Origin of the sequence: Pseudothauera rhizosphaerae, assembly GCF_004801305.1 — a bacterium.
In the GTDB taxonomy this organism is placed as follows: domain Bacteria; phylum Pseudomonadota; class Gammaproteobacteria; order Burkholderiales; family Rhodocyclaceae; genus Pseudothauera; species Pseudothauera rhizosphaerae.
Window position 1 is genome coordinate 1 of sequence record NZ_SSOD01000005.1, and the last position, 54862, is coordinate 54862.

Consider the following 54862-nt stretch of genomic DNA (forward strand, 5'->3'; position numbering starts at 1 on the left):
GTCCTTCATCAGGGTCCGCAGCCACTGAAGCGCTGCAAGAGTGACCGTTTGTAGTCTGGCCAGTCCGCACCTTGTTGTTCTCGCCTTGTTTGCAGATCACTCGGAAGGTATTTGTTTGGCAAGAAAACACTGCCCGCTCCGCCGGCCACGGGACGCTATTGCTTGACAGATAGGGAAGCCCTTGTAGTGAAGCTAACCGGGGCTTGGAATGCCGCGAGGCGGCATTCCAAGCGTCCGCGTTGAGCGCAAGGTTAGAAGCGTTCGCCGACACTTTGGTGCTCCTTCGTTGGGTTATGTGGTCCGCAGTAGCTGAATCCGCAAGCGATATGCTCCTTGTTTTTGTCATCTTTTATTGCCACGGTCAGCTTGAACAAACTGCCCCACGACACAATTGGGATGTGCTTCTTCGGGCGATCCTCTGGCCTGAAGTTGAGTTCAATGTTTGCTGAAACTACCCAGGTGAGAGGGATGCGCCGTGCAGACAGATGCCTTTTCAAGAATGAGTGGTAACCCCTCAGCAGTCTTGCAAACTGCGTTGTCTCGGGAGCAATGGTCTCGGTAAGCAAGTTGAGTTCAACAATGCCCGTTTCGCGTTCTTGCGCAAGCAAGCAAAGCTTTCCAATCCCCCAATAGCCCGCAACGTCGTTATTGCGACTGATGAAGGAGCCGTACAAACCGGATACTACGTTGCTGAGTTCTTTCCGACGGTCCATGGTCAGCGTCTAACGCCAAAAATCACCGGCAGCAGAAAGCAGAGCGCAGAGCGCAGAGCGCAGCGGTGCTTTTTGCTGTCCGAGTGAATTTTAATTGTTAGGCATTTAGTTCAATCTCTGCCCTGGGGAGTCAATGCTCACTTTATTATGAAGCAACTCCGCTTGAGCTATTTTCTTTTCCGACTCTTCTTTAGTTAATACGCCTTGCTCAACCAACCACTTAAATTTAGTAATTTCGTTTTCTAGCTCATTTTCAGGATTCACGTCTCCATGCCATTTTAATAGTTGTGCTTTTCTTCTATTATTTAGTTCTTTAACAATTTCGTCATGATTTTTGTCTTGTATAACGAATATATTCCCACACCCCACCCTAAATACAGAGTATTTTACTTTCGAGAAATGCGCCCAAATAACACAGGCGACTCCCATTAAGATCCAAAACCCTTTGCCGGAAAGTGTGGCGCCAGTGAAAACAGCGTGACCGAGAATAAATGTGCCTAGCGCCATCCACAAAAAACCAACATTTCTGAGCCATTGATTTTGTTCTATTTGAACGGATGATTTTTGAGGAAAATCTGCGTAGCTCATATCAGTATCTCCTGATCCAGATTTATCTTCATAGGCGAAGTTAAAATAATCGTCATAAAATGAAAAAGTGTGTTTATTTGACCTTTTCTTTTGTACGATTTTCATTTAGTACCTCATTTTGATTTTGCCTAACGTGAAGCTAACCGGCGCTGCGCGGGTTTATCGCGCAGCGCCCAGTGAGCGAAGCGAACGGGGTTGAGCGTAGAGTTGGGCATCGTTTCATGGAAGTGAGGCGGTATATGGATTTGAAGGAGACGGTCACCAGTGTTCATTTTGCGCGGGCATTCCCGAACAGGCCACCAATCAACGCGCCGTTCAAGGAGACGCAGGCCACGAAACCTAGCAGGATGACCGGCAACGGAATACTGTTCTCGCCAAGAGCCGACTGTAGAACTGCCAGCGCACCGAGCCACAACAATCCCCAAGGAAAACCAAGAATGCAGCCGGGCAAGACAACGCCAAAACTGACCATTGACCCACAGGTGCTACACAATCCAGCGTAGAGGTATAGCGCCCAGAGTCCGAACGATGCGCCCGCAACAAGAGCACCAACTCGTTGTTCTTTATCCATCAGTAACCCATCTCAAAGTGTGTAGCGCGCTTCACTGATGATGCCCAACGTAGAAGTAACCGGCCTGCGCGGCTTTTCGCGCAGGTCCGGTTGACTGCCGGGTTGGGCCTATTCACGGGCAGGAGGACATACGACACGAACAGGAAGGCCATCCTTGAAGCTGAAATACTCTTGGCACTCCAGCCCATCTTTCCTTATTGAACGACGACCGATATCAATCGCGCGTAGCATTTCGCTAACGGTTGTTTCCCCGTCCGAGTTCCAATCCATTTCCTGAATTGAGTAGCCGGTTCGCAAGACCAGGATACCTGCTCCAGCACCGAGCATTACCAGCACTAAGCCAACGACAATAAGAAATCGTCCTATCTTGCCCATGGTGCGCTGCTTCCATTAGCGGGGGAGCTGGCAGGATAGAAGTTGAAACCCTGAGCTGAACCGCCGTTCATCAGGTTGTTTCCGAAATTGACCGGCAGTGGCGTATATCCTCCAAGATTAACCCCGAGATTTTGTAAGCAGTATTGAGGCGGTGCGCCACAATTATTTGCCACGGCACCGTAGCTGCCTTGGGGCTTCTTCAAGCAAGCCTCAAACTGTTGCTCCTGTTGTGGATTCAGATTAATCACTGTGCCCACGCCGCTACGGAAATTATTCATGCCCATGTATTGGCCCGTCGGACCTACCCACATTCCACCGGGGCCAAAACTGTAGGTTGTTCCGTTGACGTTGGTCGAAACGTGGCCGAAAGAAGATGACCCCCATCCGACTGGCTGCCAAACGACGATTTCAGAATAGAGCCCGAGGGGATCGACGTATAGCAAAGGATTGCCACCGACATAGGTGTAGGGATTCATCCCACCCGCAAGTCCGATAGGGTCTGGCTGAATGAAGCGCGCCGAGGCATTCCCGGCGTAGACGGCGAATGCCCCTACGACTACCGCGACAGCTCTGACCTTGCGCATTGACATGATGACTTCCCTTATTGAGCAGCCTTGGCACGGCTGACAGATTGAACGTAGTTGGCTTCCTGGTCTTGGGTCGGTTCGCGCCACCCAAGGGCTTCGGCCTGCTCGAACCACAGGCGGTTCTGATCTCCAAGGTATTTGAAGTACCCGTATTCCTCCGGCGGTATCAATTTCGGCATCCGATACTTCTGCATGAAGTCCCTATTGGCTAGGCGGCCGTAGGCGCTGCCTTTCCTGAGCATGGAGCCAATGTCCTTCGGATAATGGGCAAGCACCACATCCGAAAGCGCGATGACCTTCTCATGCTCCTGCTTCGGAGCAAGATACTCGGCAAGTACCGTCGCAATGGCCGCCGCCGTCTCCCGTTTCGACAGCTTCCGCATATAGAGCCCGTTGACGATGGATTGGTCGGTCATCGGGTTCTGTTGCCGAATCCAAACATCCCGCGCCGGCTTGGCGCTACTTGTGGCCTCAAGGTTATAGGTGATTCCGGTTTCGGGATCGGTGTATTTCACGAAGAAGTGAAGGGGCGCTGTGGAAATGGTTACATCAAGGCCAAGGCGCTGACCAAGGATGACGAACAACAAGGGCATCGTGACGCAATTGCCCTTCTTCGACGCGATGTAGTTCAGCAGGAGTTTGTTTCGGATGTTCTTCCCAAGAGGATCGTCCAGGTCATAGCTGAAGGACCGATAGCCGTTCCACGGCCCTTTCTCATAGAGGTAGGCGCGGAGGGCCTGGAGTCTGTCATTGCTTGAAGGAAAGCCGGGCTGCATGGCACGCACCTGTGCGGTCATAGCGTCGATTTGCTTTAGCCCGGCATCGACATCGACGGTCGGATTAATCATCTTGTCGATGGTGAGCTTGATTCTGCCGAGGTCCATCTTGCTTTCGGGTTGCCGCAAGATGGCGTCAACGCGCTTTGCCTCCGGGACGGACTTGATGTCTGCGCCGGGTACCATCTCGGCGCGGACGACTGGGAGGCCCAGGGTGACCAGCACAAGGTAGAACGTAAGGAACCGGCTCAGTACGCGCATGGAAAGGCCCAACGTCAAAGTTCAGGGGCGATGCGCGGCTTTATCGCGCAGCGTCCCCTGGAACGAAATGTTAGCCCTCGTAGGTGGCTAGACGGAATGTTTCTACGAGCGATGAAGTTAACAACGAATGTCGCAAGCTCCTCGGCGTGATGAGTAACAAACTCATCGAGTTTGTCGGCCCGGCGCTCCGGTGATTCAAGTAACGATGCAAGAAATGCCCAGTCTTGGTTTCCTTCGCCGTGAACCAGTCGGCGCGACAATCCATGTTGAATGGGATTGCGAAACGCATTGTAGAAGGCGAGCAGTTGGTCTTTATCGGCCTCGCTAACCACACTGGCACTGACAAGGCGAGTGAGCATTTCGGAGAACATGAGGCCCCGCTTCTTCACGCCTTCGACTTCCTTTTCCGCTTTATGAAGTGCCTCCCTCCATTGGGCTAGGTCTCCCGATGACTGCTGAGGCGCAAGGAAGAAGACAAGAAGATCTCGGACATGCATTTCCACCAACGATACGGCCAGATGAACTGACGCCAAGAAGAGACCGGAATCAAGACAGTCTGCGAGTTCCCGCAGGTAGTAATTTGAAGCTCGGCCACTCACCCGGAGCGCGCGAGCGGCTTCCGCAAGAAGATGAATGCGCAAGGCGTCGTCGTCGCCGATTTGCTCATTAAGAGGCCGCATGACCATGACGAGGGCTAACGTTTGAGTTCAGGGGCGCGCCGCCGATAGGCGGAGCGTCCCCTGCAGCGAAAGGTTAGGCAGCGTTTTTGAGCGTGAGCACAAGTTCTTTAAGAGCACCACTTTCTCCAAGGCAGGTACTTCCACAAATAGTTGTGGCATAGGCATGAGTTACAGATGGAAGATGGTCGCTATCAATGAGGGACGTAAGATCAAATGATGCGGTCACACTCTCACGCGGTTCTAGCTTTCTTGGCCAAGGCCCTCTGTCAGCGAGCACCGGATTGACGAGAACAAGCCTTGTCTTCCGCCAGCGCGAGCGAAGGCCGATTTCATCAACCGTGACAGGAAACTTACTGAGATTCACAACTTCTACGGACAGCGTATCGGGAGGGTACGTAGGGTGGTGTATGTCGAAGCGATCTTTGTTATGCAGGTAGAACTCGCGGCCGGTGAAGTCTTTGCCCTGATATGAGGATGACTTGGGAACCACCCGTAACCGCACTCGGTCGGCTGCTCTAGCGTGGAGATAGTTATATATACCAAGGACCATCCCAACGAGGGCGGCGATGGCTGTGATGATGTCCTTAAGTTCCATGGGCGGGCAACGCTGCCTAACGTTTGAGCTCAGGTCCGGTGGATTGAAAGGTTAGAATGCGGTTTGAATAGCACCTATGGCTCCTTCGCCGTACATGACCATACCAGTATTTTCAGGAGCCTCCGGCCAGCGTTGCGGAGGGAGGTTGGCGAAATTGATGTCTATCATTGCCTCATCGTCAATTGACGTGGTTAGTACTGAGTCTAGGCGGCCAAAGGGAATTCTCCACTCGGCTGGTTCGTCCAGAACGATGAAGAAACTCAACGGGAAAAACTTCAAAAGCATGAAAACAGCAAATGAGTTCCAGTAATGAACAGACAGAGCAGCGCCCTTAACGATAACTTGATCGTTGTACGGGTACACCCAATAATACAGCTTGAGGTTTGCGGGAAACGGAGCACTTTCGTCAAGAAAGTAGTCCGTGAGATTTTCAATCATGGAACCGTTTCGATGTTCGTCGACGCCGTGCGCCAGCAAGTGCCCGACCACGCTACGAACAAGCCGATTTTGTTTGACGGTCAAATGCATCGCAGAGGGTAGATGCAGTGCTGATTCAAGATAGGCACGGACGTCTTTTGCGAGAGCGATAAGCACAGGATCGTAACGAAGCCCAAGGCGCTCGTTATTGCACTTACCGCAGAGAGTTCGGTACTTGACGCCGTTTTGCGAGATACGGCCCGACTTTTTTGGCCTTTGAACAGAAAGAAGATCGACGATATTTAACATCAACACCTGACTCACCCGAGCCACACCTTTCGGCGGAATGTGATCTTCTGTGAGCACGCCTACAGTTCCGCAGATATTGCACGGGCCGACCTTGGCTCCCCTCGTGATGATCCGCATGCTCCAAGCATCCTAACTTTATTGTAGACGGCGCGCTGCCGTATACGCAGACGCCTGACGCATAAGAAATTCCAGCGATCATACATCAAGCCGCTTGTCATCTTGCACTCGGGCATCTACTGTACATATTTTCATCAATCTTGCTGGAGAAACCCTGCATGAACGTGGAGAGCGTACAGTCCGCACCCGCCCCGCGCTTGCTGGATCAGGTCCGTAATCGCATCCGCTACAAGCACTACAGCTACCGGACCGAACAGGCCTATGTGTACTGGGTGCGCTTCTTCGTGAAGTGGCATCGCCTCCGCAATCCACGCGACATGGGCGCTGCCGAGGTCGAGGCATTTCCGGCTTACCTGGCGAACGAACGCAAGGTGGCGGCCTCTACCCACACGCAGGCGCTGTCGGCCCTGCTCTTCCTGTACCGCGAAGTGCTGGGCGTCGATCTGCCATGGCTCAAGGAAATCGGCCGCCCCAAGCCCAGACAGCGGGTTCCGGTGGTGTTGTCGCGTGGTGAGGTCAAGGTCCGGCTCGGGCGCATGAACGGAGTGGAGCGCAGCCTTGCTCAGTTGCTTTACGGCACCGGCATGCGTCTGATGGAAGCCTTGCGCCTGCGCATCAAGGACGTGGATTTCGAACTGAACGAAATCGCCGAGCGCGATGGCGAGGGCGGCCGTGGCGTGGTGTCGCCGATCGACCGCCTTTGAACCCGCCTACAGCAGCGGCGCGAGCCAGCGTTCGGCGGCGGCCACGCTCATGCCGGTGCGGCGCGCCCAGTCTTCGAGCTGGTCGCGGCCGATTTTGGTGATGGCGAAGTAGTGGCTTTCCGGGTGGGCGAAGTAGAAGCCCGCCACGGAGGCGGCCGGGGTCATGGCCATGGCCTCGGTGATCCCCATGCCGGCGTTGGCGGGGGCGTCCAGCAACTGGAACAGGGCCGCCTTGACCGTGTGGTCCGGGCAGGCCGGGTAGCCGGGGGCGGGACGGATGCCGCGGTAGGCTTCCTTGATCAGGGCTTCGTTGTCCAGCGCCTCGTCGGCGGCGTAGCCCCAGTATTCCTTGCGCACGCGCTCGTGCAGCCATTCGGCGGTGGCTTCGGCCAGCCGGTCGGCGAGGCTCTTGAGCATGATGGCGTGGTAGTCGTCGTGGGCGGCCTCGAATTCGGCGAGCTTGTGCTCGATGCCCAGCCCGGCAGTGACGGCGAAGGCGCCGATCCAGTCCCGCACGCCGGAATCCCGCGGCGCGACGAAATCCGCCAGGCACCAGTGGGGTTTGCCGGGCGGACGTTCGTGCTGCTGGCGCAGGCCGTACCAGGTCATGATGGGGTGGGTGCGCGCCTCGTCCTCGAACAGTTCGATGTCGTCGCCCGCGCTGTTGGCGGGGAACAGGCCGAACACGGCGCGGGCCTGCACCCACTGGCCGGCGATGAGGTCTTCCAGCATGTTCTGCGCATCCTGGAACACGTTGCGCGCGGTTTCGCCGACGATCTCGTCGTCGAGGATCTTGGGGAAGCTGCCGGCCAGGTCCCAGGTCTGGAAGAAGGGGCCCCAGTCGATGTAGGGGCGCAGGTCTTCCAGATCCACGTCCAGGGCCATCACGCCCAGGGTGTTGGGCTCCGGGGGCACGTAGCCTTCCACCGACAGCGGGTCGTAGGCATTGGCACGCGCGGCCTCCAGGTCCACCAGTTGCACGCCACGCTTGTTGGCGTGCTGGGCGCGGATGCGGTCGTAGTCGGCGGCCAATTGCGCCTTGAAATCGTCCGCGCCGCCTTCCGAGAGCAGCGCCGTGACCACGCCCACGGCGCGGGAGGCATCCGGCACGTAGACCACGGGCTGCTCGTAGTGGGGCGCGATCTTGATGGCGGTGTGGGCGCGGCTCGTCGTGGCGCCGCCGATCAGGAGCGGCACCTCGAAGCCCTGGCGCTGCATCTCCGCGGCCACGTGGCTCATCTCCTCCAGCGACGGGGTGATCAGGCCGGACAGGCCGATGGCCTGGGCGCCGTGCTCCTTGGCCGCATGCAGAATTTTTTCCGCCGGCACCATGACACCCAGGTCGATGACCTCGTAGCCGTTGCAGCCCAGCACCACGCCGACGATGTTCTTGCCGATGTCGTGCACGTCGCCCTTGACCGTGGCGATGACGATGCGGCCCTTGCTGGCGGCGCCGGTGCGCAGCTTCTCGGCCTCGATGTAGGGGATCAGGTGGGCCACGGCCTGCTTCATGACACGGGCGGACTTCACCACCTGGGGCAGGAACATCTTGCCTGCGCCGAAGAGGTCGCCCACCACGTCCATGCCGGCCATCAGCGGGCCTTCGATGACCGCCAGCGGCGGCCTGCCCTCGGCTTCCAGCCTGGCGCGCACTTCTTCCGTGTCTTCCACGACGAAGTCGGTGATGCCCTTGACCAGCGCGTGCTTGAGGCGCTCTTCCACCGGCTGGGCGCGCCAGGACAGGTCCGGGCCGGTTTCCTTGGCCCGGCCTTCCTTGACCGTCTGGGCGAATTCGACCAGCGCCTCGCCGGCGCCGGGATGGCGATTCAGGACCACGTCCTCGACCTTGTCCCGCAGCACCGGATCGAGTTCGTCGTACACACCCAGCATGCCGGCGTTGACGATGCCCATGCTCATGCCGGCGCGGATGGCGTGGTAGAGGAAGACGGTGTGGATGGCCTCGCGCACCGCGTCGTTGCCGCGGAAGCTGAAGGAGACGTTGGAAACGCCGCCCGACACGTGCGCGTGCGGCAGGTGCTGGCGTATCCAGCGTGTGGCCTCGATGAAGTCCACCGCGTAGTTGTCGTGCTCCTCGATGCCGGTCGCGATGGCGAAGATGTTGGGGTCGAAGACGATGTCCTCGGGCGGGAAGCCGATGCCCGTCAGCAACTCGTAGGCGCGCTTGCAGATTTCGGTCTTGCGCGCCCAGGTGTCCGCCTGGCCCTTCTCGTCGAAGGCCATGACGATGACCGCCGCGCCGTAGCGCCGGCACAGGCGCGCCTGGCGCAGGAAGGCGGCCTCGCCTTCCTTCATGGAGATGGAATTGACGATGCCCTTGCCCTGGATGCACTTCAGGCCGGCCTCGATGACCTCCCACTTGGAGGAGTCCAGCATCACCGGCACGCGGGCGATGTCCGGCTCGGCGGCGACGAGCTTGAGGAAGCGCTCCATGGCGGCCTGGCCGTCCAGCATGGCCTCGTCCATGTTGATGTCGATGACCTGGGCACCGTTGTCCACCTGCTGGCGGGCCACGGCCAGGGCGTCGTCGAAGCGGCCTTCCAGGATCATGCGGGCAAAGGCTTTCGAACCGGTGACGTTGGTGCGCTCGCCCACGTTCACGAAGAGCGCCTCCCGGCCCACGTCGAAGGGCTCCAGGCCCGCGAGGCGCAGCTTCTTCTCGACTTCCGGCACCCGGCGCGGCGGCAGGCCGGCCACGGCTTCGGCGATGGCGGCGATGTGGGCCGGCGTGGTACCGCAGCAGCCGCCGAGGATGTTTACGAGGCCGGATCGTGCCCATTCCACCACCGCGCCGGCCAGTTGCTCCGGGGTCTCGTCGTAGCCCGTGGGCGCCAGCGGGTTGGGCAGGCCGGCGTTGGGGTGGGCGGAGACGTGGGTGTCGCAGACGTGGGCCAGTTCCTCCACGTAGGCGCGCAGCTCGGCCGCGCCGAGGGCGCAGTTGAGGCCGAAGGAGATGGGCTGGGCGTGGGAGAGCGAGTTCCAGAAGGCTTCCGCAGTCTGCCCGGAGAGGGTGCGCCCGGAGGCGTCGGTGATGGTGCCGGAGATCATCACCGGCAGGCGACGGTTCAGGTCACCGAACAGCTTCTCGATGGCGAACACCGCCGCCTTGGCGTTGAGGGTGTCGAAGATGGTTTCGATCAGCAGCAGGTCGGCACCGCCTTCCATCAGGCCGCGGGCGGAGTCGTAGTAGTCGTCGGCCAGATCGTCGAAGCTGATGTTGCGGTAGCCAGGGTCGTTCACGTCCGGGCTGATGGAGAGCGTGCGCGAGGTCGGCCCCAGCACGCCGGCGCAGTAGCGCGGCTTGTCCGGGTTGCGGGCAGTGTATTCGTCGCACAGTTCGCGCACCAGGCGGGCGCTGGCCACGTTCAACTCATAGGCGACGTCGGCCATGCCGTACTCGGCCTGGGACACACGGGTGGCGTTGAAGGAACAGGTCTCGATGATGTCCGCGCCGGCTTCCAGATAGGCGCGGTGGATTTCGCCCACCACGTCCGGGCGGGTGAGCACCAGCAGGTCGTTGTTGCCCTTGAGGTCGCGAGGGTGGTCCAGGAAGCGGCTGCCCCGGTAGTCCGCCTCGCCCAGCTTGTACTGCTGGATCATGGTGCCCATGGCGCCGTCCAGGATCAGGATGCGGCGGGCGAGATGCTGGCGGAGTTCGGAGCTGCGGTCGGGTTGCATGGTGCGGAATGCCTTGTCTGACCGGGCGGCCGGCACAAAAGCGAACGGCGCGGCAAACCCGGCAATGGTTTGCGAGCGCCGTTGTTCGGTTGCCGAGCCTGGCCCGAACGCGGTTCAGGTCGCAGCGCCCCTCGGCAGAGGCGAAAGTCTAGCGGCAGTGCGGGGCGTTTGCCAACCTACCAGCCCCACCACGGGTCCCAGTAGGGGTGCCGCCAGGGGTAGCCCCAGGGACGGCCCCAATGGTAGCCCCATCCCATCCCCCAGTACGGGCGGCCGTACCAGGTGCCCCACATCCAGCCATCGTTGGGATACTCGTAGCTGCGGCTGGTGCGCACCACCTTGCCGTCGACGAAATGGACGTTGAAGCGTTCGGCGACCAGATCGATATAGGACTTGGGGATGTTCCAGTCCCATACCTCCTCGCCCGACAGGGCGAAACGCTGCACCGAGCGGTACTGGCCCAGCAGGCGGCGGATTTCGTCCTGGGTCATGCCTTTCTTCACCTGGGCGAGGTTGTCGGAGGCCAGCGCATCCCACTGGCGCAGCACCACGCCGGTGGGGTCCACTTCCACCATCAGGCAACTCGTGCCGTTGGGCTGGGTGGAAAACTCCAGCACGGTGCTGCCGTCCGGGTTGGGCCAGCGCGCGGTCGGTTCGCCGCGGGCGGCGATGGCCTCGGTCTCGCTGGTGTAGGGGCGGGGCGGCGCGAAGGCGGCGCAGCCGGCGAGGGCGAACGCGAGCGCCACCACGGCGAGCACGCGGGAAGGATGGCGCAGGATGTGCAGGGCTGGGCGTGACATGATTTCAGGGCTTGGGTTTGTTGTAACGTCCGGTGCCGCTCACCCGTCCTTGCTCATCGAAGGACACGGTGAAGTAGGTCGGGTCGACGATGGTGCTGCCGCGCTCGATCAGCCACTCCCACACCGTCTCCCGCTTCAGTTGGAAGAACTGGCGGGCGGCCGGACGGCCGAGCAGGCGGCGCACCTCGTCTCCGCTCATGCCCGTTTGGACGCGCGCGAACTGCGTTTCGTTCAACACCTGGTCGACCTGGCGCAGGATGTTGTCCGGGCCGACGGTGATCATGTAGCACTCCGCGCCCTCGGGCTGGCGCGAATACTCCCAGGTCACCGAGCCGTCGGTATTGAGCCATTCCATCTGCGGCGGCCCGAAGCGTTCGCGCACCTCGGCCGCGGTGGACACCCCCGGCTTCAGCTCGCGCACGTTGAGGTAATCGCAGCCGGGCAGGCCGATGGCGGCGAACAGGGCACACAGCAGGCTGAGCAGCTTCTTCATCGTTCCTGACCGGCGTAATGATGCTGCTAGAATCGCACCGGGACCGGGTGGCACGCAATCGCCGGCCGGTGAGCCATTGCAACACATCTGGCCGGGAGCCATGCGGATTTGAGGGATTCCAGCGAACCGGATGGCGGCGCCACCTTCCCCACCGCGGATGCCGCCCGCGTGCCGCTGCTGCAGGCGCGCGGGCTCAGCAAGCGCTACGGTGGCATCTGCGCCCTCGACGACGTGTCGCTGGACATCCACCGCGGCGAAATCTACGCCCTGATCGGCCCCAACGGCGCCGGCAAGACCACCTTCTTCGACGTGCTCACCGGCTTCTGTACGCCGGATGCGGGCGGCATCGTGTTCGACCGTGTCGTGCTCGCCCGCGGCGAGGTCCGCGCGGTGGCGGCGCGCGGCATCGCGCGCAGTTTCCAGAACGCCCGCTTGTTCGACGACCTCACCGCCTTCGAAAACGTGCTGATCGGCCACCACGGGCGGCTCGCCGCCGGCGCGCTCGACGCCCTGCTGCGCGGCCGCCGCACGCGCGAGGAGGAAGCCCGTGCCGCCGCCTTCGCGCGCCATCTGCTCGACTACGTGGGTCTCGGCGAGCATGCCGGCACGCTGGCCGAAGCCCTGTCCTACGGCGACCGCCGGCGGCTGGAGATCGCCCGCGCGCTGGCGGCCGGGCCGCTGCTGCTGGCCCTCGACGAACCGGCCGCCGGCATGAACCCGAGCGAGAGCGCGGCGCTGGCCACGCTGCTGCGGCGCATCCGCGCCGACGGCACCACGGTGCTGCTGATCGAGCACGACATGCCGCTGGTCATGGGTCTGTGCGACCGCATGGCGGTGCTCGATGCCGGGCGCAAGATCGCCGAGGGCACGCCGGCCGCGGTGCAGGGCGATCCGGCGGTGATCGAAGCCTATCTGGGGCGGGGGCGGCATGGCGGATGAATCCGCTGCGGAGGCCGCCCCGCCCCTGCTGCAGCTCGAAGGCGTGGCGGTGGACCACGGTGCGCTGCGCGCCGTGCATGGCATCGACCTCGCCGTGCACGAAGGCGAGGTGGTCAGCCTGATCGGCGCCAACGGCGCCGGCAAGAGCAGCACGCTCAACGCGGTGGCCGGCCTGCTGCCGCTGGCCGCCGGCCACGTCCGCTACCGCGGCGAGGCGGTCGAGGCCCTGCCCGCCCACCTGCGGCTGGCCCGCGGCATCGCGCTGGTGCCGGAAGGGCGCGGCATCTTCGCCCGCCTGTCGGTGGATGAGAACCTGCGCCTGGGTGCCTACACGCGGCGGGACAAGGCGGTGCTGGCCGCCGACCTGGAACGGGTCTACACCCTGCTGCCGCGCATCCGCGAACGCCTCGGCCAGCCGGCCGGCACACTCTCGGGGGGCGAGCAGCAGATGCTGGCCATCGGCCGCGCGCTGCTCGCCCGCCCGCGCCTGCTGCTGCTCGACGAACCGTCCATGGGCCTGGCGCCGCGCCTGGTGGATGCGCTGTTCGACACCATCGCCGCGATCGCCCGCGACGGGGTCAGCATCCTGCTGGTGGAACAGAACGCCGCCCTGGCCCTGGAACTGGCGCAGCGCGCCTACGTGATGGCGAACGGCCGCATCGCGCTGGAAGGCGCCGCCGCCGCGCTGCGCGACGATCCGGCGATCCGGCGCGCCTACCTGGGCGGAACGGAAAATCCGTAACCGCTTATACTCCGCCATTCCGTTTTTCCGCCCACCGGCCATGAAGCATCTGCCCCCCAGGGAAGCCCACGACTACCTGCGATCCAACCCGCACGCACTGCTGATCGACGTGCGCAGCGAGATCGAACACCACTTCGTCGGCCATCCGCTCGGCGCGCTGCACGTGGCGTGGAACGACGGCCCCGAATGGCGCATCAACCCCCACTTCGTCGACGAGGTGAAGCGGCTCGCCGGTGACGGCGGCGAACGCCCGGTGCTGCTGATCTGCCGCAGCGGCAATCGCTCCGAGGCGGCCGGCGAGGCGCTGGAGCAGGCCGGCTTCACGCAGGTGTTCAACGTGGTGCATGGCTTCGAGGGCGAGCTGGACGACAGCCAGCACCGCAACACGATCTCCGGCTGGCGGCACGACGGCCTGCCCTGGGAGCAGTGCTGAACGAGTTCGCCGCCGCGCCATTCAGGCGGCCGGCTCCCCCCGCCAGGCCAGATAGGCCGCCAGCCCGAGCGCGACGAAAAGGCTCATCCCCAGGCCGAGGGTGAGCGGGCTGGCCCACAGCAGCGGCACCACCATCCCCGCGCTCAGCGCATTCACGCCCACCTGGACGAAGCTCTGGCAGCTCGCCGCCATGCCGCGCCGCTGGGGAAAGATGTCCAGCGCCAGCAGCGTCAGGCTGGGCATGGCGAGCGACATGCCAAAGGTATACACCCCGACGGGCAGCACCGAAGCCGGCACCGCCGGCGGCAGCAACGCGGCGTACACGACGTTGCCGAGACCGGCGGCAAGCATGATGGCGAAGCCCACGGCAATGGTGCGCCGCGAACTCCAGTGCCCGGCCACCCGGCCGGACAGCCAGGAGCCCCCCATCATGCCCAGTACCGCCGACGCGAACAGCCAGGCGAAGTCGAGTTCGCCCAGGCCGAGATGCTCCATGATGAACACCGGCGCCGACAGCACGTAGATGAAGAAGCCGTTGAAATTGAACGCGACCGCCACCACCAGCAGCATGAAGGCCAGACTGGAGAACACCGCCCAGTAGCCCCGCGCGAGGCCGAGCGGATGCAGGGGCTGGCGCGCCTCGGCGGACAGGGTTTCGGGCAGGTAGCGCCAGGTCATCCAGCCCAGCGCGGCGCCGAACAGGGCGAGAAAGAAGAAGATCGCGCGCCAGCCCGCGAGGGCCAGCAACGCGCCGCCCACCAGCGGTGCCACCGCCGGCGCCACGGCGAAGATCAGCATCACCCGCGACATCAGGCGCTGCGCATGCGCACCGTCGTAGACGTCGCGGATCACCGCGCGCCCGACCACCATGCCCGCGCCGGCACTCACGCCCTGCAGCGCGCGTCCGGCCCACAGCCACTCGATGGACGGGGCGAAGGCGCAGGCCAGGGAGGCCGCGGCGAACAGCACCAGCGAGACGATGATCACGTCCCGGCGCCCGAAACGGTCGGACAGGGCGCCGTGCCACAGGGACATGAAGGCGAAGGTGGCCATGTAGGCGGTCAGCGTCTGCTGCACGGCGAGCGGCGCAGCGCCCAGCGCCGCTCCCATGGCCGGGAAGGCGGGCAGATAGGCATCAATCGAAAACGGGCCGATGGCCGCGAGCGCGGCCAGCAGCACCGCGAGCCGGGGCGACGTGGCGGGCATGCGGAACCTTGGGCAAACCGGGTGCGCCGCGGCCCGCGGGCCGTACGAGACGCTTCCGGGAATGTTGATCTGGCGGGCGCGCGGCGAACGGGCTTTAGGACTCGTCGAAGCTGCGCCGGTACTGGATGGCCTCGGCCACGTGCGCCGTGCCGATGGAGTCGGCTTCGGCGAGGTCCGCGACCGTGCGGGCCACCCGCAGCACGCGATGATACGCCCGCGCGGACAGGTTCAGGCGGGAGATCGCCTGGCGCAGCAGCGCCGCCGCATCGGCGTCCGGCCGGCAGTGGCGCTCCACCTGGGCCTCGTCGAGCAGGGCATTGAGCACGCCCTGGCGCGCCTGCTGGCGCTCGCGGGCGCGCATCACGCGGTTACGCACCGCGGCACTGTCTTCGCCCGCCGGGCGGGCCGTCAGCGCGCCCTCGTCGAGGGCCGGCACTTCCACGCGCAGGTCGATGCGGTCGAGCAGCGGGCCGGACAGACGCCCGCGGTAGCGCGCCACCTGGTCCGGCGTACAGCGGCAGCGCCGCGTCGGATGGCCGGCGTAGCCGCAGGGGCAGGGATTCATCGCCGCCACCAACTGGAAGAAGGCCGGGAAGGCGACCCGCCGGCGCGCCCGCGACACGGTGACCATGCCGGTCTCCAGCGGTTCGCGCAGCGCTTCCAGCGCGCGCCGCTCGAATTCCGGCAACTCGTCGAGAAAGAGCACGCCGTGGTGGGCCAGGGAAATCTCGCCCGGCTGGGGGTTGCCGCCGCCGCCCACGAGGGCGGCGACCGAGGCCGAGTGGTGCGGGGCGCGGATCGGGCGCAAACCCCATTGCGTGACGTCGAAGCCGCGCTCCAGCGAGTGCAGCGCGGCGACCTGAAGTGCCTCGTCGTCGTCCAGCGGCGGCAGCAGGCCCGGCAGGCGGCGCGCCAGCATGGACTTGCCGGTGCCCGGCGGGCCGTACATCAGCAGCGAATGCTGGCCGGCCGCGGCCACCTCCAGCGCGCGGCGGGCCTGGTGCTGGCCCTTCACGTCGGCGAGATCGGGCAACGCCGCAGCGGGCTGCACCGCAACCGTGGCGCGATGGGGCGCGATGGGCTGGTGGCCGTTGAGGTGGGCACACACTTCGAGCAGGCTGTCCGCGGCCAGCACCGGGGTGGCGCGCGCGAGCGCGGCCTCGTCGGCGTTGGCGCGCGGCACCACCAGCGTGCGGCCGTGCTGTCCGGCCATGAGCGCCGCCGCGAGCACGCCGCGGGACGCACGCAACCCGCCAGAGAGGGACAGTTCGCCGACGAACTCGTGGTGCGCCAGAGCGGCGGCATCCACCTGGCGCGCCGCGGCGAGGATGCCGACGGCGATCGGCAGGTCGAAGCGCCCGCCTTCCTTGGGCAGGTCGGCCGGGGCGAGATTCACGGTGATGCGGCGCTGGGGGAATTCGAACTGCGAGGTGGCGATCGCGGCGCGCACGCGCTCGCGCGCCTCGCGTACCTCGGCATCGGGCAGGCCGACCAGGTTGAAGGCCGGCAGGCCGTTGGCCAGATGGACCTCCACGGTCACCGCGGGCGCACTCATGCCGTCGAGGGCGCGGGTGTGAACCAGGGCGAGCGACATGCGGGGCTCCGCGTGGACGAAGCCGGCAGTTTAGCCCAGCGGCATCAATTCATGCGGTATGGAATGTTTCGCGGTGTGGCCCGGGCGCACGGCACCGGTTTCTTGCTCATCGGCCCCGACCGTTGCCGATGCACGCCTTCAGGCGCGCTTGCCGGGCTCCGCGGCGGCTTCGAGGGCGGCGACCCGCGCTTCCAGTTCGGCCAGGCGGCGGTTCGCCTGGGCAAGCAGTTCGCGTTGCACGTCGAATTCCTCGCGGGTGGCCAGGTCGAGCTTGGCGAAGGCGCTGCCGAGCAGCGCGCGCACGTTCTTTTCGATGTCGCGCGCCGGGCTGGCGGCGGCGATCTCGGACAGTTTCGCGCCGATTTCGTCGAGGATGCGGGGAGTGCTCATGGCGGTATTCGCTGGCGGAATCAGGGATGGGTGCAGTTTAGCACGCGCCCCGGAGAGGGCCTCCGGGCGGCCGCCCGCCACAGCTTGTAACATCCCTCGCACCACCATGGTGCTCATGCACCGGAATGGACATCCGATTCGCCCGCTGCACTGCAGCACGCCGCGGCGGACATGGCTAATTCGCTGATCCGGCTGACGTTCCGCATTCTGGCACGGAACCCGCTTGCAAGCGGGCCGCCAAGACTCAACCGGGAGAAACAAGACATGCTGACCGCCATCCTGCCCCCGGCAGGCGAAAGGAGAACCTCATGAAATTCATCACCGCGATCATCAAGCCGTTCAAGCTGGACGAGGTGCGCGAAGCGCTCTCGGCCATCGGCGTGCAGGGCATCACCGTCACCGAGGTCAAGGGGTTCGGGCGCCAGAAGGGCCACACCGAGCTGTACCGCGGCGCCGAGTACGTCGTCGACTTCCTGCCCAAGGTCAAGATCGAGGCGGCCATCCGCGCCGACATCCTCGACCAGGCCATCGAAGCCATCGAGAAGGCCGCGTCCACCGGCAAGATCGGTGACGGCAAGATCTTCGTCTTCGATCTGGAGCAGGCCATCCGCATCCGCACCGGCGAGACCGGCGCCGACGCGCTGTAAGGGAGCCATACAACATGAAGAAACTGTTTGCCATCCTGCTGGCGGCTCTCACCGTCGGCTTTGCGGGCGGCGTTTTCGCCCAGGACGCGGCGGCTGCGGCCGCCGAGGCCGTTGCCGAGGTGGCCGCGGCCGCCGCGGAAGTCGTTGAAGAGGCGCCGGCCATCGATTCCGGCGACACCGCGTGGATGCTCACTTCCACCATGCTCGTCATCCTCATGACCATTCCCGGCCTGGCGCTGTTCTACGGCGGGCTGGCCCGCAGCAAGAACATGCTGTCGGTGCTCATGCAGGTGTTCGTGATCTTCTCGCTGATCACCGTGCTGTGGGCCATCTACGGCTTCAGCCTGGCCTTCGGCGGCGAGGGTACGTTCTTCGGCGGCTTCGACAAGGTGTTCCTCAAGGGCATCGGCCCGGACGATCCTTCGGCCGCGCTGTCGACCATCCCCGAGTTCGTCTTCGTGGCCTTCCAGTCCACTTTCGCGGCCATCACCACCGCGCTGATCGTCGGCGCCTTCGCCGAGCGCATCAAGTTCTCGGCCGTGCTGCTGTTCGGGGTGCTGTGGTTCACCTTCAGCTACATCCCGATGGCGCACATGGTGTGGGGCGGCGGCCTGCTGGCCGAGGACGGCGCGCTCGACTTCGCTGGCGGTACCGTGGTGCACATCAACGCCGGGGTGGCCGGTCTGGTGGGCGCCTATCTGGTGGGCAAGCGCATCGGTTTCGGCCGTGAGGCCCTGACCCCGCATTCGCTGACCCTGACCATGGTCGGCGCTTCCCTGCTGTGGGTGGGCTGGTTCGGCTTCAACGCCGGTTCGGCCGGGGCGGCCAACGGCATCGCGGGCCTGGCCTTCATCAACACCATCCTCGCCACCGGCGCGGCGGTGCTGGCCTGGAGCCTGGGCGAGGCGCTGTTCAAGGGCAAGCCTTCGATGCTGGGTGCGGCGTCCGGTGCGGTAGCCGGCCTGGTGGCGGTGACGCCCGCGGCGGGTTTCATCGGCCCGATGGGCTCCATCGTGCTGGGGCTGATCGCCGGTTTCGTGTGCCTGTGGGGCGTGAGCGGCTTGAAGCGCCTGCTCGGCGCGGACGATGCCTTCGATGTGTTCGGCGTCCATGGCGTGGGCGGCATCGTCGGGGCGATCCTCACCGGCGTGCTCGCGGCCCCCGGCCTGGGCGGTACCGGCGCCGAGGACTTCGCCATCGCCGCCCAGGTGTGGGTCCAGGTCAAGAGCGTGCTCGTCACCATCGTCTGGTGCGGCATCGTCTCGCTCATCGCCTACAAGATCGTCGATGTGCTGATCGGCCTGCGCGTCTCCGAGGAGGAAGAGCGCGAGGGCCTCGACATCACCTCTCACGGCGAAACCGCCTACCACTACTGACAAGGCTTGTGCCACCCGGGACCGTCTCTCCTCCGGTCCCGCTACGGAAGGGCGCCCCGCGAGGCGCCCCTTTTTTTTGGGCACTCCGGACGCGCGCCGGCGATGTGCCAATTCCACGGCGCGCTGCTTTTGGTGCCGGGCACGGGACATTACGCACCAATTCCGTGCATCGAGACGGAAACAGCCCTCTCCGGCGCGGCGCGGTATCGCCAGAAGTACGGCCGGCGAGGTTGTCACACCCTTGAAACACCAGGTTTTACGCGTATTCCGTCCTTCTGGCACGGAGCATGCATTGAAAGCGACGCCAAAACGCTTTTTCAAAGGAGAAAACCATGCAAAAACGCATCCTCGCATCCGCCCTCGCCGCCGCCCTGCTCGGCTCCGGTGCCGCGCTGGCCGAAGACAGCCCGTTCTCGGCCAACGTCAGCGTCGTGTCCGACTACGCCTTCCGCGGCATCAGCCAGACCGACCAGCGTCCGGCGCTGCAGGGCGGCTTCGACTATGCTCACGACAGCGGCTTCTACGTCGGTTTCTGGGCTTCCAACGTGTCCTGGCTGAGCGACCTGGAGAAGGGGCTGGACGTGAATTCCAGCAGCAGCCTGGAAACCAACCTGTACGCCGGCTACGCCACCGAGCTCGGCCCCATCGGCGTCGACGTCGGCCTGCTGCAGTATTACTACCCGGGCGATTTCGACTCCGAATGGAAGGCCGCCACCGGCTCGAAGAGCCCGAACACGCTGGAAGCCTACGTCGGCCTGTCCTGGGAATTCCTCTCCTTCACCTATTCGCACACCCTGTCCTCCCACCAGTTCGGCGTCGAGGATGCCAAGAACAGCGGCTACTACGACCTGGGCGTCGCCTACGAAATCCTCGACGGCCTGACCCTGGACGCCCACTACGGCTACTCCGACACCCGCAACGCCGACAACTACGAGGACTGGAAGCTCGGCGCCACCTATTCCTACGGCGGCTTCGACTTCGGCCTGCACTACGTGGATACCGACATCAAGGACAACCGCCTCGCCGACGATCGTTTCATCCTGTCGGTCAGCCGCTCCTTCTAAGTTCCGCCCGCAGCCGGGGCGCGCAAGCGTCCCGGCCGGACGACCGGAGACAGCCATGAAATTCATCACCGCGATCATCAAGCCGTTCAAGCTGGACGAGGTGCGCGAAGCGCTCTCGGCCATCGGCGTGCAGGGCATCACCGTCACCGAGGTCAAGGGGTTCGGGCGCCAGAAGGGCCACACCGAGCTGTACCGCGGCGCCGAGTACGTCGTCGACTTCCTGCCCAAGGTCAAGATCGAGGCGGCCATCCGCGCCGACATCCTCGACCAGGCCATCGAAGCCATCGAGAAGGCCGCGTCCACCGGCAAGATCGGTGACGGCAAGATCTTCGTCTTCGATCTGGAGCAGGCCATCCGCATCCGCACCGGCGAGACCGGCGCCGACGCGCTGTAAGGGAGCCATACAACATGAAGAAACTGTTTGCCATCCTGCTGGCGGCTCTCACCGTCGGCTTTGCGGGCGGCGTTTTCGCCCAGGACGCGGCGGCTGCGGCCGCCGAGGCCGTTGCCGAGGTGGCCGCGGCCGCCGCGGAAGTCGTTGAAGAGGCGCCGGCCATCGATTCCGGCGACACCGCGTGGATGCTCACTTCCACCATGCTCGTCATCCTCATGACCATTCCCGGCCTGGCGCTGTTCTACGGCGGGCTGGCCCGCAGCAAGAACATGCTGTCGGTGCTCATGCAGGTGTTCGTGATCTTCTCGCTGATCACCGTGCTGTGGGCCATCTACGGCTTCAGCCTGGCCTTCGGCGGCGAGGGTACGTTCTTCGGCGGCTTCGACAAGGTGTTCCTCAAGGGCATCGGCCCGGACGATCCTTCGGCCGCGCTGTCGACCATCCCCGAGTTCGTCTTCGTGGCCTTCCAGTCCACTTTCGCGGCCATCACCACCGCGCTGATCGTCGGCGCCTTCGCCGAGCGCATCAAGTTCTCGGCCGTGCTGCTGTTCGGGGTGCTGTGGTTCACCTTCAGCTACATCCCGATGGCGCACATGGTGTGGGGCGGCGGCCTGCTGGCCGAGGACGGCGCGCTCGACTTCGCTGGCGGTACCGTGGTGCACATCAACGCCGGGGTGGCCGGTCTGGTGGGCGCCTATCTGGTGGGCAAGCGCATCGGTTTCGGCCGTGAGGCCCTGACCCCGCATTCGCTGACCCTGACCATGGTCGGCGCTTCCCTGCTGTGGGTGGGCTGGTTCGGCTTCAACGCCGGTTCGGCCGGGGCGGCCAACGGCATCGCGGGCCTGGCCTTCATCAACACCATCCTCGCCACCGGCGCGGCGGTGCTGGCCTGGAGCCTGGGCGAGGCGCTGTTCAAGGGCAAGCCTTCGATGCTGGGTGCGGCGTCCGGTGCGGTAGCCGGCCTGGTGGCGGTGACGCCCGCGGCGGGTTTCATCGGCCCGATGGGCTCCATCGTGCTGGGGCTGATCGCCGGTTTCGTGTGCCTGTGGGGCGTGAGCGGCTTGAAGCGCCTGCTCGGCGCGGACGATGCCTTCGATGTGTTCGGCGTCCATGGCGTGGGCGGCATCGTCGGGGCGATCCTCACCGGCGTGCTCGCGGCCCCCGGCCTGGGCGGTACCGGCGCCGAGGACTTCGCCATCGCCGCCCAGGTGTGGGTCCAGGTCAAGAGCGTGCTCGTCACCATCGTCTGGTGCGGCATCGTCTCGCTCATCGCCTACAAGATCGTCGATGTGCTGATCGGCCTGCGCGTCTCCGAGGAGGAAGAGCGCGAGGGCCTCGACATCACCTCTCACGGCGAAACCGCCTACCACTACTGAGCGGGCCACTCCTCCCCGTGAAGTGGAACGGGCGCCTCCTTGCGGGGGCGCCCGTTTTTTTTGCCTCTGCCGGCAAGCCGGCGTGGAAACCCTCAGCGGAACACGATGGTCTTGTTGCCGTGGAGCAGCACCCGGTCTTCCAAGTGGTAGCGCAGGCCGCGGGCAAGCACGGTCTTCTCGATGTCCTTGCCGTAGCGGACCATGTCCTCCACCGCGTCGGAGTGGTCGATGCGGATCACGTCCTGCTCGATGATGGGGCCCTGGTCCAGCTCCGCGGTGACGTAGTGGCAGGTGGCGCCGATCAGCTTCACGCCCTTGGTCCAGGCCTGGTGGTAGGGCTTGGCGCCGACGAAGCTGGGCAGGAAGCTGTGGTGGATGTTGATGATGCGGCCCGGGTGGGCGGCGCACAGTTCGGGCGAGAGGATCTGCATGTAGCGCGCCAGCACCATGGTGTCGCCGCGCACCTCCTCGAAGATGCGTCCCACCTCGGCGTAGGCCGCGGCCTTGTTGTCCAGGGTCACCGGTACGTGGTGGAAGGCGATGCCGTGCCACTCGACGAAGCCGCGGAAGTCGTCGTGGTTGGAGATCACGCAGGGGATCTCGATGTCCAGCTCCCTGGACTGCCAGCGCGCGAGCAGGTCGTACAGGCAGTGCTCCTGGCGGCTCACCAGTACCACGACGCGCTTCTTGACCGCGGAATCGGTGATCTTCCACTCCATTTCCAGCTCTTCCGCGATGGGGCGGAAGCGCTCGCGGAATTCGGCCAGGTGGAAGGGCAGCGAATCGGCGCGGATTTCGATGCGCATGAAGTAGCGCCCGATCTCTTCGCCCTCCCGCGGCGGTTCGGCGTGCAGCGCGGTTTCCAGGATCCAGCCCCGGTGCTCGGCGATGAAGCCGGACACCTTGGCGACGATGCCGACCCGGTCCGGGCAGGAGGCCGACAGGGTGTAGTAGCGGGTGCGGTGCATGGCGTGGGCGTTCAGGCGACGCGTGCGAAAGCTTTGTCGATTTCCGTGCGCAGCGCGCCGTAGTCGCGCACCACGGGGAACTGGGGGAACTCCCGCACGACGTTTTCCGGCGGGTGGAACAGGATGCCGCCGTGGGCTTCGCCCAGCATGGCGGTGTCGTTGTAGGAGTCGCCGGCGGCCACCACCTTGAAGTTGAGTTCCTTGAAGCGGCGCACCGCCTCGCGCTTCTGGTCGGCCATGCGCAGGTGGTAGTTCACCAGCACACCCGCGTCGTCGGCCTCCAGGCTGTGGCAGAACAGGGTGGGCCAGCCAAGCTGGCGCATCAGCGGGTGGGCGAATTCGTAGAAGGTGTCGGACAGGATCACCACCTGGTAGCGCTCCCGCAGGCCATCGAGGAAGTCCCGCGCGCCGGCCATGGGTCCCATGCTCGCGATCACTTCCTGGATGTCCGGCAGGCCCAGTTTCTTCGCCGCCAGGATGTCCAGGCGGTACTTCATCAGCGTGTCGTAGTTGGGCTCGTCGCGGGTGGTGCGGCGCAGTTCCGGGATGCCGGTGCGCTCGGCGAATTCGATCCAGATTTCCGGGACGAGCACGCCTTCGAGGTCGAGACAGACGATCTGCACGGTGGGGCCTTTCGGTGGGATGGCGGAATGGTTGGATAGCCGGCGATTCTAGCATTGCCGGCGGGCATCCCTGTGGGCATGCGGCATACGCACGGACTGCGCTTCGGGTAGGAGCGGGCTTGCCCGCGATGTGGCGTCGTTGGCACCCGGAACCGCCGCATCGCGGGCAAGCCCGCTCCTACGGTTCTTCCCATGGGTCGTGTCGTGCCAGGGCACGACCTACGCATCGCCGTCCACGGCCAGCGCCTCCAGCGATTCCGCCAGCTCCAGCCAGCGCAGTTCGGCCTCGTCGATCAGGGCGGCGAGTTCCGCCTGGCGGCGGGTCAGGGCCTGCAGTTGCGCCGGGTCCGGGTTGGCGTAGAAGGCGGGGTCGGCCAGTTGGGTGTCGAGCTGCTGCTTTTCGCCTTGCCAGCCGGCAAGTTTCTTCTCCAGCTGTTCGCTCTCCTTCACCAGCGGGCGACGGGCGGCGAGCCGCGCCTGGCGCTCGGCGGCGGCTTGCGCCCGGTCCGCCTTGCGCGCGGCCTTGTCGGCGGCGCGGTCCGGGCATTGGGCGGCGGCGGCCGCTTCGGCGCGGCGGGCGGCGAGCCAGTCGCGGTAGTCGTCCAGGTCGCCGTCGAAGATCTGCACGCGGCCGCCGTCCACGAGCAGGAAACGGTCGCAGGTGGCGCGCAGCAGCGCGCGGTCGTGGGAAACCAGCACCATGCCGCCCTCGTAGTCCTGCAGCGCGAGCGTGAGGGCGTGGCGCATCTCCAGGTCCAGGTGGTTGGTGGGCTCGTCCAGCAGCAGCAGGTTGGGGCGTTGCCAGATCAGCAGCGCCAGCGCCAGGCGCGACTTTTCGCCGCCGGAGAAGCTGCCGCAGGGCGCGGTGGCCGGCGTGGCGGTGCCTCCCGCGCCGTCGCCGCGGAAGTCGAAGCCGCCCAGGTAGTCCCGCAGTTCCTGCTCGCGCGCGGCCGGGTCCAGGCGGACCATGTGCTGCAGGGGCGATTCGTCCGGGCGCAGGGTTTCGAGCTGGTGCTGGGCGAAGTAGCCGGTGGCGAGGCCCTTGCCGTCGGTGCGGCGGCCGGCGGAAAGGGCGAGTCCGCCGGCCAGCAGTTTGATCAGCGTGGACTTGCCCGCGCCATTGCGGCCCAGCAGGCCCACACGCTCACCCGGGCGCAGGGTCAGGGCGAGGCCGGTCAATATGGTCTTGCCGTCGTAGCCCACGGCGCCGTCCTCGATGGCGAGCAGGGGATCGGGGGCGGGCGGCGCATCGCGGAAGGAGAAGGTGAAGGGCGTATCCACGTGGGCCGCGGCGATGCGCTCCATGCGTTCCAGGGCCTTGATGCGGCTCTGGGCCTGGCGGGCCTTGGTGGCCTTGGCGCGGAAGCGGCGGATGTAATCCTCCATGTGGGCGATTTCCCGCTGCTGCTTCTCGAACATCGCCTGCTGCTGGATCAGGCGTTCACCGCGCTGGCGCTCGAAATCGGAGTAGCCGCCGCTGTAGAGCGTGAGGCGGCGGTTCTCCACGTGGGCGACGTGGCTCACGCAGGCATCGAGGAATTCCCGGTCGTGGGAGATCAATAACAGCGTGCCGCGGTAGTCCCGCAGCCACTGCTCCAGCCAGATCACCGCGTCCAGGTCCAGGTGGTTGGTGGGCTCGTCCAGCAGCAGCAGGTCGGAGCGGCACATGAGTGCCTGGGCGAGGTTGAGCCGCATGCGCCAGCCGCCGGAGAAGTCCGCCACCGGACGCTCCAGATCGGCGGGCAGGAAGCCCAGGCCATCCAGCAGGGCGGCGGCGCGGGCGCGGGCGGCATAGCCGCCGATCTCGTGCAGGCGGGCGTGCAGCTCACCGATGTGGGCGCCGTCGGCCGGATCGTGGTGGGCCTCCAGGCGGGCGAGTTCGTCCTCGATGCGGCGCAGCTCGGCGTCGCCGTCCAGCGTGTAGTCGAGGGCGGAGCGCGCGAGCGCCGGTGTCTCCTGCGCCACGTGGGCGATCACCCAGGCGGCGGGCATCTCCAGGTCGCCGCGCTCCTGGTGCAGTTCGCCGCGCAGCAGGGCGAACAGACTGGACTTGCCGCTGCCGTTGGCGCCGGTGAGCCCCACCCGCCAGCCGGGGTGGATCTGCAGCGTCGCATCTTCGACCAAGGGCTTGGCGCCGCGCGCCAGGGACAAATTTCGAAACTGGATCACGTCATCGCTTCGGGGTGCAAAGGCGGTATTCTACGCGTCCGTCCCGTACGCCCCGACCTTGCCGATGCAAGCCTCCGCCCCGCTCCGCTCCGCCGCCCTGCTCGCCTGCCTGCTGGCAGCCTGCCCGCCGGCCCTGGCCGAAACCGATGCCGAACGTGCCGAACGCCTGAACACCGAGGCCAAGGCGATCCGCGACGCGGCCGACGCCCGCTTCGCCGCGGAGGAGCCGGCGTGCTACGAGCGCTTCCTGGTGAACCGCTGCATCCGCCAGGCCAAGGACGCGCGCCTGGAGGAAGTGCGCCGCGCCCGCGTACTGGAGGCCGAGGCCCGCCGCCTGGATCTGGCCGAACGCAAACGCCGCGCGGAAGAACTCGGCACCGCGCCCGGCAGCGCACCCATCGAGCCGTCGGCACCGTCCACCGACGTCACGGTGCAGCCCGATCCGGCCGCCGAGGCACTGCGCCGCGATCGTGCGGACGTGGCGACCCAGCGGGAAGCCGAAGCCGCCGCCGAGCGCGCCACCAAGGACGCCCAGCGGGACGAACGCCGCGCCAAGGCGGAAGCCGCCGCGGCCGAGCGCGCCGAACAGGCCGAACGGGACCGGGAGCGCTACGAGGAACGCATCCGCAAGCGCCAGGCGGAACTGGAGCAGCAAAAGCAGTAGGTCAGGCGCTCACGCCGCCCCCAGCTTGCGGACCGACTCGCCGGCGTGGGTCGCGGCCCAGGCGAGCGCGTCCTCCAGGCGGTCGTTGCCCCAGAACAGCTCCTCGCCGGTACGGAAGTTCGGCGCGCCGAACAGGCCCCGTTCCACCGCCAGTTCGGTCTGGGCGCGCAACGCGAGCTTGTTCTCCGGGGTCTGCGCCCGCTCCAGCACGGCGTCCGCCGGCAAACCCAGGGCCGCCAGCAGTTCGCCGATGACCACCGCATCGCCGATGTCCCGGTCTTCGGCGAAATTGGCCCGCATCACCGCCCGCGAGAAGGGCGCCACCCAGCCTTCCGCCACCCCGACCAGCGCCACCCGCGCGGCCAGCAGGCCGTTGCGCGGGAACTGGCTGGGCAGGCGGAAGGGCAGATCGTACTTGTCCGCCAGGCGGGCGAGGTCGCGCCACATGTAGCGGCCCTTGGGCGGATAGATGTTGAAGGGCGAATCGTTCCAGCCCAGGGCCAGGAACACCGGCCCCAGCAGGAAGGGCCGCCACGTCACCTCCACGCCAGCGGCGCGCGCCATGTCCTCGATGCGCATAACGGAAAGATAAGAATAGGTGCTGGCGAACTCGTACCAGAACTCAAGCCGGGGACGGGGAGCAGCGGCGGTCATGGGCGGGCCTTCTTCCAAATCGACACATCCACTATAGCGGACGCACGCAGCCGCCATCCTCCGCCTCGCGCAGACGCGGCAGGCGCCGGGCCAGTTCCCGCGTCACCCCGCTGCCGTGGCGCGGGTCCAGCCAGGCAGTCACGCGCGCCAGCCAGCCGCGGCGCGGCCGCGCCGGCGCCGGGCGCTGGATCAGCTCGGCGCCCCGATGGGCGGTCATCACCACCGCCGTGGGCAGGTCCAGCACGAAGGACCGGCCGGGCTGGAGCACGATGTCGCGGGTATCACCGTACTGGGTGATCCACACGCAGCCGCTGCGGCACAGGAGTTCGGTGCCGGCCGCGCCGGTGAGCAGGTACACGGCGCGCGGGGCGAGCTGGCGGACGAGGGTCGGGGAAGGGGTATCCATGGCTATCTCCTGCAAGGGCCGCGACCGGCGGCCTTGCATGCAGTATCGTCATCCACTAGGCTGCCAACAAACGGTAGTTTTGCATTCCATTCATGCGAAAAACTCATGCGTAGCAGCCTGCTCGACCTGCCTCCGCTGGACCCCTTGCGCGGCTTCGTGGCCGCGGCGCGCCACCTGTCCTTCACCCGCGCCGCCGACGAGCTGTGCCTGACCCAGTCGGCGGTGAGCCGCCAGGTGCAGACGCTGGAGGCGGCGCTGGGCGAGCCCCTCTTTGTGCGCGGCGTGCGCAGCCTGCAGCTCAGCGCGGAGGGCGAGCGGCTGGCCGCGGCGGCGGAAGGTTGGCTGGCCGAGTACGGGCGACTGGCCGAGGCCATGCGCCGGCCCGGCGCACGCCCGGTCACGGTGACCGCCGCCATCGGCATCGCCGCCCTGTGGCTGGTGCCGCGCCTGCGCGACTTCCAGCGCCGCCACCCGGAGGCCGAGGTACGTATCGACGCCAGCAACCGGATGAAGGATCTGGCGCGGGAGGACATCGACCTGGCGCTGCGCTACTGCGCCGACCGGGATGCTCCTCCGGAGGCTATCAAGCTGTTCGGCGAGACCGTGCTGCCGGTGGGCCATCCCTCCATCGCCGCCGGACTGGAGCTGAACGCGGAGACGCTGCCCCGGCTCACCCTGCTGGAATACGACGAACCGGGCTTTCCATGGCTGGGCTGGGAACACTGGCTGGCCGCCATCGGCCTGGACGGTGTGCGCCCGCGGGCGCGCATCGCCTTCTCCCACTACGACCAGTTGATCCACGCGGCGAGCGCCGGGCAGGGGCTGGCGATCGGGCGCGCGGTGCTGGTGGACCCGCTGATCGAGGACGGCCGTCTTATGCCGGTGGGCACGCGGCAGATGGCGGTGCCGGGACGCGGCTTCTGGCTGGTGCCGGCGCCCGGCCCGCAGCGCCCTGAGGTGGAGCGCTTCGCCACCTGGGTAGTAAGCAGCGCCCGAACCGGCAAAGCGACCGAGGGCATGTAGGAGCGGGCTTGCCCGCGATGCGGCGTCATTGGCACCGGAACCCTCGCATCGCGGGCAAGCCCGCTCCTACACCCGATTCCGGGGTGTCGGCCGGTTGGCGATCCAGATCCCCAGCCCGACCAGGCCCAGGGCGGCGAACACCGCGGGTGTCAACGGTTCGCCGAGCAGCACGCCGCCGGCCAGCACCCCCATGACGGGGGTCAGGAAGGAAAACGAGGCCAGCCGGGTGGCCGGGTACTGGCGCACCAGCCAGAACCAGCCCACATAGCTGGCCGAAGCCACCGCGACGATCTGGAACACGAGGCTGGCCCATACCGCGGGCGTGGGCGCGAACATGCCCGGTTCGCCCAGCGCGAGGGAGAGCGGCGGCAGCACGACGGCCGACACCGCAAGCTGGTAGAGCAGGGTCTTTTCCGCACTCACCCGCACCAGCGCGGTGGCTTTCACCGTGAGCGTGGTGGCGGCCCAGAAGATGGCGGCGATGAAGATCAGCAGGTCGCCCTTCCAGGCCTCGCCGGCCGGGCCGATCAGGTTCTCGCCGAACAGCACCAGCACGCCGCCGAAGGCCAGCGCCATACCGGCCCATTGCGCGCGGCGCATGGGCTCGTGGGGCAGCAGCCAGACCGCGCCGAGGGCGAGGAAGAAGGGCGCGGTGTACAGGAAGATCACCCCCCGCGAGGCGCTGGTGTATTGCAGGCCGATGAACAGCAGCGCGAATTCCGCGGCGAACAGCAAGCCGGCCAGCACGCCGGCGGCGAGGGTGCCGTCAGTCTTGAACAGACGCACGCGGCGCGCCAGCGCCCAGGCGAACACCAGCGCGGTGGCGCCGATGGAGCGCAAACCCGCCTGCCACACTGGCGATATGCCGGCATTGGCGACCTTGACCGCCACCTGCTGCACGCCCCAGATGGTGCAGAACAGCACCATCAGGCCGATGGCGAAGCGGTCGAGGTGGGTCTTGGTGGGGGGCATGGCGGAAGGCCTTGTTATTGACTTGATGGTTCAAGACATGAGGCAGGCATGATGGGTGCGTTCCTCCCCCTTCAAGGGGGAGGCCAGGAGGGGGATGGGTTTTTCATGCGTTCTGGAAACCCATCCCCACCCCAACCCTCCCCTTGAAGGGGAGGGAGCATTCGTGCATCGTCCCGGCCGGCGGATGGCGGCCGGGACGCCGATGCTACACCGGGCGGCGGCGCCCGCAGGGATGCAGGCGCGCGGCGGAAATCGCGCCGCCTGTACCCATCGCCCCGAGAGCCCCTAAGCCGCCTGGCCCGCGGGCGCCCGGCAGGCCAGGCCGTCGAACTGGCCGGCGAGCCCGCCGACTTCCGCCAGCAGATGCTTACGCTGGCGCGGCGTGGCGCTGTTGGCGATGTCGGCCAGCAGGGCGAGGGTCTGTTCCCGGTTGTAGGCCGCCTGCGCGCGGTATTCGGCCGTCCAGCCTTCCTGCGGCGTGCGCAGCAGGGCTTCCACCTCCCGCGCCAGGGCGGCCCGGTCGGCGCGCTGTTCCAGCGCGGCGAGCAGGGCCTGCTGCCAGGCCACGCGCCGGGCCAGCCAGGCCTCGCCGTCCAGCATCAGGGCGTTGTTCCATTCGCCGATGCGCGCCCGCTGGGCGGCGTTCAGGCGGCCGAACCAGCGCTGCAGGCGCTTTTCCATGCGCGCGATGCGGCGCTCGCGCAGGTCCGCGGGGCGGCCTTCCAGGAATTCCTCGCGGGCCTCGGCGTTGCGGCGCTCGAAGGCGGCCCCGAGTTCGGCCACCTGGGCGTCGGACAATTCGGCCAGCAGCCCGGCCGCATCCGGCGCCACGGCCTGCATCAGGCGGTCCCACAGGGCCTCGCCCCGCAGCAGGAATTCCTCCAGCCGCGCCGCCGTGACCGGCCCGTCGCGCAGCGCCGCCTGGGCATCGCGCAGCAAGACCACGTAGGCGGGCAACTGGTCGCGGCAGTGCCAGTCGAGCAAGGCACCCAGGCGGCGGTCCAGCTCGCTGCGCTGCACCGGCTCCAGCGTCACGTAGTCGCGGGCATACCAGGGCAACAGCCAGTCGAGCTGGGTATACACGAACCGCATGCCGCAGCCGGCCAGCAGCACGGCGGCGAGGCAGGGTACGAGCAATCGGGCGGAAAGGCGCATGCGCTTGAGAGCGCGGCGCGGACAGCAAAGTTCGGCGGCGGGTCAGTCGACGACGGCGTCCGCCTCGACACCCTGCGCCCACTGCAGGCGGGCGCGGAGCGCCCGGGTGACTTCCACGCGGCCGTCGGCCGCCACCCGCAGGGCGTGGTCGATGCCGAAGCGGCGGGTGTATTCGCGCCAGTCGTCGCCGGCGATGAAGGCCGGCTTGCTGGGGCCGTCGGACAGGGTGCCGGCGTTGGCACGCGGCGTGATCAGGATGGTCAGCGCCTGGGTGCCGCGGGCCGGTCGGCCGGTGCGGGGGTCGAGCAGGTGGGAGTAGCGCTCGCCGTCCAGTTCAAAATAGCGCTGGTAGTCGCCCGAGGTGCCGACCGCCTCGCCGTCGTACAGGGGCAGGGTGGCCAGCGGGCGCGGTTCGCGCGGGTGCTGGATGCCGATGCGCCAGGGCTGGCCGCCCTTGTCGCCCAGGGCCATGACGTTGCCGCCGATGTTCACCAGCGCGTTGGCGATACCCATCTCCCGCAGGATGGCCGCGGCCCGGTCCAGGGCATAGCCCTTGACGTAGCCGCCCAGGTCGATCTGCACCGCGGGGTTGCGGCTGGACACGGTGCGCCCGTCTATCGTCAGGTCCGCCATGCGCGGATGGGCGTCGATGACGGCCTTGAGCTGGACCGGGTCCGGCACCACCGGCACGAACTCGTCGGTATGAAAGCCCCACAGGGCGATGAGCTTGCCGAGCGCCGGATCGAACAGCTCGTCGCCGAGGGCGGCCATGCGCTGGGCGTCGCGCAGCAGGGCGGCGAGCTCTTCGGACACTTCGAGGGATTCGCCATGCGCCAGCGCCTCGTTCAGCCGGGTCAGCTCGGAGGGCTCCCAGGCGTGGTAGGCCGCATGCAGGCGGTCAAACTCCCGCAGCACGGCGCTCATGGCGCGGTCCGCCTCGGCCGGGTCGTCGCCATACACGGAGACGTCCACCCGCGTGCCGAACACGTAGGCTTCCTGGCGATGTACCTCGTTGCGCGCGCAGGCGGCCAGGGCGAACACGCCCACGAGCAGCAGCGCCGCCCGCAGGCGGCGCCACACCGGACCAGCCCTCATGCGCAGGCCCTCATCGGCAAGCCTGTTCCAGCTTGTCCACGAACAGCGCCGGCACCGAAAAACCGCTCTGGGTGGTGATCTCGACGAAGCAGGTGGGGCTGGTGACGTTGATCTCGGTGAGGTGGCCGCCGATCACGTCCAGGCCCACCACCAGCAGGCCGCGCTCCCACAGCACCGGGGCCAGGGTCTCGGCGATCTCCCGTTCCCGCTCCGTGAGGGGCATGGCCACGCCGCGCCCGCCCGCGGCCAGGTTGCCGCGCGTCTCGCCGGCCTTGGGGATGCGCGCCAGCGCGTAGGGCACGACCTCGCCGCCGATGATGAGCACGCGCTTGTCGCCCTCGCTGATGGCCGGCAGGTAGCGTTGGGCCATGATGGTGCGCGCGCCCTCGTGGGTGAGGGTTTCCAGGATCACGTTGCGGTTGGGGTCGTCCGCGCGCACGCGGAAGATCTGGCTGCCGCCCATGCCGTCCAGGGGCTTCAACACCACGTCGCCCAGCTCGTCGATGAAGGCGTGCACCTCGTCCGGGTCGCGCGCCACCAGCGTGGTGGCGGTGAACTGGGCGAACTCGGTGATGGCGAGCTTCTCGGAGTGGTCGCGGATCGCCCGCGGGTCGTTGAACACCCGCGCGCCGGCCGCCACGGCGCGCTCCAGCAGCCAGGTGGCGGCGACGTATTCGAAGTCGAAGGGCGGGTCCTGGCGCATGACCACAGCGTCGAAATCGGCCAGCGCCACGGTGGCGGCCTCGCCGGGGCCGTACCAGGGATGGTCGCCGGGCAGCGGATGCACGCGCAGGGCACGGGCGTAGACGCCGTCCGTCGCGCTCCAGGCCAGCGCCTCCCGCTGGATGGTCCAGGTCTCGTGGCCGCGGGCGACGGCCTCGCGCATCATGGCGATGCTGGAATCCTTGTAGGCCTTGAGTCCGTCGAGGGGGTCGAGGATGAAGGCCAGGCGCAGGGGGGTGCTCATGACCTCACCCCAGCGCCGCCAGTTCGGCCACGTCCGCAGCGGGCTCGGTCTCCTCGATCTCCACCGAGGCGGCCAGCAGGGCCAGCCGGGCCACCACGCCGTAGGCGTAGAAGCGGTTGGGCGGCGCATCCGGGCCCTGGGCCACGTCCGGCAGCGTGCAGCAGGTCTCGAAGGCGAGCGGCTTGAAATGCATGCCCGGCGCGTTCAGGTTCTCGTCGCGCCCGCGCTCGGTGTGCACGCGGTAGAAGCCGCCCACCACGTAGTGATCCATCATGTACACCACCGGCTCGGCCACCGCGCCGTCCACGGTCTCGAAGGTGTGTACGCCTTCCTGGATGATGACCTCGTGCACTTCCAGCCCTTCCTTGACCACCGCCATCTTGTTGCGCTGGCGGCGGTTCAGGCCCACCACCTCGGAGGCGTCCTTGACCGTCATCACCCCCATGCCGTAGGTGCCGGCATCGGCCTTGACGACGACGAAGGGTTCGTCGGTGACCTCGTATTCCCGGTACTTCTCGCGGATGCGGCCGAGCAGCGCATCCACCTGGGCGGCCAGGCATTCCTCCCCGGTGCGCTCCTGGAAGTTGATCTGCCCGCACACGCCGAATTCCGGGTTGATGCGCCAGGGGTCGATGCCGATGGCCGCGGCGAACTCCCGCGCCACCCGGTCGTAGCATTCGGCGTGCTTCGACTTGCGGCGTGAATGCCAGCCGGCATGCACGGGCGGGATCACCCACTGGTCTTCCAGACCCTGCAACACCGCCGGCACGCCGCCGGAGAGGTCGTTGTTGAGCAGCACCGCGCAGGGGTCGAAGCCGGCCACGCCCAGGCGCCCGCCCTCGCGCACCAGGGGTTCGAGGGTCAGCGTGGAGCCGTTGGCCAGTTCCAGCGTGGTGGGTTCGACGATGTCCGGCAGCAGGCTGCCGATGCGCACCTTGAGCCCGGTCAGGCGCAGGATGGACACCAGCTTGGCCACGTTCTGCAGGTAGAACTGGTTGCGGGTGTGGTTCTCCGGGATCAGCAGCAGCCGGCTCGCGTCCGGACAGAGGCGCTCGATGGCCGACTGGGCGGCCTGCACGCACAGGGGCAGGAAGGCGTCGTTGAGGTTGTTGAAGCCGCCGGGGAAGAGGTTCAGATCCACCGGCGCCAGCTTGAAGCCGCTGTTGCGCAGGTCGGTGGAGCCGTAGAAGGGCGGCAGGTGGTCCTGCCACTGCACGCGCATCCACTGCTCGATCTCGGTGGCCTTGTCGAGGAAGGTCTTTTCCAGCTCCAGCAGGGGGCCGGTCAGCGCGGTGGTGAGATGGGGAACCATGAGGGAGCTCTCAGGTAAAACGCCGCAGGCGGGGGCGCTGCGGCGAAAAGTTTCGGGGCAATGTTACACCAAGGGCGGGGGGCGCTTTCACGCCGTGCTTGAGCCGCGGCCGTGGCGGGCGCTAACCTGCGGGACCGACTGCTTCCGGCCCCCATCATGGCGCGCATCCACATCGACCTGCCCGAGACCTTTCCGTTCTCCACCGACATCCAGCTCTACCTCAGCCACATGAACTACGGCGGGCATCTGGACAACGCGCTGCTGCTCACCGTGGTGTCGGAAGCCCGCGTGCGCTGGCTCAAGTCCATGGGCTACGGCGAACTGGACGTGGAAGGGCTGGGCATCATCGTCGCGGACGCGGCGCTGCAGTACAAGTCCGAGGCCTTCCACGGGGAGACCATGCGGGTGGAAATGGGCCCCGCGGACTTCGGCAAGTACGGCTGCGACCTGCTGTGGCGCATGGCCGAGCGGGACAGCGGGCGCGAGGTGGCCCGCGGCAAGACCGGCATCGTGTTCTTCGACTACCAGGCGCGCAAGGTGGCGGCGGTGCCGGAGGCCTTCCGGCGCCGCTTTGCCGATACGTGAGGGCCGAGCGCGGTAGAATCGCGCCCCTTCCGCCGCCGTCCGCCCCCATGACCCGCCCCGAACTGCTCGCCCCCGCCGGCTCCCTGGCAATGATGCGCACCGCCTTCGCCTACGGCGCGGACGCGGTGTACGCCGGCCAGCCGCGCTATTCGCTGCGGGTGCGCAACAACGACTTCGGCCGCATCGACACCCTGGCCGCCGGCATCGCGGAGGCCCGCGCCGCCGGCAAGGCCTTTTATCTCGTCAGCAACATCTACCCCCACAACGCCAAGCTGCGCACCTATCTCGCCGACATGGAGGAGGTGGTCGCCCTGGGGCCGGACGCGCTGATCATGGCCGACCCCGGCCTGATCATGCTGGTGCGGGAGCGCTGGCCGGCGCTGCCCATCCACCTGTCGGTGCAGGCCAACACCACGAACTACGCGGCGGTGCGCTTCTGGCAGGCGGCGGGCGTCAAACGCATCATCCTGTCCCGCGAACTTTCCCTGGACGAAGTGGTGGAGATCCGCGACGCCTGTCCGGACATGGAGCTGGAAGTCTTCGTGCACGGCGCCCTGTGCATCGCCTACTCCGGGCGCTGTCTGCTGTCCGGCTACTTCAACCACCGCGACCCCAACCAGGGCAGTTGCACCAATTCCTGCCGCTGGGACTACAGGCTGCACGGCGCGGAGGAGAACGGCGCCGGCGACCTGCTCGCCTCCGGTGGCCCGGCCCTGGGCAACCCGAAGCACCTGGGCACCGTGGGCACTGCGGTGCAAGGTCCGCCCGCGCTGGGCGGCGGGCCGCGCCACATCGGCGGCAGCAAGGTGTGGCTGCTGGAGGAAGGCAGCCGGCCGGGCGAGCTGATGCCGGTGGAAGAGGACGAGCACGGCACCTACATCCTCAACTCCCGCGATCTGCGCGCCATCGAGCACGTGCAGCGGCTGGTGGAGATCGGCGTGGATTCGCTGAAGATCGAAGGCCGCACCAAGAGCCCCTACTACGTGGCGCGCACCTGCCAGAGCTACCGCCGCGCCATCGACGACGCGCTGGCAGGACGCCCCTTCGACCCCCATCTGCTGGGCGAACTGGAAGGGCTCGCCAACCGGGGCTACACGGACGGCTTCTACGAGCGCCACCACACCCCGGAGCACCAGAACTACCTGCGCGGCCATTCGGAATCCGGGCGCAGCCTGTACGTGGGCGACCTGGCCGGCTTCGACGCCGCGCGCGGCCTGGCCGAGGTGGCGGTGAAGAACGCCTTCGGCCGCGGCGACCGGCTGGAGTTCGTGCAGCCGGCCGGCAACGTCACGCTCACCGTCGACCGCCTGGAAGACGCCGACGGCCAGACCATCGACCGCGTGCCGGGCAGCGGCCACCGGGCCTGGCTGCCCCTGCCGGCCGGGGTCGACCCGGCCGCGCCCTGCTTCATCGCCCGCTTTCTCTGATTCGACGATCCCGATGTCCCTGCCCGATTTCGACCCCGCCCGCTACGACGCCCTGCTCGCCGACAAGCTCGCCCGCTTCAAGGCCGACTTCGCCCCCCTCGGCCTGCCCGAACCGCAAGTGTTCACCTCGGCGCCGCTGCACTACCGCCTGCGCGCGGAGTTCCGCCTGTGGCACCACGCCGGGCGCGTGGACTACGCCATGTTCGATGCGGCGAACCCCAAGCAGCCCATCCTGCTGGAGGACTTCCCCGCCGCGGCGGAGCCCATCGCCCGCGCCATGCCGCGCCTGCGGGATGCCCTCATCGCCAGCGACGAGCTGAAGCGGCGCATCTTCCAGGTGGAATTCCTCGCCACCCTCTCCGGCGAGCTGATGGTGAGCCTGGTCTACCACCGCAAGCTGGACGCCGGCTGGGAGATCGCGGCGCACGCACTGGCCGCCGATCTGGGCGCGCAGATCATCGGCCGCAGCCGCGGGCAGAAGATCGTGCTCGACCGGGACTGGCTGCTGGAGGCGTTCGACGTGGACGGCCTCCCCCTGCGCTACCAGCAGATCGAGGGCAGCTTCACCCAGCCCAACGGCGGCGTGAACCGCAAGATGCTCGCCTGGGCGCGCGCCCGGGCCGCGGGCGCGGGGGGCGACCTGCTGGAGCTCTACTGCGGCAACGGCAACTTCACCTTCGCCCTGGCGCCGCTGTTCGACCGGGTGCTGGCCACGGAACTGTCCAAGTCCTCCGTGCGCGCCGCCCAGTACAACATGGACGCCAACGGCGCCCGCAACATCACCCTGGTGCGCATGTCCAGCGAGGAGCTGGCCGACGCCATGGCCGGCGGGCGCGAGTACCGCCGCATGCAGGGCGTGGACCTGGCCGGCTACCGCTTCTCCACGCTCTTCGTGGACCCGCCCCGCGCCGGCCTGGACCCGGCCACGCTGGCACTGGCCCAGCGTTTCGATCGCATCCTCTACATCTCCTGCAACCCGCACACGCTGCGGGCCAACGCGGCCGCGCTGGCCGCCACCCACCGCATCGCCGCCGCCGCGGTGTTCGACCAGTTCCCCTACACCCCCCATCTTGAATGTGGCTTGTTGCTGGAACGCCACTAGAATGGAACATCCACTGCCGGCCCCACGCCCATGCCTGCCGCCGCCCCACCCCATTCCACCGCCATCGAAGCCCACTGGCTGAGCCTGTTCGACGGCGTGTCCGCCGCCACGCGCACGGCCCTGCGCGACGTGGTGCTGGCCCACCGGGAGGCGATGGCGACGGCGTTCTACGCACACATGCTGGCCGACCCGGACGCGCAGCCCTTCCTGACCCACGAAGCGGTGGAACAGCGCCTGCACCATTCCCTGCAGCGCTGGCTGGAAACCCTGTTCTCCTGTACCGACCGGGAGCAGTTCGGCGCCGCCATGGCCATGCAGCGCCACGTGGGCGACGTGCATGCGCGGGTGGACCTGCCGGTCAACATCGTCGCCCGCGGCGCGCGGGTGCTGAAGGGCCAAATCGCCCACCGCCTGCTGGACGCCGGGCTGGACGGCGAGACCCTGGTGGACGCGGTGCTGTACGCGGACAACCTGATCGACCTCGCCTTCGAGGAGATGAGCTCGGCCTACGTCGCCTCCCACGAGCGCGCCGCCCGCATCGACGAGGCCTACCGGGTGTTCTCCTACGGCCAGAACATGTCCCTGGAGCGGGAACGCCAGCGCGCCGCCCTGCTCGACTGGGAGAACCGCTTCCTGCACGAGATGATGGCGGGCGCGCCCGGCGACGAACTGCAGACCCTGGCCGACTCCTCCTTCGGCCTGTGGCTGCAGCACAAGGCCAGCGCCATCTTCGAGGGCTCCACGGAACTGCCCACCATCCACGCCGTCATCCGCACCGTGGACGGCAGCCTGATCCCGCTCTGCCAGACTCAGCTCGACGCCCCGGAACGGGAGGAAATCCGCCGCCTGACCAAGGCGGTGCAGACGGAACTGGGCCAGCTCAAGTTCCTGGCGGATGCCATGTTCGAGCGTTTCGTCGATCTGGAGTCCGGCAAGGACGCGCTCACCCAGTTGCTCAACCGGCGCTTCCTGCCCGCCATCCTGAGCCGGGAGGCGGACATCAGCCGCAGCCAGGGCAAACCCTTTGCGCTATTGCTGGTCGACGTGGATCATTTCAAGCACATCAACGACCGCCACGGCCACGACGCCGGCGACCGGGTGCTGCAGCAGATCGCCAGCCTGCTGCTCAACACGGTGCGCTCGGGCGATTTCGTGTTCCGCTACGGCGGGGAGGAGTTCCTCGTGTTACTGGTGGAGGTGGACGAATTGCATGCACTTCGCGTGGCGGAGAAGATCCGCAACCGCGTGGCCCAGGAGAGCTTCCTGCTCTCCGACGGCCACACCCTGCGGGTCACCGCCAGCATCGGGCTGGCCCTGCACGACGGGCACCCGGACTACCAGCGCCTGGTGAACCGCGCCGACGACGCCCTCTACCGCGCCAAGCACGACGGCCGCAACCGCTGCGTGGTGGCCCATGGCTGAACGCTCGCCCTCCGCCTCCACCCTCGCCCCCACCGTCGTCGCCACGGACCTGCGCGACCCGGCCCACGCCGCCGCGCTGGTGGCCCTGCTGGACCACTACGCCCGCGACCCCATGGGCGGCGGCACGGGCCTGTCCGACGCGGTCAAGGCCGCGCTGCCGGACCGCCTGGCCCGCTGGCCGGGCTACGTCTCCTTTCTCGCCTGGGCGGACGGCAGCCCGGTCGGCCTGATCAACTGCTTCGAAGGCTTTTCCACCTTCGCCGCCCGGCCACTGCTCAACGTGCACGACATCGTCGTGCATGCCGCCCGGCGCGGCCGCGGCGTGGGCCAGGCCCTGCTCGCCGCCGCCGAGGACGCGGCCCGCGCGCGCGGCTGCTGCAAGCTCACGCTGGAAGTGCTGTCCAACAACCACAAGGCCCTGGCCGCCTACGAGCGCGCCGGCTTCGCCCCCTACGTGCTGGACCCGGTGGCAGGGCAGGCGCTGTTCCTGCAGAAGTGGCTGTAGGGCCTACAAGTAACCCAGCCTCGCCGGCAGCCACAGGGCGATCTGCGGAAACACCACCATCAGCGCCAGGCCGGCGCCCATGGCCAGCACCATCCAGATCACCCAGCGGAAGGTGGCCTCCATGCCGATGCCGGCGATGCGGGAGGTGATCATCAGCGAGATCGCCATGGGCGGCGTGAACTGGCCGATGGCCAGGTTGATGGTCATCATCACGCCGAACCACACCAGGTCCCAGCCCATGGCCAGCGCGATGGGCACCAGCAGCGGCAGCAGGATGAGGTAGATGGACACCGCGTCCAGGAACATGCCCGCCACCAGCAGCAGCAGGTTGATCGCCAGCAGCATCAGCCATTCGCTCGCCTCCAGCCCCACCAGGGCCTTGGCCGCCGTGTCGAAAATGCCCAGGGTGTTGCCCGCCCAGGCGAACACCGAGGCGATGCCGATGATCATCAGGATCACCGCCGACAGTTCGCCCGCATCCACGAGGACGCGGAACAGTCCGCGCAGCGTGATGCTGCGATACACCACCATGCCCACGAAGATGCCGTAGGCCACCGCCACCACGGCCGCCTCGGTGGGCGTGAACAGGCCCGTGCGCAGCCCGCCGAGGATGATCACCGGCGCCAGCAGGCCCCAGATGGCGTCGATGAAGCTCCTGCCCAGGGGCGGGCGCTCGGCCTTGTAGTCGCGCCCGAAGCCGTAGCGGCGGCTGATGAGGATGGCCGGCGCCAGCAGGCACAGGGCGGCGATCATGCCCGGGAACAGCCCGGCGGCGAACAGGGCCGGCACCGTGGCCGCCGGCACCAGCACGCTGTAGACGATGAGGGCCACCGAGGGCGGGATGACGATGGCGGTCGACCCGGCCGCCGCGATCAGGGCGGCGGAAAAACCCTTGGGATAGCCCCGGGCGACCATGGACGGCAGCATCACCGCGGCCACCGCCGCCGCGTCCGCCGGCCCGGAGCCGGAAATGCCCCCCAGCAGCATGGACACCAGCACCGCCACCACGGCCAGCGAACCCGTCCATTCGCCGACGATGGCGGTGACGAAGCGCACCAGGCGCGCGGCCACGCCGGAACGCTCGAAGATCATGCCGGCGAGGATGAACATGGGGATCGCCAGCAGCGGGTACTTGGCGATGCCGGCATAGATGTTGGTCGGCACCGCGAGCTGGTCGAAGCCCGCGAGCGCCAGCACGGCGACGCTGGCCACGCCGAGCGCGGTGGCCAGCGGCATGCCCGCCACCAGCGCGAGCAGGAACAGGCCGATCAGCACCGTACCGTTCATGCCCGCCTCCGCAGCCGGGTGTGGGCCAGGCGCAGCACCAGCGCTACCGCCAGCACGGGCATCCACACCGTGTACCACCACTGCGGCACGCCCAGGGCCGGCGAGGTTTCCTCGAAGCGGTACTGGTCCCAGGTCAGCTTGCCGGCGTAGAAGGCGATGAAGGCGAACAGTGACGCGGTCACCGCGAAGGACAGCCATTCCAGGAAGACCCGGACGCGCTGCGGCAGCCTGCCGGTGAAGAAATCGACCCGGATGTGGCGGTCGAAGGCGAAGGCCACCGACGAACCGAGGAAGGACAGCACGATCATCAGGGCGATGGAAAACTCCTCGGTCGCGGCGAAGGACCGGGAGGTCAGGTAGCGCACCAGCACGTTGCCGAAGGTGATCAGCACAATCAGGCCCATGGCGATGCCGGCCAGGATCTGTTCGATGGTGTAGGGCCGGGAGCCGGCAGCGCCCTCGGCGGGCGGGACGTCGTCATTCATGGGCGATCGGGGGCGCGCTCACGCGCGGTGAGTTGGAAACGGGGAGGGAGGATGTCCGGCCGCGCGGCGGAGTGCCGCTGCGGCCGGAGCAATGGCCGCATCAGCGGCGGGCGACGTCTTCCTCGGCTTGCTTGACCAGGTCGGCACCGATGCGCCCGGCCCATTCCCTGTAGACGTCGGCCGTGGCCTTGCGGAAAGCCTCGCGCCCGGCATCGTCCAGGTGTACGACGGCCACGCCGTTGGCCTCGATCTCCTTGAGCACCGCGTCGTCGCCGGCGGAGATGCCGGCCCGGGCGCGGGCGATCTCCTCCTTCGCCGCCTGGTTCGCGGCCTCGGCCACGGCCTTGCGGTCGGCCTCGGTCCAGGACTCCCACACCTTGCGGTTCACCACGAAGATCAGCGGATCGGCCACGTAGCCCCACAGGGTCAGGTGCTTCTGGCCCACGGTGTGCAGCCTGGCGGCACTGAACACGCCCAGGGGGTTTTCCTGGCCGTCCACGGCGCCGGTGGCCATGGCCGGCTGGGCGTCGGCCCAGCTCATCTGGGTCGGGTTGGCGCCCAGGGCGTTGAAGGTGGCGAGGAAGAGCGGCGACCCCACCACGCGCATCTTCAGGCCCCTGAGGTCTTCCGGCGTGCGCACCGGGTGCTTGGAGTTGGAAACTTCCCGGAAGCCGTTCTCGCCCCAGGCCAGCGGCACCACGTCGCGCTCGGCGAGGATGTCGAACAGGCGCTTGCCCACGCGGCCCTGGGTCAGGGCGTCGATGGCCTTGTGGTCGGGCATCAGGAAGGGCAGGGCGAAGAGGTTGAGTTCCTTCACCTGGGGCGACCAGTTGATGGTGGAGCCCACCGCGATGTCGATGATGCCCTGGCGCAGGGCGGTGAATTCCTTGGTCTGGTCGCCCGACACCAGCGAGGTGCCCGGATAGACCTTGATCCGGATGCGGCCGTCGGTCTTCTCGGCGACGAGGTCCGCCCAGCGCTTGGCGCCCCAGCCCCAGGGGAAGGCCTCGCCGAGCACGGTGGAGAGCTTGTATTCGTCCTTGTACTGCTGGGCCGTCGCGGGCAGCGACAGGCCGAGCGCGGCCGCAGCGAACAGGCCGGCCAGGAGAGCGGGAAAGCGGCGTCTGGTCATGGAATGTCTCCATATTGTGGTTGTTTTCCGGGCCGGCCCGCGATGGCGCGGCGGCCGGAAGCGGGTGAAGCGAATCGGATTCTACAGCCAGGGCACGGCCAGGGCAGAGGAACGATTTTACGGCGTATAATGCAAGGCTTTGTTTTACCTGAAAAACAGGACTCCGCTGTGCTCGTCGCCGCCAACATCACCATGCAGTTCGGGGCCAAGCCCCTGTTCGAGAACGTCTCCGTCAAGTTCGGCGAGGGCAACCGCTACGGCCTGATCGGCGCCAACGGCGCCGGCAAGTCCACCTTCATGAAGATCCTGTGCGGCGTGCTCGAATCCACCGCCGGCAACGTCTCCAAGGACCCCCACGAGCGCATGGCCTACCTGCGCCAGGACCAGTTCGCCTACGAGGACAAGCGCGTGCTCGACGTGGTGATGATGGGCCACGAGGAACTGTGGGCCGCCATCCAGGAGCGGGACGCCATCTACGCCAACCCGGAGGCCACCGAGGACGACTACATGCGCGCCGCCGAGCTGGAAGGCAAGGTGGGCGAGTACGACGGCTACACGGCGGAAGCGCGCGCCGGCGAACTGCTGCTGGGCGTGGGCATCGCCACCGAACTGCACGACGGACCGATGAGGAACGTCGCCCCGGGCTGGAAGCTGCGCGTGCTGCTGTGCCAGGCCCTGTTCGCCAACCCGGACATCCTGCTGCTGGACGAGCCCACCAACAACCTGGACATCAACACCATCCGCTGGCTGGAGGACGTGCTCAACGGCCGCGACTGCACGATGGTGATCATCTCCCACGACCGCCACTTCCTGAACCAGGTCTGTACCCACATGGCGGACCTGGACTACGGCACCATCACCATCTATCCGGGCAACTACGACGACTACATGGAAGCGTCTACGCTGGCCCGCCAGCGCCAGTCCGCGGCCAACGCCCGGGCCAAGGAGAAGATTTCCGAACTGCAGGAATTCGTGCGCCGCTTCTCCGCCAACAAATCCAAGGCCAAGCAGGCCACCAGCCGCCTCAAGCTCATCGACAAGCTCAAGCCCGAGGACGTCAAGCCTTCCAGCCGCCAGTACCCGTGGATCCGCTTCGACTACGACGAAAAGGACAAGCTGCACCGCCTGGCCTGCGAGATCGACGGCATCTCCTTCGCCTACGAGGGCATGGACAAGCCGCTGATCAGGAACTTCAGCATGGCCATCGACGCGGGCGACAAGGTGGCCATCATCGGCGAGAACGGCGTCGGCAAGACCACGCTGATCAAACTGCTGGTGGGCGAACTGAAACCCCAGAAGGGCCACGTGAAGTGGGCCGAAAAGGCCAAGCCCGGCTACTACGCCCAGGACCATTCCGCCGAGTTCGCCGGCACCGAAAGCCTGACCGAATGGATCGCCGAGTACTCCCGCATCACCGCCGCGGCCACCGGCGAGGACAACGAGACCCTGCTGCGCGGCACCCTGGGCCGCCTGCTGTTCTCCGGCGACGAGGTGAAGAAGCCGGTGAACGTGATCTCCGGCGGCGAGCAGGGCCGCATGCTGTTCGGCAAGCTGATGCTCTCCCGCCCCAACGTGCTGCTGATGGACGAGCCCACCAACCACCTGGACATGGAATCCATCGAGTCCCTCAACAGCGGGCTGGAGAAATTCCCCGGCACGCTGGTGTTCGTCTCCCACGACCGGGAGTTCGTCTCCTCGCTGGCGACCCGCATCGTGGAGATCAAGCTGGACGGGACCATCGTGGACTACCGCGGCAGCTACGAGGAATACCTCTCCAGCCAGGGGCTGGAATAAACCGCCGGGCGGCATTCGATCCTTTCATGCATTTGCACTGCTCATGCGGCACTGCCGCATGAGCGTGCGCGGCGCATCGGCTACAATCGCCGGGCTGCGCCGCGCGTGCGGCCGGCACAGCAGTGCAACGGCACCCGACGGATGTTTCCGCCCATGATCGGCATATTCCTCATCACCCACGGCAGCCTGGGCGAAGCGCTCATCCAGTGCGCCTGCCACGTGCTCAACAAGCGCCCGCCGCACATCGTGCAGTTGGGCGTTTCCGCGCAGGACGACCCCCTCGACCTGCTGCCCCTGGCGCGCCAGATGCTGAGCTGGGCCGACGCCGGACAGGGCGTGCTGCTGCTCACCGACATCTACGGCGCCACGCCGTCGAACATCGCCACCAAGCTGCTCGCCCCCGGGCACGTGGAAGGCATTGCCGGTGTGAACCTGCCCATGCTGCTGCGCGTGCTGACCTACCGCGACAAAGACATGCCCACCCTCGTCCAGCGCGCCGTGAGCGGCGGCTGCGACGGCGTTCTGCACATGAAGTGAGCCGACCACGATGCCCAAAGCGGAAGCCCCGATCATCAACAAACTCGGTCTGCATGCGCGCGCCTCGGCCAAGCTCACCCAGCTCGCCAGCAGCTTCGGCGCGGACGTCTGGCTGGAACGCCAGGGACGCCGCGTCAACGCGAAGAGCATCATGGGCGTGATGATGCTGGCCGCCGCGCGCGGCAGCACGGTGACGGTGGAAACCGAAGGCGTGGACGCGGACACCGCCCTGCAGGCCATCCTCGACCTCATCGCCGACCGCTTCGGCGAGGAGGAGTAGGCCATGGCCTTCACCATTCACGGCCTGCCGGTGTCCCAGGGCATCGCCATCGGCCACGTGCACCTGGTCTCCCACGCGCTGCTGGAGGTCAATCACTACCACGTGGCGGAAAGGTACCTGGCCGAGGAGCTCTACCGCCTGGACGACGCGGTGGCCACCGTGCGCGGTGAGTTGGTGGGCCTCAAGGCGGCCACCAGCACCGGCCAGGCGCACAGCGAGGTGGGGGCCTTCGTGGACCTGCAGATCATGCTGCTCGCCGACCCGATGCTGGTGGACGCCGCGCGCGAACTGATCTCCGAGCGGCGCTGCAACGCCGAATGGGCGCTGGTGCAGCAGATGGAACACCTGGTGGAGCAGTTCCAGCAGATCGAGGACCCCTATCTGCGCGAGCGCCAGGCCGACGTGGTGCAGGTGATCGAACGCCTGGTCAAGGTGCTGCTCGGCCATCCCGGCCGCCTGCCGCCCAAGCGGCGCGACGGCCTGGGCACCATCGTGGTCGCCCACGACCTGTCGCCGGCCGACACCATCGGTTTCCGCGACCACAACATCGCCGGCTTCGTCACCGACGTGGGCGGGCCCACCAGCCACACCGCCATCGTCGCGCGCAGCCTGGCGATCCCCGCCGTGGTCGGCCTGCACCACATCCGCGACCTGGTGGAGGACGACGAACTGCTGATCGTGGACGGCACCCGCGGCGTGGTCATCGTCGGCCCGGACGAGCGCATCGTCGAGGAATACCGCCTGCGCCGCACCGAGCTGGAGCTGGAGCGCTCCAAGCTCAAGCGCCTGAAGGACATGCCCGCCACCACGCTGGACGGCGAGGACGTGAACCTGCTGGCCAACATCGAAGGCCCCAAGGACGTGGCCACCGCGCGCAACGTCAATGTGGACGGCGTGGGCCTGTATCGCACGGAATTCCTCTTCATCGGGCGCGACGCCCTGCCCGACGAGGACGAGCAGTACGAGGCCTACCGCAGCGTGCTCAAGGCCATGGGCAAGCGCCCGGTGACCATCCGCACCTTCGACGTGGGTGCCGACAAGGCGCTCAACGGCGCGTCACGCACCGAGCCCAACCCCGCTCTGGGCCTGCGTGCGGTGCGCTATTCCCTGGCCGAGCCCAAGATGTTCCTCACCCAGTTGCGCGCGCTGCTGCGCGCCTCGGTGCACGGCCGGCTGCGCATCATGATCCCCATGCTGGCCCACGCCCACGAGATCGACCAGTCCCTGGCCCTCCTCGACAAGGCCAAGGCGGAACTGCGCGCCGAGCGCATCAAGTTCGACGAGAGCGTGGAGATCGGCGGCATGATCGAGATCCCGGCCGCCGCGCTGGCGCTGGGCATGTTCATCCGGCGGCTGTCCTTCCTCGCCATCGGCACCAACGACCTCATCCAGTACACGCTGGCCATCGACCGCTCCAACGAGGCCGTCGCCCACCTCTACGACCCGCTGCATCCGGCCGTGCTCAAGCTCATCGGCGGCACCATCCAGGCCGGCGCCCGCTACGGCCTGCCGGTCTCGGTATGCGGCGAGATGGGCGGCGACCCGGACTACACCCTGCTGCTGCTGGGCATGGGCCTGCGCAACTTCTCCATGCATCCGGCCAACGTGCTGGAGATCAAGCAGCAGGTGCTGCGCGCCGACGTGGGCGAACTGGCGCCCAAGGTACAGCGCATCCTGAAGATGGACGAGCAGGCGCGCGTGCGCGAGGCGGTGGAGCGCCTGGCCGGCTGAGCTGTGGGAGCGGGCTTGCCCGCGATTGCGGTGTTCGTTGTCCCGCAGGCCGGCATCGCGGGCAAGCCCGCTCCCACATCCTGCCCAGGTTTGACATTCCCCCGCACACACGCTAATTTCCACCGCTTCAGCGCCGATTTGATCTACAGCTTGCGGGCGCTCAACAAATCCGGCTAAAGCGAGGGCAACCCAGTCCGCGTTTCCAGCCGGCTGGGTTTTTCGTTTTCCGCCTCGACACCATGATCCAACCCCAATCCGTCGGCATCGTCGCGCCCCAGCGGGCGCGCTTCACCGTGCCGCTGCCCTTGCGAAGTGGCGGCCGGCTGGACGACTACGAACTGGTCTACGAAACTTACGGCCGCCTCAACGCCGCACGGGACAATGCCGTGCTGGTGTGCCACGCCCTGTCCGGCTCGCACCACGTGGCCGGCACCCATGCCGAAGACCCCGCCGATATCGGCTGGTGGGACAACCTGGTGGGCCCGGGCAAGCCGCTGGACACGCGCAAGTTCTTCGTCATCGGCGTCAACAACCTGGGCGGCTGTTACGGCAGCAGCGGCCCCAATGCCATCAACCCCGCCACCGGCAAGCGCTGGGGCGCGGATTTCCCCTTCGTCACCGTGGAAGACTGGGTGGACGCCCAGGCGCGCCTGATGGACCTGCTGGGCATCGAGCGCCTGGCGGCGGTGATCGGCGGCAGCCTGGGCGGCATGCAGGCCTTGTCCTGGACCCTGCAGTACCCGGATCGCGTGCGCCACGCCGCGGTGATCGCCTCCGCGCCCAAGCTCACTGCGCAGAACATCGCCTTCAACGAGGTCGCCCGCCAGGCCATCCTGACCGACCCGGACTTCCACGGCGGGCATTACTACGAGCACGGCGTGGTGCCGGCGCGCGGGTTGAAGCTCGCCCGCATGGTGGGGCACATCACCTATCTGTCCGACGACGCCATGGCGGAGAAATTCGGCCGCAGCCTGCGCCACGGCAAGGCGGTGTACAGCTACGACGTGGAATTCGAAATCGAATCCTACCTGCGCTACCAGGGCGACAAGTTCGCCGGCTACTTCGACGCCAACACCTACCTGCTCACCACCAAGGCGCTGGACTACTACGACCCCGCCTTCGAACACGGCGGCAACCTGGCCGCCGCGCTGGCGCGCGCCACCGCCGAGTTCCTGGTGGTGTCCTTCACCACCGACTGGCGCTTCGCCCCGCCGCGCTCGCGGGAGATCGTCTACGCCCTGCTGCACAACCGGCGCCGGGTGAGCTACGCCGAGATCGACTGCGACGCCGGGCACGACTCCTTCCTGCTGGACGACCCCCGGTACCACGCCGTGCTCGGCGCCTGGTTCGACCGCATCGAGGTGCAGCCATGATCTACCGCTACGACTACGACGTCATCGCCCAGTGGATCGAACCGGGCGAGAAGGTGCTGGACCTGGGCTGCGGCGACGGCAGCCTGCTGCGCCACCTGATGGAGGTGCGCCAGGTGCAGGGCTACGGCGTCGAGAACGATACCGACAAGCTGCTCGCCTGCGTGAAGAACGGCGTGGACGTGATCCAGATCGACATGGAGAAGGGCCTGGCCGGTTTCGAGGACGGCTTCTTCGACCACGTCATCATGAGCCTGTCGCTGCAGGCCATGCACAACACCCAGGGCATCCTCGCGGAAATGCTGCGCGTGGGCCGCGAGGCCGTGGTGAGTTTCCCCAACTTCGGCTACTGGCGCCACCGCCAGAGCATCCTCAACGGCCGCATGCCGGTGTCGGAAAGCCTGCCGCACCAGTGGTTCAACACCCCCAACGTGCGCTTCTTCACCATCGCCGACTTCGATGCCCTGTGCGAAATGAACGGCATCGCCGTGCGCGAGCGCCTGGCCTTCGACGAGGGCAAGCTGATCCTGGAAGAACCCAACTTCCTCGCCAGCGTCGCGGTGTATCGCCTGGGCCGGCCCTGAGGGCCGGGCCAAGGAAAAGGAAACGGGGGCCGCGGCCCCCGTTCTTCTTCATCCGCCCCGGGCGGCTTCAGCCCACCACGAAGCCCGCCACATCCACGCGAATGGCCGGACGCTCCAGCGCCCGGCCCACCACGGCGGCGAACCGCTGCGCCCACTCGCCCGCTTCCTTGAAACGCTCCTCGCCGCCGTACTTGGCCACGTTGAGGATCATGTCCAGCACCAGAATCTTGCCCATGGGGTTGGACGGCGTGCATTCCAGCACCTCAAACTCCTTGGCCAGCCAGGCGCGCGCGTCGTCCTTGGTAATGGCGGCCGTCTCTTCGTCGTGCACGGTCAGTTCGTATTCCCGGTTCGCACCGAAGGACACGGTGATGTGCTGAGTCATGTCTATCTCCTCGCATTGGCTGTGGTCTTGTTGAAAACGCATTTTCTGCCCACCTGCGCCGGCGATCAAGCCCATACGCCGGCGTATCGCTGCAGCGCATGATCGGCGCCCCCGTCCCGCGGCACCGGAGGAGGCGGAATCCGCGATAATGGCGCCCTCGTCCGCCGCTCACCGTGCCCATGAACGCCACCGCCCTCGTCGACGCCGCCCGCCGGCTTTCCGCCACCCTCGGCGCGCTGCGCTTCGCCGCACCGGCCAGCCACGTCTACAACCCCCTCGACTACGCCTGGGAGGTCCACCGCAGCTACCTGGAACGCTACGGCGCGGGGCGCAAGCGCGTGGTCTTCCTGGGCATGAACCCCGGCCCCTTCGGCATGGCGCAGACCGGCGTGCCCTTCGGCGAGATCGCCGCGGTGCGCGACTGGCTGGCTTTGGCCGGCCCCATCGGCCAGCCCGCCGACACCAATCCCAAGCGCCCGGTGGAAGGCTTCGCCTGCACGCGTTCGGAAGTCAGCGGCCAGCGCCTGTGGGGGCTGTTCCGCGCCCGCTTCGGGACGCCGGAGCGCTTCTTCGCCGAGCACTTCGTCGCCAACTACTGCCCGCTCGCCTTCTTCGACCACGGCCGCAACCTGACGCCGGACAAGCTGCCCGCCGCCGAACAGCGCCCACTGCTGGAGGCCTGCGACGACCACCTGCGCACGATCGTCGAGGCCCTGCAGCCCGACTGGGTGATCGGCGTCGGCGCCTGGGCCGAGCAACGCGCCGCCGCGGCGCTGGCCGGCCTGCCCGTGCGCCTCGGCCGCATCCTGCATCCCAGCCCGGCCAGCCCGGCCGCCAACCGGGGCTGGGCCGAGGCGGCCAGCCGTCAGCTCAATGAACTGGGCATCTGGCCGGACTGAACGCGGAAGGCCGCGAGCTTTCCGGCCGGCGGCTCGTAATCCATAATTACGAACCTCAAGAACGGACGGCCCGACCCGCGGCCGCAAGATTCCCCATGCGCGACATCCAGCAACTGTTCGACGCCAACAAGGCGTGGTCCGAACGCATGCGGGGCGAAGACCCCGATTTTTTCACGCGGCTGGCCAACCAGCAGGCCCCGGAATACATGTGGATAGGCTGTTCCGACAGCCGCGTGCCGGCCAACCAGATCGTCGGCCTCGCGCCGGGCGAAGTCTTCGTCCATCGCAACGTGGCCAACGTGGTGGTGCATACCGACCTCAACGCGCTGTCGGTGATCCAGTACGCTGTGGACGTGCTGCGCGTGAAGCACATCCTGGTGGTCGGCCACTACGGCTGCGGTGGCGTCAAGGCGGCGCTGAACAACAACCGCCTGGGCCTCATCGACAACTGGCTGCGCCACGTGCAGGACGTGCGCGACCGCTTCCAGGCCACCCTGGCCGAGGTGGACGACCCCGGCGAGAAGGTGGACCGCCTGTGCGAGCTGAACGTGATGCAGCAGGTGGTCAACGTCAGCCAGACCTCGGTGCTGCGCGAAGCCTGGCAGCGCGGGCAGGACGTGACCGTACACGGCTGGTGCTACGCGCTCTCCGACGGCCTGGTGCGCGACCTGGCGGTCAGCACCCACTGCGTCGAGGAGGCCCAGGAGGTCTATCGCGACGCGGTGGACCGGCTCTCCCGGCGCTAGAACCACGATGCGCCTCGGCGTCGACCTCGGCGGCACCAAGATCGAGATCGTCGCCCTCGACGAGCAAGGCCACGAACGCCTGCGCCGCCGCATGCCCACGCCCCGGGGCGACTACGCGGCCACCATCGAAGCGGTCGCCGCGCTGGTGGAGGCCGCGGAGCGCGAACTGGGCGTGCGTGGCGGCCCGGTGGGCATCGGCACGCCGGGCTCGGTGTCGCCGGTCACCGGGCGCATGCGCAACGCCAACTCCACCTGCCTCAACGGCCGGGCGCTGTGGGAGGACCTGGAGGCCCGCCTCGGCCGTTCCGTGCGCATCGCCAACGACGCCGACTGCTTCGCCGTATCGGAAGCGGCGGACGGCGCGGGCGCGGGAGCCGCGGTGGTGTTCGGTGTCATTCTCGGCACCGGCGTGGGCGGCGGCATCGTCGTGCATGGCCGGCTGCTGACGGGTGCGAACGGCATCGCCGGCGAATGGGGCCACTCCCCGCTGCCCCTGCCGCAGCCCGAGGACCTGCCGCTGCCGGCCTGCTACTGCGGACGGCGGGGCTGCGTGGAAACCTATTTGTCCGGACCGGGACTGACCGCCGACCACGTCCGCCACGGCGGCGCGGCCCTCGACGCCGCGGCCATCGCCCAGGGCGCCTCGGCGGGCGACAGGGCCTGCGAGGCGACGCTGCAGCGCTACGAGGCGCGCCTGGCGCGGGCGCTCGCCGGCGTGATCAACCTGCTCGACCCGGACGTGATCGTGCTCGGCGGCGGCCTGTCGCGCCTGGATCGCCTGTACCGCAACGTGCCGCGGCTGTGGCTGGCACACGTGTTCTCCGACCGGGTGGATACCCGCCTCCTGCCCGCGCGCCACGGCGACTCCTCGGGCGTGCGCGGGGCGGCTTGGCTGTAGGGCAGCCGCAGCCGAACGAAAGAGAGTTGTCCTTCCATGTGGGAGCGGGCTTGCCCGCGATGCGGCGGTTCTCCCTGTCAATGACACCGCATCGCGGGCAAGCCCGCTCCCACGGGACTCCCCGGTGCTGCGGGGCACGCCGTCACACGTCCAGCGGGTCCACGTCCAGGTTCCAGCGCAGGTCGCGCGCCGTGCGCTGGGCGCGCAGCGCCGCCACCCACTCGCCGAGGAAGGCCTGCAGCAGATTGCGCTCGCCGGCTTCCACCAGCAGTTGCGCACGCTCGCGGCGCGCGAGGCGGGTGAGCCGCATGGGCACCGGGTCGTACACCTGCAGCCCCGCCGGCGCGCGCTCGACCGCCAGACGCGCGGCCTGGCGCAGGAAGGCCACCGCGTCGTCGAGGGCGGGCGCGTCGGCGCGCAGCATGGCCTGGTGGGTGTGGGGCGGGAAGCCCGCGCGGCGGCGCTCTTCCAGCGCCAGCGCGGCGAAGGCGTCGAAATCGTGGCGCGCCAGGCACTGGTACAGGGGATGCTCCGGGTATTCGGTCTGGATCAGCACCTGGCCGGGCAGTTGCGCCCGTCCGGCGCGGCCACCCACCTGCATGAGCTGCTGGAACAGGCGTTCGGGGGCGCGGAAATCCGCCGCGTGCAGGGAGGCGTCCGCGCCCACCACGCCGACCAGGGTGAGCTTGGGAAAGTCGTGGCCCTTGGCCATCATCTGCGTGCCCACCAGGATGTCGGCCTCGCCGGCGTCGATGGCCGCCAGCAGCGCCTCCCACTGCGGGCGGGTGCGCGCCGAATCCCGGTCCACGCGCAGCACACGGGCGTCCGGGAAGAGTTCGGCCAGGCGCGCCTCGATGCGCTGCGTGCCGCGCCCGAAGGGCTGGATGTCCTGGTTGCCGCAGGACGGGCAGGCGTGGGGGATGGGACCGTCGCAGCCGCAGTGGTGGCAGCGCAGCCGCCGGTCGGCCAGGTGCACCACCAGATTGGCCGAACAGTGGGGGCAGGTGCTGACCCAGCCGCAGGCGGGGCAGGACAGCACGGGCGCATAGCCGCGCCGGTTGAGGAAGACGAGGCTCTGCTCGCCGCGCGCGACGCGCTCGGCGATGGCCGCCTGCAGCGCGGGGCTGAGCCCCTCGTCCAGTTTGAGCCTGCGGGTATCCACGCAGCGCACCGCCGGCAGCGTGGTGGCCACGGCGCGGCGCGCCAGCACCAGATGGCGGTAGCGCCCGTTGCGGGCGTGTTGCCAGCTTTCCAGGGAGGGCGTGGCCGAGCCCAGCACCACCGGCACGCCGCGCTGGCGGGCGCGCCACACGGCCAGATCCCGCGCCGAATAGCGCACGCCTTCCTGCTGTTTGTAGGAGGCGTCGTGCTCCTCGTCCACCAGGATCAGCCCCAGGCGCGGCAGCGGCGCGAACACCGCCAGGCGGGTGCCGAGCACGATGTTGGCGTGGCCTTCGAGGGCGCGCACGAAGCCGCGCGAGCGTGCCCCTTCGGCCAGCGCGGAATGCAGGCTGACTACTTCGGCGGACGGAAAGCGCGCCGCGACGCGCGCTTCGAGCTGGGGGGTGAGGGCGATTTCCGGCACCAGCATCAGCACCTGGCGGCCGGCGGCCAGTTCGCGCTGGGCGAGGCGCAGGTAGACCTCGGTCTTGCCGCTGCCGGTGACGCCTTGCAGCAGCCAGGGGACGAAGCCGGCCGGCACGGCGGCGAAGGCGTCCAGTGCGGCGGCCTGTTCATTGGTCAGGGGCGGCAGCACGCCGCCGGGCCGGGACGCGTCGCCGCGCACCTCGACGAGCCAGCCGCGGCGCAGCAGATCGCCCACCGCGGCCCCGCCTTCGAGGGCGCGGATCGCGCTGCGGCGCAGCCCGCCGCCCTCGCCGGCAAGCTGGCGCAGCAGGCCCAGCGCCCGGCTCGGCCGTGCCCCGCCGGCAAGCGCAGCCCGTCCCTCGGCGCCGGGGGCGAGCAGCGGGTCGTGTTCCCGATCGGCCACCGCGTCGGCGCGCCTCAGCCCGGGCGGCAGGGCAAGGGCCACCACTTCGCCGAGCGGCGCGTGGTAGTAGCGCGCGGTGAAACCCACCAGTTCCAGCCAGTCCGCCGGCAGCGCGGAGACCTCGCGCTGGATGTGGCGCACCGGCTTCAGGCGCTCCGCATCCACGTCGGCGGCGGTTGGAAGGGCGACGATCAGCCCGCTCTTTTCACCCTTGCCGAAGGGCACCCGCACGCAGCGGCCGATATCTTCTTCGGATACGTCTTGTGACGTGTAATCAAAGAGTTGCGGCATGGGAACCGGAAGCGCGACGCGGACGATTCGCATGCGGAAAAACTCTTTCTGTTCGTTAACCGTTTGAAAACAGCGTGTTGTGGCGTTTTCTTGATGAGAAACGTGGAAACGGGAGCTAACAGCTTGCCGCCAAACCAGCTCCGGTGCTTGTCCACATATCTTGTGGATAACTTTGTGGAAAGCCTGGGTGAAACGCCTGCAAACCTGCGCAGGTCCGCCATTCCTGTTACTTTGCCCCAACAATAGGCAAACAGAAATATCTTACAAAACAAACACTTGTTGCATTCGCGACATGACGCACCAGCGCTGTGCGCACACGGCGCGCCGTAACGCGCCGGTGTGTATAAGTCAACCTGCTTTGGTGCATTGCTTATATTCAGGCACGGGGAAACCGGACCCTTGTCAAGGTTTTTCGCGTCTGCCGCACCATCATCCGGTCGCACCGGCGCGCAGCGCCCGGCTGTGGGCATGCACCGTATCGACCAGCACCGACACGCTCTCCGGCGGGGTGAACTGGGAGATGCCGTGGCCGAGGTTGAACACGTGCCCCGGATGGGGGCCGAAAGCATCCACCACGCGGCGCGCCTCGGCGGCCACCACCTCGGGCGGCGCGAACAGGATGGACGGGTCCAGGTTGCCCTGCAGCGCGACCTTGTCGCCCACCAGCGCGCGCGCGCGGCCGATGTCCAGGGTCCAGTCCAGGCCGACCGCGTCGGCGCCGATGGCGGCGATCTGCTCGATCCACACGCCGCCGCCCTTGGTGAACACGATGCTGGGCACGCGCTCGCCGTCGCGCTCGCGGATCAGGCCCTGCACCACACGCTGCAGGTAGGCCAGCGAGAACTCCCGGTAGGCCGCCTCGGACAGCACGCCGCCCCAGGAGTCGAACACCATGACCGCCTGGGCGCCGGATTCGATCTGCGCATTGAGGTAGGCCACCACCGCGTCGGCGGTCACGCTCAGGATGTGGTGCAGCAGGTCGGGCCGGCTGTAGGCCATGGTCTTGATGCGGCGGTAGTCGGTCTCCGAGCCCGAGCCACCCTCGACCATGTAGCAGGCCAGCGTCCACGGGCTGCCGGAGAAACCGATCAGCGGCACGCTGCCGTCCAGCGCGCGGCGGATTTCCACCACCGCGTCCATGACGTACTGCAGTTCGGCGTGGGGGTCGGGCACGGCCAGGTTGCGGATTTCCCATTCCTCGCGTAGCGGGCGCTCGAAGCGCGGGCCCTCGCCTTCGGCGAAGTACAGGCCCAGGCCCATGGCGTCCGGCACGGTGAGGATGTCGGAGAACAGGATGGCGGCGTCCAGGTCGTAGCGCGCCAGGGGCTGCAGCGTGACCTCGCAGGCCAGGGCCGGGCTCTTGCACAACTGCAGGAAGCTGCCCGCGCGCCGGCGCGTCTCGCAGTACTCGGGCAGGTAGCGGCCGGCCTGGCGCATCAGCCAGACGGGGGTGTACTCGGTGGGCTGGCGCAGCAGCGCACGCAGGAAGGTGTCGTTCTTGAGACGGCTCACGGTGGCGTTCCCTGGTTTCGGCAAGGCGCGATTATCCCGCGTTTTGCCG

At 67.3% G+C, this 54862-nt stretch carries 56 protein-coding genes and 1 riboswitch; of the genes, 25 read left to right on the top strand and 31 right to left on the bottom strand.

Going from position 1 to position 54862, the window contains the following annotated elements; all coding sequences use genetic code 11:
* Positions 1-251: 251 nt before the first annotated feature.
* The 9 genes from E6O51_RS07325 to E6O51_RS07365 all read right to left on the bottom strand — a co-directional run bounded on the left by E6O51_RS07325 (position 252) and on the right by E6O51_RS07365 (position 5989).
* The gene (locus tag E6O51_RS07325; protein ID WP_136384333.1) at positions 252-713 is read right to left on the bottom strand and encodes a hypothetical protein; all 462 of its coding nucleotides are present in this window, start codon (positions 711-713) and stop codon (positions 252-254) included.
* A gap of 105 nt (positions 714-818) precedes the next feature.
* Positions 819-1406: a hypothetical protein gene (locus E6O51_RS07330; protein WP_136384334.1), complete on the bottom strand. Its 588-nt coding sequence runs from the start codon at positions 1404-1406 to the stop codon at positions 819-821.
* 163 nt (positions 1407-1569) lie between these two features.
* A complete protein-coding gene (locus E6O51_RS07335) occupies positions 1570-1872 on the bottom strand; it encodes a hypothetical protein (protein WP_136384335.1) in 303 nt (100 codons plus the stop codon).
* 108 nt (positions 1873-1980) lie between these two features.
* The gene (locus tag E6O51_RS07340) at positions 1981-2247 is read right to left on the bottom strand and encodes a hypothetical protein (protein ID WP_136384336.1); all 267 of its coding nucleotides are present in this window, start codon (positions 2245-2247) and stop codon (positions 1981-1983) included.
* Entirely contained in the window at positions 2235-2837 is a 603-nt protein-coding gene (locus E6O51_RS07345; protein ID WP_136384337.1) for an RHS repeat-associated core domain-containing protein, read from the bottom strand. Before E6O51_RS07345 ends, E6O51_RS07340 begins: the two co-directional genes overlap by 13 nt.
* A gap of 11 nt (positions 2838-2848) precedes the next feature.
* Complete coding sequence (locus E6O51_RS07350) at positions 2849-3871, bottom strand: transglutaminase family protein (protein WP_136384338.1); 1023 nt, start codon at positions 3869-3871, stop codon at positions 2849-2851.
* 14 nt (positions 3872-3885) lie between these two features.
* Entirely contained in the window at positions 3886-4557 is a 672-nt protein-coding gene (locus E6O51_RS07355; RefSeq protein WP_136384339.1) for a hypothetical protein, read from the bottom strand.
* Between the two features lie 67 nt (positions 4558-4624).
* Positions 4625-5146 carry a hypothetical protein gene (locus tag E6O51_RS07360; protein WP_136384340.1) on the bottom strand — a complete coding sequence of 174 codons (522 nt, stop codon included), beginning with the start codon at positions 5144-5146 and terminating at the stop codon, positions 4625-4627.
* Positions 5147-5197: 51 nt separating this feature from the next.
* Complete coding sequence (locus E6O51_RS07365) at positions 5198-5989, bottom strand: hypothetical protein (protein ID WP_136384341.1); 792 nt, start codon at positions 5987-5989, stop codon at positions 5198-5200.
* Between the two features lie 158 nt (positions 5990-6147).
* Between E6O51_RS07365 and E6O51_RS07370 the strand changes: the two genes are divergently transcribed.
* Entirely contained in the window at positions 6148-6693 is a 546-nt protein-coding gene (locus E6O51_RS07370; protein WP_136384342.1) for a phage integrase N-terminal SAM-like domain-containing protein, read from the top strand.
* A 6-nt stretch (positions 6694-6699) separates the two neighbouring features.
* Here the strand turns inward: E6O51_RS07370 and metH are convergent, their stop codons facing one another.
* From metH to bamE, 3 genes are all read right to left on the bottom strand, one after another.
* Positions 6700-10389 (bottom strand): methionine synthase, encoded by a 3690-nt coding sequence (gene metH / locus E6O51_RS07375; protein WP_136384343.1) that lies wholly within the window; start codon positions 10387-10389, stop codon positions 6700-6702.
* A 66-nt stretch (positions 10390-10455) separates the two neighbouring features.
* A riboswitch (S-adenosyl-L-homocysteine riboswitch) is annotated at positions 10456-10528 on the bottom strand.
* 37 nt (positions 10529-10565) lie between these two features.
* Positions 10566-11189 carry an outer membrane protein assembly factor BamE gene (locus E6O51_RS07380; RefSeq protein ID WP_136384344.1) on the bottom strand — a complete coding sequence of 208 codons (624 nt, stop codon included), beginning with the start codon at positions 11187-11189 and terminating at the stop codon, positions 10566-10568.
* Positions 11190-11193: 4 nt separating this feature from the next.
* Positions 11194-11682: an outer membrane protein assembly factor BamE domain-containing protein gene (gene bamE, locus E6O51_RS07385; RefSeq protein ID WP_136384345.1), complete on the bottom strand. Its 489-nt coding sequence runs from the start codon at positions 11680-11682 to the stop codon at positions 11194-11196.
* 108 nt (positions 11683-11790) lie between these two features.
* Here bamE and E6O51_RS07390 point away from each other — a divergent pair, with 108 nt between their 5' ends.
* From E6O51_RS07390 to E6O51_RS07400, 3 genes are read left to right on the top strand one after another with little or no spacing between them, the layout of a single operon-like run.
* Entirely contained in the window at positions 11791-12621 is an 831-nt protein-coding gene (locus tag E6O51_RS07390) for an ABC transporter ATP-binding protein (RefSeq protein ID WP_230976725.1), read from the top strand.
* Entirely contained in the window at positions 12611-13363 is a 753-nt protein-coding gene (locus tag E6O51_RS07395; RefSeq protein ID WP_136384346.1) for an ABC transporter ATP-binding protein, read from the top strand. Before E6O51_RS07390 ends, E6O51_RS07395 begins: the two co-directional genes overlap by 11 nt.
* Positions 13364-13403: 40 nt before the next feature.
* Positions 13404-13796: a rhodanese-like domain-containing protein gene (locus E6O51_RS07400; RefSeq protein WP_136384347.1), complete on the top strand. Its 393-nt coding sequence runs from the start codon at positions 13404-13406 to the stop codon at positions 13794-13796.
* Between the two features lie 21 nt (positions 13797-13817).
* On the opposite strand, the gene E6O51_RS07405 is transcribed toward E6O51_RS07400, so the two are convergent.
* The 3 genes from E6O51_RS07405 to E6O51_RS07415 form a co-directional block, all read right to left on the bottom strand.
* Positions 13818-15002 (bottom strand): multidrug effflux MFS transporter, encoded by a 1185-nt coding sequence (locus E6O51_RS07405; protein ID WP_136384348.1) that lies wholly within the window; start codon positions 15000-15002, stop codon positions 13818-13820.
* A 94-nt stretch (positions 15003-15096) separates the two neighbouring features.
* Positions 15097-16596 (bottom strand): YifB family Mg chelatase-like AAA ATPase, encoded by a 1500-nt coding sequence (locus tag E6O51_RS07410; protein WP_136384349.1) that lies wholly within the window; start codon positions 16594-16596, stop codon positions 15097-15099.
* A gap of 138 nt (positions 16597-16734) precedes the next feature.
* Positions 16735-16986, bottom strand: a complete 252-nt coding sequence (locus E6O51_RS07415; protein WP_136384350.1) for an accessory factor UbiK family protein — start codon at positions 16984-16986, stop codon at positions 16735-16737.
* 308 nt (positions 16987-17294) lie between these two features.
* Here E6O51_RS07415 and glnK (E6O51_RS07420) point away from each other — a divergent pair, with 308 nt between their 5' ends.
* From glnK (E6O51_RS07420) to amt (E6O51_RS07440), 5 genes are all read left to right on the top strand, one after another.
* On the top strand, positions 17295-17633 hold the full coding sequence (gene glnK, locus E6O51_RS07420) for a P-II family nitrogen regulator (RefSeq protein WP_136384351.1): 339 nt from the start codon (positions 17295-17297) through the stop codon (positions 17631-17633).
* Positions 17634-17647: 14 nt separating this feature from the next.
* Entirely contained in the window at positions 17648-19009 is a 1362-nt protein-coding gene (gene amt / locus E6O51_RS07425) for an ammonium transporter (RefSeq protein ID WP_136384352.1), read from the top strand.
* A gap of 332 nt (positions 19010-19341) precedes the next feature.
* Complete coding sequence (locus E6O51_RS07430) at positions 19342-20073, top strand: TorF family putative porin (RefSeq protein WP_136384353.1); 732 nt, start codon at positions 19342-19344, stop codon at positions 20071-20073.
* Positions 20074-20128: 55 nt separating this feature from the next.
* Entirely contained in the window at positions 20129-20467 is a 339-nt protein-coding gene (gene glnK / locus E6O51_RS07435) for a P-II family nitrogen regulator (RefSeq protein ID WP_136384351.1), read from the top strand.
* Positions 20468-20481: 14 nt separating this feature from the next.
* The gene (amt, locus tag E6O51_RS07440) at positions 20482-21843 is read left to right on the top strand and encodes an ammonium transporter (RefSeq protein WP_136384352.1); all 1362 of its coding nucleotides are present in this window, start codon (positions 20482-20484) and stop codon (positions 21841-21843) included.
* Between the two features lie 92 nt (positions 21844-21935).
* Here the strand turns inward: amt (E6O51_RS07440) and purU are convergent, their stop codons facing one another.
* The 3 genes from purU to E6O51_RS07455 all read right to left on the bottom strand — a co-directional run bounded on the left by purU (position 21936) and on the right by E6O51_RS07455 (position 25603).
* Positions 21936-22811 carry a formyltetrahydrofolate deformylase gene (gene purU, locus E6O51_RS07445; RefSeq protein WP_136384354.1) on the bottom strand — a complete coding sequence of 292 codons (876 nt, stop codon included), beginning with the start codon at positions 22809-22811 and terminating at the stop codon, positions 21936-21938.
* An 11-nt stretch (positions 22812-22822) separates the two neighbouring features.
* The gene (thrH, locus tag E6O51_RS07450; protein WP_136384355.1) at positions 22823-23434 is read right to left on the bottom strand and encodes a bifunctional phosphoserine phosphatase/homoserine phosphotransferase ThrH; all 612 of its coding nucleotides are present in this window, start codon (positions 23432-23434) and stop codon (positions 22823-22825) included.
* Between the two features lie 219 nt (positions 23435-23653).
* On the bottom strand, positions 23654-25603 hold the full coding sequence (locus E6O51_RS07455) for an ATP-binding cassette domain-containing protein (RefSeq protein ID WP_136384356.1): 1950 nt from the start codon (positions 25601-25603) through the stop codon (positions 23654-23656).
* Between the two features lie 64 nt (positions 25604-25667).
* Between E6O51_RS07455 and E6O51_RS07460 the strand changes: the two genes are divergently transcribed.
* Positions 25668-26267 (top strand): hypothetical protein, encoded by a 600-nt coding sequence (locus E6O51_RS07460; protein WP_136384357.1) that lies wholly within the window; start codon positions 25668-25670, stop codon positions 26265-26267.
* Between the two features lie 9 nt (positions 26268-26276).
* Here E6O51_RS07460 and E6O51_RS07465 read toward each other — a convergent pair whose 3' ends face one another.
* A complete protein-coding gene (locus E6O51_RS07465; protein WP_136384358.1) occupies positions 26277-26921 on the bottom strand; it encodes a 2-hydroxychromene-2-carboxylate isomerase in 645 nt (214 codons plus the stop codon).
* Between the two features lie 31 nt (positions 26922-26952).
* Positions 26953-27327 carry a DUF2917 domain-containing protein gene (locus E6O51_RS07470; protein WP_168735218.1) on the bottom strand — a complete coding sequence of 125 codons (375 nt, stop codon included), beginning with the start codon at positions 27325-27327 and terminating at the stop codon, positions 26953-26955.
* Between the two features lie 105 nt (positions 27328-27432).
* Between E6O51_RS07470 and E6O51_RS07475 the strand changes: the two genes are divergently transcribed.
* Positions 27433-28350 (top strand): LysR substrate-binding domain-containing protein, encoded by a 918-nt coding sequence (locus tag E6O51_RS07475; RefSeq protein WP_136384360.1) that lies wholly within the window; start codon positions 27433-27435, stop codon positions 28348-28350.
* Between the two features lie 66 nt (positions 28351-28416).
* Here the strand turns inward: E6O51_RS07475 and E6O51_RS07480 are convergent, their stop codons facing one another.
* The 5 genes from E6O51_RS07480 to gshA form a co-directional block, all read right to left on the bottom strand.
* Complete coding sequence (locus E6O51_RS07480) at positions 28417-29322, bottom strand: DMT family transporter (RefSeq protein ID WP_136384361.1); 906 nt, start codon at positions 29320-29322, stop codon at positions 28417-28419.
* Between the two features lie 285 nt (positions 29323-29607).
* Positions 29608-30477 carry a DUF6279 family lipoprotein gene (locus E6O51_RS07485; protein WP_136384362.1) on the bottom strand — a complete coding sequence of 290 codons (870 nt, stop codon included), beginning with the start codon at positions 30475-30477 and terminating at the stop codon, positions 29608-29610.
* Positions 30478-30519: 42 nt separating this feature from the next.
* A complete protein-coding gene (locus tag E6O51_RS07490) occupies positions 30520-31572 on the bottom strand; it encodes an FAD:protein FMN transferase (RefSeq protein ID WP_136384363.1) in 1053 nt (350 codons plus the stop codon).
* A gap of 10 nt (positions 31573-31582) precedes the next feature.
* Positions 31583-32539, bottom strand: coding sequence for a glutathione synthase (gshB, locus tag E6O51_RS07495; RefSeq protein ID WP_136384364.1), 957 nt, complete (start codon positions 32537-32539; stop codon positions 31583-31585).
* A gap of 4 nt (positions 32540-32543) precedes the next feature.
* Entirely contained in the window at positions 32544-33851 is a 1308-nt protein-coding gene (gene gshA / locus E6O51_RS07500) for a glutamate--cysteine ligase (RefSeq protein WP_136384365.1), read from the bottom strand.
* A 156-nt stretch (positions 33852-34007) separates the two neighbouring features.
* Here gshA and E6O51_RS07505 point away from each other — a divergent pair, with 156 nt between their 5' ends.
* The 5 genes from E6O51_RS07505 to E6O51_RS07525 are packed head-to-tail and all read left to right on the top strand — an operon-like array spanning position 34008 to position 38892.
* Positions 34008-34436 carry an acyl-CoA thioesterase gene (locus E6O51_RS07505; RefSeq protein ID WP_136384366.1) on the top strand — a complete coding sequence of 143 codons (429 nt, stop codon included), beginning with the start codon at positions 34008-34010 and terminating at the stop codon, positions 34434-34436.
* A gap of 47 nt (positions 34437-34483) precedes the next feature.
* Positions 34484-35863 (top strand): prephenate-dependent tRNA uridine(34) hydroxylase TrhP, encoded by a 1380-nt coding sequence (gene trhP, locus E6O51_RS07510; protein WP_136384367.1) that lies wholly within the window; start codon positions 34484-34486, stop codon positions 35861-35863.
* A 13-nt stretch (positions 35864-35876) separates the two neighbouring features.
* Positions 35877-36965 (top strand): tRNA (uridine(54)-C5)-methyltransferase TrmA, encoded by a 1089-nt coding sequence (gene trmA / locus E6O51_RS07515; RefSeq protein ID WP_136384368.1) that lies wholly within the window; start codon positions 35877-35879, stop codon positions 36963-36965.
* A gap of 30 nt (positions 36966-36995) precedes the next feature.
* Complete coding sequence (locus E6O51_RS07520; protein ID WP_136384369.1) at positions 36996-38387, top strand: diguanylate cyclase; 1392 nt, start codon at positions 36996-36998, stop codon at positions 38385-38387.
* Positions 38380-38892: a GNAT family N-acetyltransferase gene (locus E6O51_RS07525; protein ID WP_136384370.1), complete on the top strand. Its 513-nt coding sequence runs from the start codon at positions 38380-38382 to the stop codon at positions 38890-38892. Before E6O51_RS07520 ends, E6O51_RS07525 begins: the two co-directional genes overlap by 8 nt.
* Positions 38893-38895: 3 nt before the next feature.
* Here E6O51_RS07525 and E6O51_RS07530 read toward each other — a convergent pair whose 3' ends face one another.
* The 3 genes from E6O51_RS07530 to E6O51_RS07540 all read right to left on the bottom strand — a co-directional run bounded on the left by E6O51_RS07530 (position 38896) and on the right by E6O51_RS07540 (position 41796).
* Positions 38896-40179, bottom strand: coding sequence for a TRAP transporter large permease (locus E6O51_RS07530; RefSeq protein ID WP_136384371.1), 1284 nt, complete (start codon positions 40177-40179; stop codon positions 38896-38898).
* Positions 40176-40664, bottom strand: coding sequence for a TRAP transporter small permease (locus E6O51_RS07535; RefSeq protein ID WP_136384372.1), 489 nt, complete (start codon positions 40662-40664; stop codon positions 40176-40178). The genes E6O51_RS07530 and E6O51_RS07535 overlap by 4 nt, the downstream gene beginning before the upstream one ends.
* A gap of 100 nt (positions 40665-40764) precedes the next feature.
* Positions 40765-41796 (bottom strand): DctP family TRAP transporter solute-binding subunit, encoded by a 1032-nt coding sequence (locus E6O51_RS07540; RefSeq protein ID WP_136384373.1) that lies wholly within the window; start codon positions 41794-41796, stop codon positions 40765-40767.
* Positions 41797-41964: 168 nt separating this feature from the next.
* Between E6O51_RS07540 and E6O51_RS07545 the strand changes: the two genes are divergently transcribed.
* From E6O51_RS07545 to metW, 6 genes are all read left to right on the top strand, one after another.
* Positions 41965-43590 (top strand): ABC-F family ATPase, encoded by a 1626-nt coding sequence (locus tag E6O51_RS07545; RefSeq protein ID WP_136384374.1) that lies wholly within the window; start codon positions 41965-41967, stop codon positions 43588-43590.
* Positions 43591-43743: 153 nt separating this feature from the next.
* On the top strand, positions 43744-44127 hold the full coding sequence (locus E6O51_RS07550; RefSeq protein WP_136384375.1) for a PTS sugar transporter subunit IIA: 384 nt from the start codon (positions 43744-43746) through the stop codon (positions 44125-44127).
* Between the two features lie 10 nt (positions 44128-44137).
* Positions 44138-44407, top strand: a complete 270-nt coding sequence (locus E6O51_RS07555) for an HPr family phosphocarrier protein (RefSeq protein ID WP_136384376.1) — start codon at positions 44138-44140, stop codon at positions 44405-44407.
* 3 nt (positions 44408-44410) lie between these two features.
* Entirely contained in the window at positions 44411-46138 is a 1728-nt protein-coding gene (gene ptsP / locus E6O51_RS07560; protein WP_136384377.1) for a phosphoenolpyruvate--protein phosphotransferase, read from the top strand.
* Between the two features lie 239 nt (positions 46139-46377).
* Positions 46378-47511, top strand: coding sequence for a homoserine O-succinyltransferase MetX (gene metX, locus E6O51_RS07565; protein WP_136384378.1), 1134 nt, complete (start codon positions 46378-46380; stop codon positions 47509-47511).
* Positions 47508-48092 (top strand): methionine biosynthesis protein MetW, encoded by a 585-nt coding sequence (metW, locus tag E6O51_RS07570; protein ID WP_136384379.1) that lies wholly within the window; start codon positions 47508-47510, stop codon positions 48090-48092. The genes metX and metW overlap by 4 nt, the downstream gene beginning before the upstream one ends.
* Before the next feature lie 67 nt (positions 48093-48159).
* On the opposite strand, the gene E6O51_RS07575 is transcribed toward metW, so the two are convergent.
* Positions 48160-48477 carry a hypothetical protein gene (locus tag E6O51_RS07575; protein ID WP_136384380.1) on the bottom strand — a complete coding sequence of 106 codons (318 nt, stop codon included), beginning with the start codon at positions 48475-48477 and terminating at the stop codon, positions 48160-48162.
* A 179-nt stretch (positions 48478-48656) separates the two neighbouring features.
* Here E6O51_RS07575 and E6O51_RS07580 point away from each other — a divergent pair, with 179 nt between their 5' ends.
* The 3 genes from E6O51_RS07580 (at position 48657) to E6O51_RS07590 (ending at position 51020) form a co-directional block, all read left to right on the top strand.
* Entirely contained in the window at positions 48657-49376 is a 720-nt protein-coding gene (locus tag E6O51_RS07580; RefSeq protein ID WP_136384381.1) for a uracil-DNA glycosylase family protein, read from the top strand.
* 95 nt (positions 49377-49471) lie between these two features.
* Positions 49472-50122, top strand: coding sequence for a carbonate dehydratase (gene can / locus E6O51_RS07585; protein WP_136384382.1), 651 nt, complete (start codon positions 49472-49474; stop codon positions 50120-50122).
* A gap of 7 nt (positions 50123-50129) precedes the next feature.
* Positions 50130-51020 carry an ROK family protein gene (locus E6O51_RS07590; RefSeq protein WP_136384383.1) on the top strand — a complete coding sequence of 297 codons (891 nt, stop codon included), beginning with the start codon at positions 50130-50132 and terminating at the stop codon, positions 51018-51020.
* A 142-nt stretch (positions 51021-51162) separates the two neighbouring features.
* Here E6O51_RS07590 and E6O51_RS07595 read toward each other — a convergent pair whose 3' ends face one another.
* Entirely contained in the window at positions 51163-53334 is a 2172-nt protein-coding gene (locus E6O51_RS07595; RefSeq protein ID WP_136384384.1) for a primosomal protein N', read from the bottom strand.
* A gap of 396 nt (positions 53335-53730) precedes the next feature.
* Positions 53731-54813 carry a uroporphyrinogen decarboxylase gene (hemE, locus tag E6O51_RS07600; protein ID WP_136384385.1) on the bottom strand — a complete coding sequence of 361 codons (1083 nt, stop codon included), beginning with the start codon at positions 54811-54813 and terminating at the stop codon, positions 53731-53733.
* Positions 54814-54862: the final 49 nt, after the last annotated feature.

Bases quoted from the DNA above. Each gene is read 5' to 3' on its own strand.
- E6O51_RS07340 (WP_136384336.1), bottom strand. From the start codon at position 2,247: ATGGGCAAGATAGGACGATTTCTTATTGTCGTTGGCTTAGTGCTGGTA.
- E6O51_RS07530 (WP_136384371.1), bottom strand. From the start codon at position 40,179: ATGAACGGTACGGTGCTGATCGGCCTGTTCCTGCTCGCGCTGGTGGCG.
- E6O51_RS07415 (WP_136384350.1), bottom strand. From the start codon at position 16,986: ATGAGCACTCCCCGCATCCTCGACGAAATCGGCGCGAAACTGTCCGAG.
- glnK (WP_136384351.1), top strand. From the start codon at position 17,295: ATGAAATTCATCACCGCGATCATCAAGCCGTTCAAGCTGGACGAGGTG.
- E6O51_RS07350 (WP_136384338.1), bottom strand. From the start codon at position 3,871: ATGCGCGTACTGAGCCGGTTCCTTACGTTCTACCTTGTGCTGGTCACC.
- E6O51_RS07460 (WP_136384357.1), top strand. From the start codon at position 25,668: ATGCAAGCCTCCGCCCCGCTCCGCTCCGCCGCCCTGCTCGCCTGCCTG.
- E6O51_RS07485 (WP_136384362.1), bottom strand. From the start codon at position 30,477: ATGCGCCTTTCCGCCCGATTGCTCGTACCCTGCCTCGCCGCCGTGCTG.
- amt (WP_136384352.1), top strand. From the start codon at position 17,648: ATGAAGAAACTGTTTGCCATCCTGCTGGCGGCTCTCACCGTCGGCTTT.
- E6O51_RS07360 (WP_136384340.1), bottom strand. From the start codon at position 5,146: ATGGAACTTAAGGACATCATCACAGCCATCGCCGCCCTCGTTGGGATG.
- E6O51_RS07400 (WP_136384347.1), top strand. From the start codon at position 13,404: ATGAAGCATCTGCCCCCCAGGGAAGCCCACGACTACCTGCGATCCAAC.
- purU (WP_136384354.1), bottom strand. From the start codon at position 22,811: ATGCACCGCACCCGCTACTACACCCTGTCGGCCTCCTGCCCGGACCGG.
- E6O51_RS07335 (WP_136384335.1), bottom strand. From the start codon at position 1,872: ATGGATAAAGAACAACGAGTTGGTGCTCTTGTTGCGGGCGCATCGTTC.
- metX (WP_136384378.1), top strand. From the start codon at position 46,378: ATGATCCAACCCCAATCCGTCGGCATCGTCGCGCCCCAGCGGGCGCGC.
- E6O51_RS07490 (WP_136384363.1), bottom strand. From the start codon at position 31,572: ATGAGGGCTGGTCCGGTGTGGCGCCGCCTGCGGGCGGCGCTGCTGCTC.
- E6O51_RS07380 (WP_136384344.1), bottom strand. From the start codon at position 11,189: ATGTCACGCCCAGCCCTGCACATCCTGCGCCATCCTTCCCGCGTGCTC.
- E6O51_RS07405 (WP_136384348.1), bottom strand. From the start codon at position 15,002: ATGCCCGCCACGTCGCCCCGGCTCGCGGTGCTGCTGGCCGCGCTCGCG.
- E6O51_RS07575 (WP_136384380.1), bottom strand. From the start codon at position 48,477: ATGACTCAGCACATCACCGTGTCCTTCGGTGCGAACCGGGAATACGAA.
- glnK (WP_136384351.1), top strand. From the start codon at position 20,129: ATGAAATTCATCACCGCGATCATCAAGCCGTTCAAGCTGGACGAGGTG.
- E6O51_RS07535 (WP_136384372.1), bottom strand. From the start codon at position 40,664: ATGAATGACGACGTCCCGCCCGCCGAGGGCGCTGCCGGCTCCCGGCCC.
- E6O51_RS07480 (WP_136384361.1), bottom strand. From the start codon at position 29,322: ATGCCCCCCACCAAGACCCACCTCGACCGCTTCGCCATCGGCCTGATG.
- E6O51_RS07470 (WP_168735218.1), bottom strand. From the start codon at position 27,327: ATGGATACCCCTTCCCCGACCCTCGTCCGCCAGCTCGCCCCGCGCGCC.
- ptsP (WP_136384377.1), top strand. From the start codon at position 44,411: ATGGCCTTCACCATTCACGGCCTGCCGGTGTCCCAGGGCATCGCCATC.
- E6O51_RS07580 (WP_136384381.1), top strand. From the start codon at position 48,657: ATGAACGCCACCGCCCTCGTCGACGCCGCCCGCCGGCTTTCCGCCACC.
- metH (WP_136384343.1), bottom strand. From the start codon at position 10,389: ATGCAACCCGACCGCAGCTCCGAACTCCGCCAGCATCTCGCCCGCCGC.
- E6O51_RS07505 (WP_136384366.1), top strand. From the start codon at position 34,008: ATGGCGCGCATCCACATCGACCTGCCCGAGACCTTTCCGTTCTCCACC.
- E6O51_RS07595 (WP_136384384.1), bottom strand. From the start codon at position 53,334: ATGCGAATCGTCCGCGTCGCGCTTCCGGTTCCCATGCCGCAACTCTTT.
- E6O51_RS07550 (WP_136384375.1), top strand. From the start codon at position 43,744: ATGATCGGCATATTCCTCATCACCCACGGCAGCCTGGGCGAAGCGCTC.
- E6O51_RS07465 (WP_136384358.1), bottom strand. From the start codon at position 26,921: ATGACCGCCGCTGCTCCCCGTCCCCGGCTTGAGTTCTGGTACGAGTTC.
- E6O51_RS07555 (WP_136384376.1), top strand. From the start codon at position 44,138: ATGCCCAAAGCGGAAGCCCCGATCATCAACAAACTCGGTCTGCATGCG.
- trmA (WP_136384368.1), top strand. From the start codon at position 35,877: ATGTCCCTGCCCGATTTCGACCCCGCCCGCTACGACGCCCTGCTCGCC.
- E6O51_RS07395 (WP_136384346.1), top strand. From the start codon at position 12,611: ATGGCGGATGAATCCGCTGCGGAGGCCGCCCCGCCCCTGCTGCAGCTC.
- E6O51_RS07330 (WP_136384334.1), bottom strand. From the start codon at position 1,406: ATGAAAATCGTACAAAAGAAAAGGTCAAATAAACACACTTTTTCATTT.
- E6O51_RS07430 (WP_136384353.1), top strand. From the start codon at position 19,342: ATGCAAAAACGCATCCTCGCATCCGCCCTCGCCGCCGCCCTGCTCGGC.
- E6O51_RS07325 (WP_136384333.1), bottom strand. From the start codon at position 713: ATGGACCGTCGGAAAGAACTCAGCAACGTAGTATCCGGTTTGTACGGC.
- E6O51_RS07345 (WP_136384337.1), bottom strand. From the start codon at position 2,837: ATGTCAATGCGCAAGGTCAGAGCTGTCGCGGTAGTCGTAGGGGCATTC.
- E6O51_RS07355 (WP_136384339.1), bottom strand. From the start codon at position 4,557: ATGGTCATGCGGCCTCTTAATGAGCAAATCGGCGACGACGACGCCTTG.
- E6O51_RS07540 (WP_136384373.1), bottom strand. From the start codon at position 41,796: ATGACCAGACGCCGCTTTCCCGCTCTCCTGGCCGGCCTGTTCGCTGCG.
- E6O51_RS07520 (WP_136384369.1), top strand. From the start codon at position 36,996: ATGCCTGCCGCCGCCCCACCCCATTCCACCGCCATCGAAGCCCACTGG.
- amt (WP_136384352.1), top strand. From the start codon at position 20,482: ATGAAGAAACTGTTTGCCATCCTGCTGGCGGCTCTCACCGTCGGCTTT.
- E6O51_RS07410 (WP_136384349.1), bottom strand. From the start codon at position 16,596: ATGTCGCTCGCCCTGGTTCACACCCGCGCCCTCGACGGCATGAGTGCG.
- E6O51_RS07525 (WP_136384370.1), top strand. From the start codon at position 38,380: ATGGCTGAACGCTCGCCCTCCGCCTCCACCCTCGCCCCCACCGTCGTC.
- bamE (WP_136384345.1), bottom strand. From the start codon at position 11,682: ATGAAGAAGCTGCTCAGCCTGCTGTGTGCCCTGTTCGCCGCCATCGGC.
- metW (WP_136384379.1), top strand. From the start codon at position 47,508: ATGATCTACCGCTACGACTACGACGTCATCGCCCAGTGGATCGAACCG.
- gshA (WP_136384365.1), bottom strand. From the start codon at position 33,851: ATGGTTCCCCATCTCACCACCGCGCTGACCGGCCCCCTGCTGGAGCTG.
- gshB (WP_136384364.1), bottom strand. From the start codon at position 32,539: ATGAGCACCCCCCTGCGCCTGGCCTTCATCCTCGACCCCCTCGACGGA.
- E6O51_RS07365 (WP_136384341.1), bottom strand. From the start codon at position 5,989: ATGCGGATCATCACGAGGGGAGCCAAGGTCGGCCCGTGCAATATCTGC.
- E6O51_RS07590 (WP_136384383.1), top strand. From the start codon at position 50,130: ATGCGCCTCGGCGTCGACCTCGGCGGCACCAAGATCGAGATCGTCGCC.
- E6O51_RS07370 (WP_136384342.1), top strand. From the start codon at position 6,148: ATGAACGTGGAGAGCGTACAGTCCGCACCCGCCCCGCGCTTGCTGGAT.
- E6O51_RS07475 (WP_136384360.1), top strand. From the start codon at position 27,433: ATGCGTAGCAGCCTGCTCGACCTGCCTCCGCTGGACCCCTTGCGCGGC.
- trhP (WP_136384367.1), top strand. From the start codon at position 34,484: ATGACCCGCCCCGAACTGCTCGCCCCCGCCGGCTCCCTGGCAATGATG.
- can (WP_136384382.1), top strand. From the start codon at position 49,472: ATGCGCGACATCCAGCAACTGTTCGACGCCAACAAGGCGTGGTCCGAA.